This is a genomic window from Enterobacter sp. YSU, from assembly GCF_016082135.1.
Lineage (GTDB): Bacteria > Pseudomonadota > Gammaproteobacteria > Enterobacterales > Enterobacteriaceae > Enterobacter > Enterobacter hormaechei_C.
In genome coordinates, this window is the sequence record NZ_CP059487.1 from 609,730 (window position 1) to 666,987 (window position 57,258).

Sequence of the window (57,258 nt, forward strand, 5' to 3'; positions counted from 1 at the left end):
AGCCGGACCGAGGCATCGCTGAAAGCCCTCAGTTATTCTGAGGCAACGTTATAGCTTTTGCTTTCAAATTACTGGGGTAGCCTCTCCCCACGGGGAGAGGGCACAAACATCAAAAACGGTTTTGCGTTTATTCCGACCAGAGCCACGCCGCGCCGCGCACTCCGCTGGAATCTCCGTGGACGGCTTTGCGGATCGGCGTTTCGCACTCGCCGCCAAATACCCACTGTTTCACCAGCGTTGGCACCGTGGCGTACAGCCGGTCGACGTTGCTCATGCCGCCGCCCAGTACAATCACGTCGGGATCAAGAATATTGATCACATGCGCCAGTGACTTAGCCAGCCGCATTTCGTAGCGGCTGAGCGCCAGTTCAGCCACCGGATCCTGCTCCTCAACCAGACGCATAATCTCGTTACCTTTCAGCGGCTGACCGCTCAGACGATGATAATCGGTGGCAAACCCCGTGCCGGAAATAAAGGTCTCAATACAGCCCTGCTTGCCACAGTAGCACGGTACTTCGGCGCGGTATTTGAGTTCATCTTCATCCATCCACGGCAACGGATTGTGCCCCCACTCGCCCGCGGTGCCGTTGCCGCCAATATGCGAGCGCCCACCGAGGGCCACGCCCGCCCCGCAGCCGGTGCCGATAATGACCGCAAATACGGTCTGCGCGCCAGCCGCTGCGCCATCCACGGCTTCAGAGACCGCCAGGCAGTTGGCATCATTCGCCAGACGCACTTCCCGGTTCAGGCGCTGGCTTAAGTCTTTATCAAACGGCTGACCGTTGAGCCAGGTGGAGTTGGCGTTTTTCACCACGCCGGTATACGGCGAAATGGAGCCGGGGATCCCCATCCCGACCGTGCCCGTCTCGCCCGTTGCCTGCTCTGCCATATCGACCAGGCGGGCAATCGTCTCTATGGTCTGGTGATAATCATCGCGCGGCGTAGGCAGACGGTGGCGAAACAGTTGCTCCCCCTGCTCGCTCAGCGCAATAACTTCTGTTTTGGTGCCGCCCAAATCAATCCCAATACGCACAAGACACTCCTCATTATTTTGATTATCAACAGAGTAGAAGCCCGCTTCCCGATTAGCAATGCAAGCGATGCGACAATTCGTTATCATGCCCGCTGATTTAACGACAAGGCCGTGGAAATTATCATGCTGTGGTTCAAAAATTTGATGGTTTACCGTCTCAGCCGCGACGTTTCGCTGCGTGCAGAAGAGATGGAAAAACAGTTAGCCGCTTACTCCTTTACCCCTTGCGGTAGCCAGGATATGGCAAAAACCGGCTGGGTTCCGCCAATGGGTTCTCAAAGCGATGCGCTGACCCACGCCAGCAGCACGGGGCAAATCATCGTTTGCGCCCGTAAAGAAGAGAAGATCCTGCCGACGCCCGTGGTTAAGCAGGCGCTCGAAGCGAAGATCTTCAAGCTGGAAGCTGAACAAGGCCGTAAGCTTAAAAAAACCGAAAAAGATTCGCTTAAGGATGAAGTGCTGCACTCGCTGCTGCCGCGCGCTTTTAGCCGCTTTAGCCAGACCATGATGTGGATCGACACCGTGAACGGGCTGATCATGGTGGACTGCGCCAGCGCCAAAAAAGCGGAAGATACGCTGGCGCTGCTGCGTAAGAGCCTTGGCTCATTACCGGTAGTACCGCTGGCGCTGGAAACGCCGATTGAGCTGACCCTGACCGAGTGGGTGCGCAGCGGGACTGCCGCGCAGGGCTTCCAGATCCTTGATGAAGCAGAGCTGAAAGCGCTGCTGGAAGATGGCGGCGTGATCCGCGCGAAGAAACAGGATCTGGTGAGCGACGAAATCGCCGTGCACATTGAAGCGGGCAAAGTGGTGACCAAACTGGCACTCGACTGGCAGCAGCGCATTCAGTTTGTGATGTGTGATGACGGCTCCGTGAAGCGCCTTAAGTTCTGCGATGAACTGCGCGATCAGAACGAAGATATCGACCGCGAAGATTATGCTCAGCGCTTTGACGCAGACTTTATCCTGATGACCGGCGAGCTGGCGGCGCTGATTCAGAACCTGGTGGAAGGTCTCGGCGGCGAAGCGCAGCGCTGACAGGCAAAACGCAGGCCGGGTAAGCGAATGCGCCACCCGGCATGCTTTTATTTCAGATAGCGGCACAGATAAGAGGTTGGCTCTGCAACCTGCAAATGGAACTCGCTGTGGCCCGGCACGTTGAAGACCTGCCCGGCACTGTAGACTTTCCACTCCGTTTCACCCGGCAGCAGGACGTTCAGCGCGCCGCTGACCACCGTCATCTCTTCCGCTTCTGCGGTGCCAAAGGTGTATTCCCCTTCCGCCATTACGCCGACACTGGCGCGGCCAGTGCTGCTGCTGGTAAAACCAATGGATTTCACTTTACCGGAAAAGTATTCGTTACTTTGAAGCATGAACTGGCCCTTATATTTATTGAGAAAAATCCACTATAGGGGCCATGCTCATGACCTGTCACGCAAAATCATTACACCAGTAATTCTGACGCCAGGCGCGCCATCAGGACGTTAGAGAGCAGCACCGGAACATCCAGCGCCTTTTGCAGTAAATCACGATGCCGCTGATGGAAGCCCAGGCAGTCGAGCATCAGGACATCCGCCCCTCTGTCGATCAACTCCTGCCCGGCCGCAATCAGCTTCGCTTCGCTGTCCCAGAACGGGTTTGCCAGTGCGTACAGCGGGGTGTGCTCCAGCGCGGCCCACTTCACCGTCTGGTTATCCAGCAGTTCCTCAACGGGAACGATGACCCCAACCTGATGACCATCAACAATTGAGGCCACCAGCGGGGGGATAATCCGCATCGGTTCGAGCAGAATGGCATTACGCGCGCTGAGTCCTTTAACGGGTGCCGTGCTCATCAGCAAAATAACGTCATAATCCTGATTGTCGAGCACTTCGATCACGCCCTGTAGCGCGCGCTCGATTTTCTGGCGCGACACATGCGCCAGTTTACCGTCACTGAGTAACGTTGCCAGGGGATCTTCCCCCTCTCCGACCGCGTAGTCTTCCATGACCTCTTCCCGACTGAGCTTCCCTAACAGACTGAGATGCGTAATTTGTTGTTCAGAGACATGCTCGGTTAAGAGCGGTAATACTTCGCTTACAGGCACCACACCAATCGTGAGGATCGCCAACGTCGCCTTCATTTTGATCGCCTTCCGTTACTACCACAACTGCCACACAAGTACAGGCTCACTACGCTGCACTGTTCATTTTTTCAACAAAACAGCACCAAGGGTAGCAGGGGATCTCTACACCGTAATGTAAAGATCGACTGGCCTTTCCGAATCCACCTGTAATAACTAAATATTAACTGCTGCTTAACATCAGCGATATGTTAAAAGTGTGATTCAGGCACGGTTGTAACGAATTCGGATTCCTGTCAGGACTTCTCAGGATCCTCATAGCGCCGTTTCGCATCCAGCGCTTCCTGTTCGGTTTCATGTTCGCTGATCAGCGAATCAGGTTTAGGGTGATCGGCACGCAGCTGGTACCAGGTTACGGTCTGATCGCCGTTACCTTTTTCAACGGTAACGATGCGGGCTTCACGTGGATAGGGAGGTCTGGTTGGCATAGCTCATCCTTTTTTTATGTCTGAGCTATGAGTATAGACGGCTGTTAGCTGGCGCAAGCCAAACGCAGGGCGGTAATAATCTGAATCGCAACTTTCTCGGGTGACGCCGACGCATCCACAACGTGGTGTGCCGCCTCGCGGTACAGTGCATCGCGTTCGGCAAGGACGTCGCTGACCTCTTCACTCAGCGGTTTCGCGGTCAGCGCCGGGCGCTGTCCCTCTTCCGGAAACGCCTCCAGCCGCCCCACCAGCGTAGAAACCGGGGCACAGAGGTAGATCACGACACCCTTTTCGCGCATAAACTGGCGGTTATACGGCGCCAGAATAATGCCCCCACCGGTCGCGATCACGGTTGACGGCGCGGTCACCGCTTCCAGCGTGGCCGTTTCACGCGCACGAAAGCTCTCCCAACCCTCATCTTCAACGATATCGGCGATGGTCTTACCGGCATTCTCCTGGAGCCAGTGGTCAGTATCGACAAACTGACTCTGGCACAGACGCGCCAGCTCCAGACCAACGGTGGTTTTCCCACAGCCGCGAGGGCCAACTAAAAAGATGGGTGGGTTCATAACCAGGTGTTCCCCTTGCTGCCGGATAACTGAAGGCTGTAAAGAAATGATTGCAGTAGATGTTGCGCTAACTTTACTGCAAAGCGGTACGGAATGACAAGCCTGTGGAAGCCACACTGTACCACAAAACCGACCGGAGGTGGGCTACGCCGGGCGGCGCTTCACTTCCAGCAGCCATTTATCCAGCTCGGCGGCAAACTGCTGGCGATCGCGCTGCGACAGGCTGTCCGGCCCACCGGTTTGCACGCCGCTGGAACGAAGCGTATCCATAAAATCACGCATGGTGAGCTTCTCGCGGATCGTTGCCGGCGAATAGCGTTCTCCGCGCGGGTTCAGCGCCGCCGCCCCTTTCGCCAGTACATCGGCAGCCAGCGGGATATCCGCGGTGATCACCAGATCTCCTGCGTCACACAGGCGTACTATCTCGTTATCCGCCACGTCAAACCCGGCCGGAACGCGCAGAGAACGGATGTATCTGGAGGGCGGCACGCGGATATTCTGGTTCGCCACCAGCGTCAGCGGCATCTGCACGCGCTCGGCAGCACGAAATAAAATCTCTTTGATGACATTCGGACACGCGTCCGCATCAACCCAAATCGCCATAGTCTCTCCCCATTATGATTCTGGTGACTATTGTCGCCTGCATTTCGTTGTTAAGCTATCAATGAGAGATAACAACGCATAATAACGGAGAGACGTGATGGATAAGAAAATCGGGTTTATCGGCTGCGGAAATATGGGCAAAGCTATCCTCGGCGGACTGATTGCCAGCGGGCAGGTGCTGCCGGGGCAGATTTGGGTCTATACCCCATCCCCGGATAAAGTCGCGGCGCTGCGTGATGAGTATGGTGTCAACGCTGCCGAAAGCGCACAGGACGTGGCTCAGGTGGCGGATATTGTCTTTGGCGCCGTTAAGCCGAATATCATGATTAAAGTCCTGAGCGAGATCACCTCCAGCCTTAACAAAGAGACCCTGGTGGTATCGATTGCCGCAGGCGTGACCCTCGATCAGCTCGCCCGCGCGCTGGGCCACGACCGTAAGATTGTTCGCGCCATGCCAAACACCCCGTCGCTGGTGAATGCCGGTATGACATCCGTTACCCCGAACGCGCTGGTCACATCTGAAGACGTGGCGGATGTACTGAATATTTTCCGCTGCTTCGGCGAAGCGGAAGTGATTGCCGAACCGATGATCCACCCGGTAGTCGGCGTGAGCGGCTCTGCCCCGGCGTATGTCTTTATGTTTATCGAAGCCATGGCCGATGCCGCCGTACTGGGTGGAATGCCGCGCGCGCAGGCCTACAAATTTGCAGCGCAGGCGGTGATGGGTTCGGCCAAAATGGTGCTGGAAACGGGTAAACATCCGGGCGAACTGAAAGATATGGTGTGCTCACCGGGGGGCACAACCATTGAAGCCTTGCGCGTGCTGGAAGATCGCGGGTTCCGCTCCGCCGTGATCGAGGCGATGGAAAAATGCATGGAAAAATCAGAGAAGCTCAGTAAGTCCTGATGCGCTACGCCGGGCGTCAGGCGGCCACTTCGGTGCGGCCCCGTCCGGCATTTTTGGCTTTATAGAGGGCCACGTCCGCCGCCTTTAGCCATTCACGATAGTGGGTGAACTGCGCCCCCCAGGGAGCAACCCCAACGCTGATACACAACCTCGCCATAGGTGCTCCGTGCAGCGGCATGTTGACCAGCCGTTCGTGGACGCGCGACATCGCAGCAATCGCGCTGTCGGCAGGCGTGCCGGACATGATCACCGCGAACTCATCCCCGCCAAAACGGCCAATATAATCGCCTGAGCGCAGGGTCAGCTGAAGCTGGCGCGTGATGGCGACAATCGCTTCATCCCCCACGTCATGCCCCCAGGTGTCGTTGATCGTCTTGAAGTGATCGATATCGATGAGCAGTATCGTCGCCTGTCGATGGCTGCGACGGCAGGCCTCAAATTCGTTACGCAGCAGCGTTTCCCAGTGACGGCGATTGAATACGCCGGTCATTCCGTCGCGGGTACTCATCAGCTCAAGCCGACGCTTATGCTCTGCCAGACGGATCGCCGTGCGGTGGCTGAGCCAGGCAAACAGTATGGGGTAGACCACCAGCACGGGGAGCGTCAGCCACAACGCCAGCGGTTCAGAGGTCAATACCACAGGAGTACCCGTGGATTGCACGGTGAGCAGAGCAGACAGAGCAAGCAGCGCGAGTCCTGTCAGAAATAACCGACATCCCCCCGATCCCATCATATTCATGCCAATCATCACGATCAGCGCCGCCGTTGGTAGCGCATTGAACCCTGTTAGCCCCATCCAGACACCGGCAATAATGGCATCGATTTTCAGATTAACAATTTCACTGCTGTGGGGTTCAGCCGAACGAAAAGCCAGCTGCCAGGCCAGATGGGGCCAGACAAAGACCCAGCCCACCAGCAATAACCACCAGACGCCGGAAAGAAACTGGCTCACCAGAACGCTGGCAAGCGGAACAAATAGCGCCGCCAGACCAACGATGCGTGCCAGCCGTATTCGCCGGGCAAATCGCAGACCGGAACGGTATGAATCATCCTGAGAAAGCTGCTGGTGCCACGCTTCCCGAATGTTCTCGTGATTGTCATAAAACTCATCATTCATCATTTTTGGGAATATTCTGAAACATTTTCCCAAATTATAGAGAGGGGGATAGCGGGGAAAGTATGAAATTTTGGGTGAGCCACAGCCGTGACTCACCCGTTAGCACTACGCCTGTTTTTTGAGGCACGCGCTCATAAACTTGCTGCGATCGTCGCCTTTCAGCATCTGCTGTGTCGCCTGGGCGTTGCACTCACGCATTTTTTGCTGCTGTGGGGTCAGGCTTTTTTCACCGGGTTTAGCCGCACCATTTTTAAGGCAGTCGCTCATGTACGTTTTACGGGCATCCCCTTTCAGGCTTTGCGATGTCGCCTGTTGGTTACAGGTCGTCATGCGCTGCTGCTGGGGCGTTAACGTTTTCTCTTCCGCGTGTGCTGAGGCGATCAGACACAGGCCAGAGAGCAGGGTAACCAGTATTGTTGTTTTCATTGCACCATCCTTTATGTGAAGTTCCACGTTAAGTCTGGCTCGTTACGGGAAAAAAACCACCCTGCGACTCTGATTTTCGCCGGGCTCTGCGGTTATTTCAGCCCTGTATCGGCACAATATTCATTAACCGGTTTCGCCGGGGGGGAGGCGGTAATTAATAACAGAAATTATGCGGTGAAAGGTGTGCTCTGTCTCAATTTAATTTTCCCTGCATAAATGTGTAAAAATAAAAACAGAGCGACGCCAGGCATCCTGCATGACAATTCTGTGACACGTCATTTCACCTCAGACAGGTTAGCTGCGAGGATGCCTTAAAAGCTTCTTTACGTATTGCTGAAGCAGCTCCGCATCTTCCGCAGGCACCTGGGAATCAGGACGCGCTTTTTCCAGCGCGCCTTCAACATTGTCGATCAACGCCTCCTGCTCCGGTTTTGCCATCTGTCGCAGCAGCGCCGTCACAACGATTTCCAGCGCCTCGACCTGGGCAACCAGCTCTTTCGACTCTTCTTCCTTTTGGGCAAGCTTAACCAACAACTCAGCAATGAGATTTTTCATGGTGCTATTTCCTTATGTGATTTCCCCTGAAATTAACACCCTCTCTGAATAATGAAAAGCATGGATTGGCTTTATCTTATGCAAAAGTGACATCGCTGCCAAAAAAGATATTTCAGCGCGAAAGCGAAACGTTTTCCTGAAAGAAAGGCGCCGCATTTCGTTATATAAAAATGCGGCGTTCATAAGAATAAATAATATATTATCGTGTTTACCGGGCCGACTTTGCCTCAGCGATTCGCCTGCGGCGTCGCAAGGCAAAGGCCAGTTGAATAATATTCAGCAGGACCACCACCGCCGTCGCGGCAAATACCCAGCGGAAACCCGCCATCGCCGAGACCGAGGCGCCGATAAGCGGGCCTGCTACGTTGCCTAAATACATGAACGACTGGTTGTAGCCAAAAATGCGGCCGGTTACCTGGTCACTGGAATATTTCACCAGCAGCGTCTGAACAGCGGGCAGCATGGCGCCATCTGCGAAGCCAAGCAGGAAGCGCAGGATGCCGAGCTGAAGAGGTGTGGTGACGAATGACATGGCAAAGAAAAGGATCACCGCAATGATGAGCGTTGCCATCAGAATACGTGCCGTACCGATCCTGTCGCCCAGTTTCCCCAGACGCGGAGCAGACATCAGCGCCGACACGCCCGGCACCGCGGCAATCATCCCGCTCAGAAAAGCAATGTTGCTGCTGTCCGGCGCCATCGACTTGATAAACAGCGCCAGAATCGGCCCTACCGAACCGTTACAGAGCTGGATCACCATCGTCGTCACAAAGAGGCTAATCATCAGGCCAGGATAAGGCAGCGAGGCGAAAACCGCTTTTCCGCTCAGGCGTTCGGATTTACTGACAACAGGCCGCCCGCCCTCTTTAATCAGAAAAAGGGTGACCAGAAAGCTGATCGTTAGCAGGATCGCGGTAATGATAAAGACCGCACGCAGCCCGACATGGTCCGCCAGGAAGCCGCCGAGCAGCGGGCCGCCAATGACCCCGCTGATCTGGGCCGTGGAAAGCGTGCTGAGCGCCCAGCCGCTTCGCTCACGCGGTACCTGTGAGGCCACCAGCGCCATGGCATTCGGAATGTAACCGGAGGTCAGCCCCATTATCGCCCGCAGAATAAACAGCTGCCAGACGTTGGTGGCGAAGGCCTGGAGCAAAATGGCTATCGCCATCCCCAGCGAGGCGCGGAGCAGCATCAACTTGCGCCCCTTGCGATCCGCCAGGCTGCCCCACATCGGCGACACAATGGCGGAGACCAGAAACGTCACGCTGAACGTCAGGCCGGACCACATCGAGAGCGCTTCATGGGAAGTCACTCCCAGCTGCGACACATACAGCGGCAGGAAGGGCAATATCTGGCTGATAGCCAGTCCGGTGAAGAAGCAGCCGAACCAGACTGAAATGAGATTAACTTTCCAGGATTCCATAACAGAAATAGTCTTCATTTTTAGGCGAATTCGCCGACAGATTAGCAAGTTACGCGCAATGACATAGCGCCAGAGATGCGGCCTTGCAGACTTTGGTGTTTTATCTTCCCAGTCATCATATTTGTGAAATAAGTCACAATTTATCCAATTTTTGGCGGAAGATTATGCTTCATCGACATAATCCATAGCCGCGCATCCCCAGATGGAAATGGTTGGCATGGGCGGCATTATAGTCCGGCCCCAGACCGTTACCGTAATAGCCACAGCTTGCCGAGAGCAGGGCCTGTAGCCAGGGCTGCGTCTTTTCCGCTTTCCAGCCGTTCAGGACGGTAACGCGCTGTCCATTTGCCAGCCTGAAAGCGCTGATATCCAGCGCATCCGCCGTGGCATGTTCGCTGCGCCGCGCATCCGGGCGGCTGTAGATATTGCGGCAGGCGAAGCTGCCCAGATGTTCAATACGCGTAAGCTCGCTTCCGGTCCAGGTTTTGGTGAGCGGTCGGGCCTGCTGGCTGACAAACAGCGCCGAACTTAACGCCAGCGGACAACTGGCCAGAAAGCTGCTGTTCAGGCTCACCGGGCCAAAATCGCGCACGCGCACCACGTTACTCAGCGGACACTCACCGGCGCTGTCAGCGACAGACTGGGTACGGATAAGCTGGCGTTGATTCGCCTGCGCTAACAGGCTTTCGCATGCCTGCGGTGTTAAACGTCGAAGTTTAAACTGGGTTATTTTTCCGGGCGGATCGTCAAGCGTAAGCGGCACGAAAGGATTGTAATACGGCGGCAACCAGCGGTAGCCCACCGTGGCGATCCCGGCAATAACAATAAGAATAAGCAGACCTTTTCCTTTCACGCGCCCCCCTTCAGCATCCCCAAAACATTATGGCAGAAGGCCGCGAAACCCGCCGGGCATCGTGGTATGTTATGGGCTTTTCGTCAGACTGGAAGAGAGTGAGATGGCAAAGCAGCGCGTAGGTATTGTCTTTGGGGGAAAATCGGCAGAGCACGAGGTGTCATTGCAATCGGCTAAAAATATCGTTGATGCGATTGATAAAAGCCGTTTTGACGTGGTGCTGCTGGGCATTGATAAACAGGGCCAGTGGCATGTTAACGATGCCAGCCAGTATCTGTTACACGCTGACGATCCGGCGCACATTGCCCTTAATCCTTCTGATGTCAGCGTCGCAACGGTTCCAGGCGTGGAACAGGGACAGCTTATCGATGCCGGGAACGCGCAGGCGCTGGCACAGATTGACGTAGTGTTCCCTATCGTTCACGGCACGCTGGGCGAAGACGGCTCTCTGCAAGGCATGTTGCGGATGGCAAACCTGCCGTTTGTCGGTTCCGATGTGCTGGGCTCTGCCGCCTGCATGGATAAAGACGTCGCAAAACGTCTCCTGCGCGACGCCGGTCTGAATATTGCGCCGTTCGTGACGCTCACTCGCGCCAACCGCGATAAACACAGCTTCGCGCAGATCCAGGCGCAACTCGGCCTGCCGCTGTTTGTGAAACCGGCGAATCAGGGCTCGTCCGTCGGCGTCAGCAAAGTCACCAGCGAAGCGCAGTTTAACGATGCCGTTCGTCTGGCCTTTGAATTTGACCATAAGGTGGTGGTTGAGCAGGGAATTAACGGTCGTGAAATTGAGTGCGCCGTACTGGGCAACGACTTCCCGCAGGCGAGTACCTGTGGTGAAGTGGTACTGAACAGTGACTTCTATTCCTACGACACCAAATATATTGACGACAAAGGTGCCCAGGTTGTGGTTCCCGCCGCGCTCGATCCCGACGTTAACGACAAGATCCGGGCGATCGCCGTTGAAGCCTATCAGGCGCTGGGATGCTGTGGGATGGCGCGCGTCGACGTGTTTCTGACGCCGGATAACGAGGTGGTGATTAACGAAATCAACACTCTGCCGGGCTTTACCAATATCAGCATGTACCCGAAGCTGTGGCAGGCCAGCGGGATAAGCTATCCGGAACTGATCACCCGCCTGATTGAACTGGCACTGGAGCGCCACGCCGCTGACAGCGCCCTGAAAAGTTCCGTTAACTAACGCTTAGTCAGCTTTCTCCGCCGTCGTCGTCTCATCGGGACGACGGCGGATAATAAATCCCGCCAGCCAGAAACTGATTACCCAGGTTACCAGCCCAACCGCATAGGTTTGCCAGCCTTTCGCTTCAAATCCCAGCAGCCCGACAACACCGTTGAGAATAAAGATCAGCCCGATCGCAAAGGCGTAGTAATGCCAGTCACGGCGTAATTTGGAAGTGAGCTTCATGACAACTCCGGCAGAAAAAAACTATCCTCTCACAGTTTGATAATGGCGTCTGTGGCGGATACGTAAATTCTGAAATGCAGCGCAGTTTCACTTATGTTATCAATTTGTGACGTGATGCAGAAATCGACAATCCAGGAGAAATCCTGAGCCGAATTTCCCACGATTCTGATATTGACAAATGCTATGACCTGTCACACTCACCCTGTACGACGCGTATTAAAACAGAGTGATATTATCGGGAGGTCTTATGGCAGACTTTACATTGTCGAAACCGATTTTTGGCGGAAAACAACCAAAAACCTCCACGGCGGGGAATATTGCCTATGCCCTGTTTGTTCTGTTTTGTTTCTGGGCAGGAACCCAACTGCTGAATATGCTGGTGCATGCCCCTGGCGTGTATGAGCATCTGATGCAGGTGCAGGATACAGGCCGCCCGCGCGTTGAAATCGGTTTAGGCGTGAGCACCGTATTTGGACTCATTCCCTTCCTCGCGGGCAGCATGGTTCTGGGCGTGATTGCCCTTGTCCTGCGCTGGCGCAACCGCCACTGATTACAGTCCCATACAGCGTGCCCGACGATCGTCAACGCGTTTCGCGAACCAGGCGGTCGTCAGGTTACGCGTGATCTTCGGGCTTTCCAGCTGAATGCCTGGCAGAATGGCTCTGGGTAAAGCCTTTCCACTTTTCTTCTCGGCCAGCGCAAAGACCTGCTTATACAGATCCGTTTTCTCAAACGCCAGGCTGTCGCCCTTCTCCAGCTGTCGGCGAATGTCGCTGTTGCTCATCTCCAGCTTCGTCGAGAGTTTTCGCACCGCACGTTCGGTGGTCCCGGCCTCACTGCTGCCGTAAGCAATGAGATCGCCGTCCAAAGCGAGCTTCACACCGCTGGCGCGGCTTACCGCATTCTGGAAGGCTGCATTTCGGCTGGCATACCAGCCCGCGTTAAAGTCGGCAAAGCGATACAGCGGTTTATCGTAGTTGGCCGGATAATTCAGCAGGTGATACGTCCCAAACCACAGCCCACCGCGCAGGGAGAAGACCTCCTGACGTACCGTACCGTCGATATCCCACGGATAGCCGTCGGTATGCTTTTCCGCAAATGCGATACTGACCTGCATCGGACCGCCGGTATGCACCGGATTCAGTGAGCCAAACAGCTTCTGCCCCATCGGCACCATATTGATGAAATCATCGAAAATGGCGCTAAGCTGTTTCTCGGTTTTCACCGTATCCAGCCGTTCACTGTAGCTTTTACCGTTTGGCGAGGTGATTTTAAGGGCGGTATGCACCAGGAAAACCGGGATATGCATCGATTCGGCCCGGCGGTCGATCTCCTTCCAGGCGATTTTGTTCAGGCCAGGCACTACAGGATCTGACTGATACATCGATTCCTGCTGCGCCACCGCGAGCACCGAGCAGATATTCTCCTCGGTAGGCGCGATCTTCTGGCTTTTGAAGGTCGCGGCCAGCGCATCAGCCCACTCACTGCGATCCTTCACGCTGGCGGGCATTTTTTGCCGCACCACGCTCGCCACATCAACGGGCTTCTCCCCTTCTTTGAGCGGGGCAGCCCCTTTTTCGGCACAGCCCGCCAGCACAAAAGCGGCGAGTAACGTCAGCGGTAATGCACGTGGTACGGCAAATGGCATAGCAATTCCTTTTTAACCTAATGTATGGGTGACTTCCTGCACGTCCTTATCGTCCAGCTCACGCTCGAAACTGCGTAAACGTTTGTAGATGGACATCAGCTCCACCAGCGTAGTCCAGGAGCTGATCAGATACTGGAACGAACCGCGAACCTGACCAAAGACGTTGGTGATTTGGGTCATCAGACCGAGCGTAATCGTACCCGCAACGATGGACGGGAACAGCAGGAACAACCCGAAAACGTTATCAACCTGAAGATAAAGAATGCGCGCGATATTGAAATACATGTAATGGAAATAGAGGCGGAAATAGTTACGACGTACGGCGCCAAACAGCTCACGCACGGTAGGCGGTGACGCACGGTTGGCATCGTCTTCGCCATACACCAGTTCTTTACGGTAGGCCGCTTCCACGCGCTGGTTTTTAAACTCCAGCCCCGGCAGCTTGATCCCCACCACCGCCAGCAGCCCCGTTCCCATCAGCGACCAGACAATCGCAGCAATCACCAGGCCGTATGGCAGATGGCCGACAATCGGCAGCTCCGGAACGTGCGACGAGAGCGTCACCAGCACCGGCAGGAAGGCGATCAGCGTCATGATGGCGTTGATAAAGCTCACTCCCATATCTTCCAGAGTAGAGGCAAAACGCATGGTGTCTTCCTGCACACGCTGTGCGGCACCTTCGATATGCCGCAGGTGCTGCCAGTGCGCCATATAGTGTTCGTTCATCGCGGTACGCCAGCGGAACACATAGTGGCTGACGAAAAAGTTATTCATCACGCCAATCACCACGGCGATAAGGGCGATGCCGAGGAAGATCCCCACCTCATGGTAGAACTGGTTAATGGTCACTTTATGCGGCGAACTCAGCGCCGTCTGGATCAGATCGTAAAACGGCGCATACCAGGCGTTGACCGCTACGCCCACCTCCACCAGGAACCAGGTGACAAAGATGATTAACGACGTGCCGAGAATCGACCAGTATTGCCAGCGGTGAGGAGAATAGACGAACCAGAACATGGCAAAAAGCCCTACGCAGAGCACGTAATAAGCGTAGAAAAGCAGATAGCTCATGGACCAGAAGCGCGCTGCGCTAATGGGAATGTCGCCCGTTGCCCCCGTAAGACGGGTCAGCCACGCGCCGCCACCGGCCTGCCAGAAAATGACAGCCAGCAGTGCCCAAATAAATGCCGACAGGAAAAAGGGCCCCGGCTTTGGGAAAAAAGACTTAAACATTGTGCTTCCTTCTTGTTGTTATGGCTGTTGCTGTGTTCAACATATCGCCACACGAAACCTTGCCTGTGCCAGACTCCCGGCTCAGGCAAAAAAGTGAGACCTGCGGGTGAATTATTAGTTCGCTTCACAGTTTTCAGGAATTGTTTCGGTGCGTTTCATTCGCAACAGCGATCGTAGCGTCTATCATACGGTCGATGTCACAAAATGGGAGCCACGCCGCAAGTAAATTGTTCAAATTTACCCACGGTTACGTTTTTCTCGCTATCGTTATGCAAATCGGGCCATTGCCCGACGCCGATTAGTAGTATAACTACCCGTAACTTTCCTTATTCACTTGATGGATGCTTTTCGTTGAAACGTTGTCTGCTCTCTATCGCCGCGCTGTGTGCGGTGAGCCTGTCCACCGCCCAGGCAGCACAGCCTCTGACGGCCCCGGTTCTGGCCTCTGACATTGCCGATCGCTACGCCAACCTTATTTATTACGGCAGCGGTGCGACGGGAATGGCGCTGGTCGTGATCGACGGTAACCAGCGGGTGTTTCGCAGCTTCGGTGAAACACGACCGGGAAATAACATTCGTCCGCAGCTGGATTCCGTTATCCGTGTCGCATCGATAACCAAGCTGATGACCAGCGAAATGCTGGTGAAACTGCTCGATCAGGGCGTGGTGAAACTCGACGATCCGCTCAGCAAATATGCACCGCCCGGCGCTCGCGTTCCGACATATCAGGGAACGCCGATCAGACTGGTGAATCTGGCGACCCATACCAGCGCCCTGCCGCGAGAACAGCCCGGTGGCGCTGCGCATCGCCCTGTCTTTGTCTGGCCAACCCGCGAGCAACGCTGGAACTACCTGAGCACAGCAACCCTGAAATCGGCCCCGGGCTCGCAGGCCGGCTATTCTAACCTGGCGTTTGATCTGCTGGCCGACGCTTTAGCGACGGCGTCGGGTAAGCCTTACCCTCAACTGTTTGAAGAGCAGATCACGCGTCCGCTCGGGATGAAAGATACCACTTACACCCCTTCCCCGGACCAGTGCAAGCGTCTGATGGTGGCGGAAAAAGGGGCCAGCCCGTGCAATAACACGCTGGCTGCCATTGGCAGCGGTGGCGTTTACTCTACGCCTGGCGACATGATGCGCTGGATGCAACAGTTCCTCTCATCGGATTTTTACGCGCGTAGCAATCAGGCCGACCGAATGCAGACGCTCATCTACCAGCGTGCTCAGCTACGACGCGTCATTGGCATGGATGTTCCAGGTAAAGCCGATGCCCTCGGCATGGGCTGGGTGTATATGGCGCCAAAAGATGGCCGACCTGGGATTATTCAAAAAACCGGTGGAGGTGGCGGATTCATCACCTACATGGCGATGATTCCGCAATCAAACGTAGGCGCTTTTGTGGTGGTCACCCGGTCGCCAAATACACGCTTCGTGAATATGAGTGATGGCATAAATAACCTGGTGGCCGAGCTGAGCGCCAATAAAGCGCAGGTGCTTACGGCCTCTAACTGATCTCAATAGTCCGTGGGCAAACGGTTGATACTGATCAGTTTGCCCCGGCTCATATTGATGTAGTTCCCCTGTCGCAGCGCCGCCAGAACCTCAGCAACGACCGAACGAGAAATACGAGTGCTACGCTGAATATGATTCATAACACCAATTTTTGAACGTAGCGTGTCATCCCACTCGGCCATATTGATCAGCATCGCCCGGATTTGGCTATAGGAATTATTTCCGACCAACTGCATGTCACGTTTTCCCAATAAATGGTTAAGCCATGACAGCCAGCAGAAAGCCTCTTGCCAAAGTTGCGCGTCCTGAATAAGCTGGTACGCGTCAGATGCCGGTAAATAAAATCCGGTACAAGGCGTCTGTGCCATCAAAGAATATTCAAGATAGTTTTCATTTATCCATGCGCTTAAACCGTGGATATACGGTGCCCGCGCAATACCCATAAGTAATTCGTCTGATTTACGGTGGACGGCCGTCAGGCCGGATTGTATGACAACGGTCAATGGTTCATCATCATTATTGCCGGTAGTTATTAATTGTTGTGGTTCGATCTTAAATGGGGTACCGGCGACTTCCAGACACTTTATGAGCCGGCTTAATTCAGAAAGTGGTTTCGCATTAACGTTCATGCATACCTCAAGTCATCTGTATCTGTCGGTTCTTTATTATTTTTAAAGCACATAAAAAAGCGGGGGAAAAATCCCCCGCGCTTTTCTCTTACCAGGTATATTTCACACCCAGGTTTGCTCCCCAGTTCTGGTCAACGTCGCCGCCGCCCAGATAAGTCGCATCAGTGTAAGCACTGAAGTTTTTCGTGAAGCTGAACTGAGTGCCCAGTCCCACGCGAACCGCAGAGCCTTCCACGCCGTTATCAATGCTGTCATTGTTGATATCAGCATTGTTGTCGGCATCGTCATACACGTAAGCCAGTTTGAAGTAAGGCGTTAATGCCTGCTCGCCGCCGTAGTTGAAGGTATAACCTGCATCCACGCCGAGTTCATAACGCATACTGTCGTAAGACTGACCATCGATACGCATGTCGTTGCTTAACTGGTAGTCATCACCGGACTGGAACAGGCCAGAGATCGCCGCGTAAGGCGTGACGTAGCCAGACAGGTTTGGTTTCCAGTCATAGCCCAGTTTCATCCCGAAACCAACGGCGTCAGTCGTGGTATTACCGTCAACATACTGACCGTTGCTCATGGTAGCAGAGAGGTCGTTGTTGAAGCGGGTGTAGCTCAGGGAGCTGTCGAGGAAGATGTCGTTCATGAACTTCGCCGACGCGTAGATCATCGCAGTCTGGCTGTCCTGATCGACCTGACCAGTACGATCGCTGATATCACCCTTCGCGAAACCAGCCGCACCACCGACCATCCACTTCGCGTTATTACCGTCGATCTGAGTATCCAGACCTACCATAATGCCGCTTACGTCCTGATCGTAGCTAACGGTGCCATTATCCGCGTCAAAGTTGCCGCCGAAATAGCTCACCCATGCGCCGCCGTTATCTGCCAGGCCATGACGGCTGTTGGTCAGACGGGTACCCACGGTATCCTGTTGCAGATTCCAGATGTTGGTATTAGCAGAAGGAATGCTCAGCGCCATGTTGGCGTAGTCAGTCAGCTCTTCCTGCTGGAGAACAACGGTGTCGCCCTTCTGCTGCGCCTGATAGGTGTATGCACCTAAATCAGCTTTGTTTGCCGCAGTAAAGCTGGCAGCGGTATCCGCGTTATTGTCATAGACGCGAACGATCTCTTTGTTTTCGTAGTCAGCTACGGAGCCTGCGCCGGTCGCATCGTCGATGCGCACTTTATAGTTACCGGCAACGTCACCGTTCACCGCCAGATGGCCGTCAGAGTTCAGCGCGACAACACCATAGTCGTAGTCCGCTTTGGAGCGATCGTTGGTGATATAGCGTGCGTTGTTCAGGTCGCTGTTCAGCACATAATCACGGCTGGCAACGTTAAGCACACCGCCATCGGTCAGCACCATATTGTGCGTATCAACCTGACCCAGACCCAGCGCCAGCTCTGCACCGTTGTCCACGGTAATGGTGTTGGCATACAGCTCAGCTGTCTCTTCAGTGAGTGCAGCACGGCTGTAGCTATCCAGATACAGGCTGTCGGTAGCTACACCACCGCTGTCGCCAATATTCAGGCTAGACGCATTGGTCAGGGTGATGGAATCTGCCAGCAGGCCGGAGTTTTCAACATTGACCTGAGACTGGTTGTTCACCGTCAGCGCGTCGATGTTGGAGATCTTACGGGTATCCCACTCGGAACCGTTATCCAGCGCCACGTTGAACAGGCCGCTCTGATAAACTTCTTCACCTGCAACATGACCGTTGCTGTCAAAGGTAGAATCAGGCCAGATGCTGTTTGGAGAAAGCGTGTGCCAGTCTACATCGCTGTAGCCTTCACCATACATCTGCGCCGTGCCGATGGCCTCAACGCTGGACTGCGCGGCGCCAACCCATTTACTGCCGTTGGTCAGCGTGACATCCAGCTTGTCGGTATCATCCCAGCCGTTGGTAGTTGGGTTATAGACGCCGTCATCGGTGGTATCCGTTGCCGGATCGCCATTCTCGTAGAAGTTGTTATCAAAGGTGCTGGCGAAAAGGATGTCGCCGGTAATGGTAGAGTGATCGAAGGTAGCGGTGGTCTGCATAGCGTTATCAGACGCGCCAGCAACAACGATCAGCGCCGCATCATCCGCAGCCGTGGCGTTGGTTTCACCGTAGTCGCTCGGCTTCGCCGTTTGACCGTAGAAGCCACTGGTACCCAGATCGCTGTACGCACCAGAGGTCAGCACAGAATCTTTCACCACCAGCGTATCGGTAAAGATATTGCTGCTGTTAGCAACCCCTTCAACACCGTCGTATGGCGTGTTATCCAGCTCCTGATAACCCTGCGTCAGCGTGATGCCCGCGATATGGGAGTTGTTCTGAATAACGATATCAGATTCAACGTCCAGCGTGATCGCGTTACCCAGACCATAGGTGTCCAGATAATGCGTTTCAGTGGTTTCACCATTGACGACATCGTAGGCGTAATGCTCGTAGGTATCGTTGATGGTGGAGTTATCAACAGTCAGGCTAAAACGATCATACTGGGTATGAGTGGTACCGTCAGTATCCACGCCATCTGCACACGTCGTGGTCATACACTCTGACGTGATCATGCCGTTAATGGTGCTGTTAGAAATACTCAACGCGTTCGCACGGCCATTGACACCATCATCAAGATAGTATGTCGAAATAACTCCGTTTACGGTTGATTTATTGATGACTGGATAAATGTCACCATCATGTGTGGCATCTGAATAATCCCAGTCAGCATAACCATAATACCAGGGCGTGGACGCGGTATTGTCATAGCCAAAAGTATTATATGTTGTGCCGGATATATCTTTCGCATTGGCCTGAGAAGCGATAGCCAGTGTGCAGGCTAATGCAAGTTGTGATACAACCAGTTTCTTTTTCCATATTTGCATTGGGTCATCCCTCCTCAGGGACGTAAGCAAGTTTGTCCATCAAATCATTTAGCAACATTAAATTGCGGAAGGAATTATGCAGTTTCACTTCGAAAAGGTTCAATGAATGATTCCATTAAGTCCGTATTCAGACAAATAAGCTTATAAACCCATGGAAATATCAATCATTATGAATAAATATTATAAATTCAAGTGATTGCAAACCACTTTAGTTGCTTCGGCACATATAATAAAAAGCAATAAATCATTTATATTTATAATCCCGAACCAATATAGAAACCTCACCAATATTAAACACCACGCTGAACACCAGAATAAGTTTTATAATATAGACAAAATACATACAGCGAATATTAGTCGATTTCGAAAATCTAAAAGACAACTTTAGTAAAACACCGCTCCCTGCTTTCAGGTACACTATACCTCTTTGTTCCACAAACATCAGGCATACCATGACCGATTTAATTGCACGTCCCCGTCGCCTGCGCAAGTCTCCCGCACTGCGCGCCATGTTTGAAGAGACAACACTGACCTTAAACGATCTGGTGTTGCCGATTTTTGTTGAAGAAGAGATCGATGACTACAAAGCCATCGACGCGATGCCGGGCGTGATGCGCATTCCTGAAAAGCATCTGGCCCGCGAGATCGAACGCATTGCGAATGCGGGCATCCGCTCGGTAATGACGTTCGGTATCTCCCACCACACTGACGCGACCGGCAGCGATGCCTGGAAAGAAGACGGCCTCGTCGCACGTATGTCGCGCATCTGCAAAGAGAGTGTGCCGGAGATGATCGTCATGTCCGATACCTGCTTCTGCGAATACACCTCTCATGGCCACTGTGGTGTGCTGTGCGATCACGGCGTGGACAACGATGCGACCCTGCTGAATCTGGGCAAGCAGGCGGTAGTTGCCGCCGCTGCGGGTGCGGATTTCATTGCGCCTTCTGCGGCAATGGATGGGCAGGTACAGGCGATCCGTCAGGCGCTGGACGCTGCGGGCTTCACCGACACCGCCATCATGTCCTATTCCACCAAATTTGCCTCCTCTTTCTACGGCCCGTTCCGTGAAGCAGCCGGCACGGCGCTGAAAGGCGATCGTAAAACCTATCAGATGAACCCGCTGAACCGCCGCGAAGCGATTCGTGAGTCTCTGCTGGATGAAGCCCAGGGCGCTGACTGCCTGATGGTGAAACCTGCTGGCGCATACCTGGATATCCTGCGCGACATTCGCGAACGCACCGAACTGCCGCTGGGCGCCTACCAGGTGAGCGGCGAGTACGCGATGATCAAATTCGCCGCGCAGGCGGGTGCCATCGACGAAGAGAAAGTGATCCTCGAAAGCCTGGGGGCGATCAAACGCGCGGGCGCGGATCTGATCTTCAGCTATTTCGCGCTGGATCTGGCTGAGAAGAAAATTCTGCGTTAATCCGCTTTAGCGCCGGGTAACGACTTCGCCTTACCCGGCCTGCTCTCTGCACTAATCTTCACCAAACTGCAATACAAACGACATCTCCTCCTTCTACTGTCTGGGCAAGACGGCAGGAGGAGTGATCAATGTTTAGTCTCGACAGCGTTCTTGATGACCTTTGGCCTCAGGCGAGGCCCGCACCCTGGCAAAAAAGTCTGTTAAAAAGACTGCTTCACGAAGACGAATTTCAGCAGTTTGCCGCCAGCCACCGTCACCTGAAAGGGCTGGATATGGTGGAGCAGGTTCTGGAACACCTTGATATTCACTGCTCCGTTTCCGCCCGCGACCTCGAACAAATCCCCGAACACGGCCCACTCATTGTGATAGCGAACCACCCCACCGGCACCCTGGATGGGCTGGCGCTGCTGTATGCCGTTTCCCGCGTGCGACGCGACGTGAGGGTTGTTACCAACAGGATGCTGTCCCACCTTGAGCCCCTCAGTTCATTGTTTATTCCCGTAGATAATATGGGCGGCAGAACCGCAAAAGCCTCGCTGATACAGATGGAGCAGCACCTGCAAAACGCCGGCGTGCTGATCTTCTTTCCGGCGGGCGAAGTTTCCCGCCCAACGCGCAAAGGCATCCGCGATAAAAAATGGCATCCGGGCTTTATCAAGCTGGCCGGCAAACTACGGGTGCCGCTACTCCCGGTACATATCCAGGCGCACAACAGCCTGCTGTTTTATGCCAGTACCCTGGTCTCGCCAACGGTATCCATGCTGCTGCTGATGCAACAGATGTTTCGCCGCCGTCACAGTCAGCTGCCGATCAAAATCGGCCAGCAGATTGCCTGGAATGAGCGGTTTAGTTCTACCCTTTCATCGCGTGAGATGGCCGAGCAGTGTCGTCAGCACGTGATACGTCTTGGCAAGGGATTGCCTGGCGTCTTTAAAACCCAGTGCGCCATTGCCCGCCCGGAAGACAGGGCGACGCTCAAGCGCGAACTGGCGCAGGCCGAGTGTCTGGGCAAAACCAGCGATGGTAAGGCCATCTATCTTTGGCAGCGCAACGGGCAGGAAGAGGCGCCTCTGCTGCGCGAGCTGGGGCGGCTGCGCGAGATTGCCTTTCGTGCCGTGGAGGAAGGCAGCGGGAAGCGCCGGGATACCGACAGCTACGATGATGACTATCTGCACCTTATTCTGTGGGATGACGATGACCTGGAGATTGTCGGCGCGTACCGCTTTATGCCAACGGCCATGCAGGTGGAAAAGCGCGGCGTCGAGGGGTTGTACAGCTACAGCCTGTTCCACTACGACGAAAAAATGCAGGACATACTTGAGCACGGTATTGAGCTGGGGCGCAGCTTTATACAGCCGCGCTACTGGGGGCGTCGCGGTCTGGACTATCTGTGGTCAGGCATTGGCGCCTATCTGGCACGCTATCCCCATTACCGTTACCTGTTTGGTCCGGTGTCCATCTCCGGCGGCTTACCGCCTGCCGCACGGGATCTGCTGGTGGCGTTTTATCGTCTCTGGTTTCCGGCCAGCCATCCCTTAGCCGCCTCGCGTCAACCCTACCCGGCCTCACTTCCGGACGTGCTGGCACAGTTTGGCGGAGTGGATTACGTGGATGACCTGACAAAGCTGAAATCCCTGCTCGGCAACCTGGGTTGCGGCATCCCGCCGCTCTACAAACAGTATTCCGAGCTATGCGAACCCGGCGGCGTGCAGTTTATCGATTTCGGCAGCGATCCGGCGTTCAATAACTGTATCGACGGGCTGGTGCTGGTGGATCTGTGTTATCTGAAGGCAAACCGCTATCAGCGGTATATAGAAGCACACCTTTAGCTCCGTTGCCCGGTGGCGCTGCGCTTACCGGGCCTACAATTAAACGTAGGCCGGGTAAGGCAACGCCGCCACCCGGCAATCAAGGCGCACGGTAAAACGGTTTATCCCCCAGGATCGTCGCCCGCTGCATAATCCTTCGCTGCGGCAGGTAATCCGCATTGGCGTAATGCTGCGTGACGCGGTTATCCCAGATCGCCAGATCGTTCTCCTGCCAGCGCCAGCGCACCTGGAACTCCGGTTTGGTGATGTGCGCGAACAGGAAGCCGAGCAGCGCCTCACTCTCTTTTTCCGCTACGTCCACGATACGCGTGGTAAACCCTTCATTCACAAACAGCGCCTGCTTTCCGGTCACCGGATGGGTACGCACCACCGGGTGCAGCAGCGGGGGATGTTTTGCGACCGCATCCAGCCAGCGCTGGTGCTCCTCTTCGCTTTTGCGGTACTTGTACTCCGGGAACGATTTTTTGAAGTCATGCTCCGCCCGCAGGCCGCTCAGCAGAGTCTGGAGCGGCGCGGAGAGCGCCTCAAACGCGGCAATCCCGCTGGCCCACAGCGTATCCCCACCCGTCTCCGGCAGCTGTTTTGCTGCCAGAATCGCCCCGGCTGGCGGTGTGCCGATAAAGGTAACGTCCGTGTGCCAGTTGTCATTATCGGGCGGGTTATCGTTATGGGTGTCCAGCACGATAATTTCCTCCACCCCTTCCGCATGCGGGTAGACCGGGTGGATATGCAGGTCGCCAAAACGCAGGGCCAGCGCGCGCTGCTGCTGTGGGGTAATGGCCTGTTCGCGCAGGAACACCACCTGATGACGCAGCACCGCGTGGTACAGCTGCTCAAACTGGTTATCGCTCAGCGGACGGGTTACGTCCAGACCCGACACCTGCGCGCCAATATATGGCCCCAGCGGGGTAATGGTCAGTCGTTCACTCATTGTATTTCTCCATGCCAGGGCGTCAGGCGACGCTGTAGCGCGCGCAGTCCCAGTTCTAATCCAAAGGCAATCGCGGCGATCACCGCGATCCCTGCCAGTACCACGTCAGTCGCCAGGAACTCTCCCGCCGACTGCACCATAAACCCAAGGCCGCGCGTGGCGGCTATCAGCTCTGCCGCCACCAGCGTAGACCAGCCCACCCCAAGGCCGATGCGCAGCCCGGTCAGTATCTCCGGCAGCGCGCCTGGTAAAATGACGAACAGCAGTATCTGCGCGCGGCTGGCGCCGAGCGACTGCGCCGCACGTATGCGTACCTGCTGCGCACTCTTTACGCCAGCCAGGGCCGACATGGCTACCGGCGCAAATATCGCCAGGTATATCAGTAAGATCTTTGACGTCTCGCCGATGCCAAACCAGATCACCATCAGGGGCAGGTAAGCCAGCGGCGGGACGGGACGGTAAAGCTCTATCAGCGGGTCGAGAATGCCGCGTACCGTCGGGCTCAGTCCCATCGCGATCCCCACCGGAACGCCAATAATGACCGCCGCCAGCAGCGCCACCAGAATACGCATCAGACTGGCGCCTAAATGCTGCCAGAGCGTGGCATCCATAAAGCCCTGCGGCCCGGCGATAGTAATTAGTTTTTCCAGAACCTGGCCTGGCGGGGGCAGAAACAGCGGGCTGACCCACTGCTGCGCGGCAACCGCCCACCATACCGCCAGCAGCACCACCAGCGTGCTGAGGCTTAAGGTGAGCTGGCGAGAGAACGGCCAGCGTAAGGCAAGGCGCGTCCGCCGCGTTTTTTCACTGAAAACAATGCTCATGAGAACGCCTCCCGTTGCTCAAACACGCGGCTTAAGACGTATTCACGCTGTTCAATAAACAGCGGATCGGATTTGATGCTGCGTACCGGCTCTCCCGCCACATAGCGGCGGGCAAACTCAAGCGGCAGGCGCTCCAGCACGCGGCCCGGCCCCGGCGAGAGCAGCACCAGCTCGGTCGCCATAAACACCGCCTCTTCGATATCGTGGGTAATTAACAGCACCTGCTTGCCCGTCTCGTGCCACAGGCGCAGCAGCAGGGTTTGCATCTGCTCGCGGGTGAAGGCATCCAGCGCCCCGAAAGGTTCGTCCAGCAACAGCAGCTGTGGGTTAGCCGCCAGCGCACGGGCGATCCCGACGCGCTGACGCTGCCCGCCTGAAAGCTGCCAGATAAAGCGTTTTTCAGCCCCCTCCAGCCCGACCTTTTTCAGCATATCGCGCGCCGTACTCAGGCGCTGTTCACGCGCTACACCTGCCAGTTGCAGACCAAACGCAACGTTTTCCTGAACGTTTCGCCACGGGAGTAATCCTTCATTCTGGAAGACCACGCCGCGCTCTGCGCCTGGCCCCGTAACCCGTTTCCCTTCCAGCTGGATCGTGCCGTGCTGATACGGTACAAACCCGGCGATCAGGTTCAGCAGCGTCGTTTTCCCGCAGCCGGACGGCCCCAGCACCACCAGCAGTTCACCGCTGTCCAGCGTCAGGTTGATCTCTTCCAGGGCGGGTTTGCCGCCGTAATCGGCAGACAGGTTTGTAATGTTCAGCATTGCAGCCCCCTTATTTCACAAAGCGATCGGTCGCGAACTGGCTGTAATCCGTCGCCACCGCAGGCACTTTGCCCTGCTCTTTCAGGAACGTCGCAGTGTCGACAATCGCTTTGCTCACCGGCCCGTTCAACTGCTGGACCTGCTGCGCAGGCGTCAGATAGGTGTTGCCTTTTACCAGCCCCGGCACGTCAGCTTCCGGCACGCCGCTCAGACGTGAGAGTTTCTCCAGGTTGGCGGGCTGTTTCAGCCATTCATCCGGGTTGCTGATGTATGGCTGCTGTGCGTCGATGGCGCTTTTGGCGAAGGCTTTCACCACTTCAGGGTGTTTCTCGGCAAAGTCCTTACGTACGACCCAGACGTCAAGGGTTGGCGCGCCCCACTGCCCCACTTTTTCGGAGTCGGTCAGCACGGTGCCCTCTTTTTCCAGCTCGTTGACGGCGGGCGCCCAGACGTATGCTCCATCGATGTCGCCACGCTGCCAGGCGGCAATAATCGCCGGAGGTTGCAGGTTAATGATCTGCACCTGGCCCGGCTTAATGCCCCAGTGTTTCAGCGCTGCCAGCAGGCTGTAATGCGTGGTGGAGATAAACGGCACCGCGATGCGTTTGCCGATCAAATCTTCGGGTTTCGTGATGCTTTTCTTCACCACCAGCGCTTCGGAATTTCCGAGCTGCGACGCCAGCAGGAAGACTTCAATCGGCACCTGCTGGCTGGCGGCCACCGCCAGCGGGCTGGAGCCCAGGTTGCCAATCTGCACGTCGCCCGAGGCTAACGCCCGCACAATCGCCGCGCCGCTGTCGAACTTGCGCCAGTCGACATTCGCCCCGCTCGCTTTGGCAAAGGTGTTATCCGCCTGCGCGACTTTCGCCGGCTCAGCGGAAGTCTGATACGCGACGGTGACGTCCACCGCCTGCGCCTGAAAAGCCCACAGCGCCAGTGCGCCGAGTAATGTGATTCGCGATGAAATTGCCATAGTGCCTGCTCCCCTTGTTGTTATGAGGGCAGTATTTCCGGCGCGGGAATTTTGATAAAGGAATAAAAAGGCATCGCTCATTCCGAATCGTTTTTAGAAAAAAACCGGCAAAGGATAGTTAAAAAGTGGGCTGTGGCTTTATTGCAATTTTGTTACATCGGTTACATAACCGCAGCCGCAGGATTGCCAGCCCGCCGGCAACGGGCATCATAGGTCAACGAATGAGCAAAAGGTGTCGAGATGATTAAAGTGGTGCTGGTGGACGATCACGTGGTGGTGCGTTCCGGTTTCGCCCAGCTGTTAAATCTGGAAGAGGATGTGATCGTTGAGGGCCAGTTTAGCAGCGCGGCGGAGGCGTGGCCCGCCCTGTCGCGCAACGATATCGACGTGGCGGTGATGGACGTCGCGATGCCGGACGAAAACGGTCTTAGCCTGCTCAAGCGCCTGCGCCAGCAGCGGCCGACGTTTCGCGCCATCATCCTGAGCATCTACGACACACCGGCCTTTGTGCAAAGTGCCCTCGACGCAGGTGCAAGCGGCTATCTGACCAAGCGCTGCGGCCCGGAGGAGCTGGTGCAGGCCGTGCGCGCCGTCGGCATGGGCGGGCATTACCTGTGCGCCGATGCGATAAAAGCGCTGCGCGGCGGCGAGCCGATGCCAAAAGCGCTTGAGGCGCTCACTCCGCGCGAGCGCGAAGTGTTTGAGTTGCTGGTGAAAGGCGAAAGCGTGAAGGAAATTGCCTATACGCTTTCGCTGAGCCATAAAACCGTTCATGTCCATCGCGCCAACGTGCTGGGCAAGCTTCAGTGCAGCAGCACCATCGACCTGGTGCACTTCGCGCTTGATAACCAACTGCTCACGGGCCACTGATGCGGCGCGCTGTCCGGCATCTGATCCTGTCCCTGTTCATTATGCTGGCCTGGGGAACCGGCTGGCTGATGCTGTGGACGCTGAGCTTCTACCTTACCCACAACGGCCAGCAGGCGGTGCTGTTTCTGCCGCAGGGGGTGTGGCTGGCGCTGATGATTTTACTTTCACGCCGCTACTGGCCTGCATTAATTCTCCCCCCCCTTGCCGCCATTCTGTGGCTGCACGGTGAGCAGCTCCTCACGCGTTATCTGATGCTGGCCGTGCCGCTTATCGGCATCGTCAGCGCCTGGCTGGCGCAGCAGTACTGGCATCGCTTCCCGCTCTACTGGCAGCGGCTGTCGACGCTGATTGCGGCGGTGACGGTGAATGCCATGCTGCAAACCTTGCTCCTGTCGCCCTTTCTGGACAGCCCGGCCACGCTGCTTTTGCTCGGCTCCTTTACCGGTGGCGTACTGCTTACGCCGTTCGTCTATCTGGTCTTCGAATTTTTACGCCAGCAGCATCGTTACCACCTGCTGGGGCTGGACACCAGCAATCCGCCGCTGCGCACCTCGCTGATTATCTGGTGCAGCCTGTTTTTCATTATCGGCATTGGCACGCAGATGGTGCTCTCCCCGGCGCTGGAGCGGCTGCTGCTGATTGTCGTGTTCCTGCCCAACGTGGTGATGGCGTGGAAATTCGGCTGGCAGGGCGGTGTCCTTTCCGGGCTGCTCGGCAGCATGATGATCACCATTGCCCGCCAGGTGGGCGTCGGGTTTAGCGACCTTCTCGAACTGGAAATTTTTCTCTCTACCCAGTCGCTGCTGGGGATTGGCCTGGGGATCGCCATCAGCCGCCAGCAGCATCTGGCGATGAACCTCGAACGCTATCGCCATCGGCTTGAGAGTGAACTTCAGGCCAGACGGGCGCTGGCGGAAAAGCTGATCCATTCCGAAGAGGACACCCGCAAGCAGCTGGCGCGCGAGCTTCACGACGAAATCGGCCAGAACATCACCGCTATCCAGATCCAGTCTCAGCTGGTGAAGCGGGCGAGCGATACGCCGCTCGTCATTGAGGCCGCCGGACAGATCAACGACCTCGCGCGGCGTATTCACCACTCCACGCGCCAGCTGTTGCGCCAGCTCCGCCCACCCGTGCTGGACGAGCTGTCGCTCCAGGAGGCTCTGCACCACCTTGTCAACGAGTTCGCCTTTGCTGAACGCGGGATCCGCTGCCGTTTTGACTACCGGCTTCCCACGCCGCCGGAAAGCGAAACGCTGGTCTTTACCCTGTATCGCCTGCTCCAGGAGCTGCTCAACAACGTCTGCAAACACGCCAACGCCAGCGAAGTCACGATTCTGCTCTGCCAGCGTCACGCGCGGCTCTACCTCGAGGTGCACGATAACGGCAGCGGCATCAGCCCGCAGCAGCAGCCCGGCTTCGGCATTCAGGGCATGCGCGAACGCGTCTCGGCGCTCGGCGGCGAACTGACGCTGGAATCCCGTCTCGGGACGCGCGTAATTGTTAACCTGCCCACAAATTTGCAACAAACACCGCGCTGACCAGGAAAAAGTCTTAGTCACTCCAGACTTTGTCTCATCCCATTTATGCCGCACTTCCCTACAGTCATCTCAAACGGAGAACGCCATGCACGCACTGTCTGCTGAAGAGGTTTCACAACGTTACCGGGCGCTGCGCCCCAGGCTGCTCCTTTGTATGGTGATTGGCTACGCCGCGTTTTACCTGACGCGAAAAAGTCTGAACACTGTTTTACCCGCGCTACAGCTGGATTTGGGGCTCAGTAAGGGCGATATCGGGCTTATCGGCTCGCTGTTTTATCTCAGCTACGGGCTGTCCAAATTCGCCGCGGGGCTCTGGCACGACAGCCACGGACAGCGCGCCTTTATGGGCATCGGGCTGCTGGCAACGGGCGTGCTGAACGTGCTGTTCAGCTTTAGCGATGCTTTCCCGCTGCTGCTGTTTATCTGGACGCTGAACGGCTTCTTTCAGGGCTGGGGCTGGCCGCCCTGCGCCAGGCTGCTGACCCACTGGTATTCGCGTAACGAGCGCGGCTTCTGGTGGGGCTGCTGGAATACCTCCATCAATATCGGTGGCGCGATTATTCCGTTGATTTGCGCCGTTGCCGCCCACCGATGGGGCTGGCAGGCGGCGATGCTGACACCGGGGATCATCAGTATCGTGCTCGGCCTGTGGCTGACCACACAGCTGCGGGGCACACCGCAGGAAGAGGGTCTGCCCACGGTCGGGGAGTGGCGGAGCGATCCGCTGGAGCTGCGCCAGCAGCAGCAAAGCCCGCCAATGGGGCTATGGCAGATGTTGCGCACCACCATGCTGCAAAACCCGATGATCTGGCTGCTCGGGGCGTCGTATGTGCTGGTGTATCTCATCCGCATCGCCCTGAACGACTGGGGCAACATCTGGCTGGCAGAAAGCCACGGCGTGAACCTGCTCAGCGCCAACGCCACGGTGATGCTGTTCGAAGTGGGCGGCTTACTGGGTGCATTGTTTGCTGGATGGGGATCAGACCTGCTGTTCAGCGGCCAGCGCGCACCGATGATTTTACTGTTCACGCTGGGGCTGATGGTGTCTGTCGCCGCGCTGTGGCTGGCACCGGTGCACCACTACGCCCTGCTGGCGATGTGCTTTTTTACGGTCGGATTTTTCGTCTTCGGCCCGCAGATGCTCATTGGCCTTGCCGCCGTTGAGTGTGGACATAAACAGGCGGCAGGCTCGATTACCGGCTTTCTGGGCGTATTTGCCTATCTGGGCGCATCGCTGGCCGGGTGGCCGCTGTCGCAGGTGATTGAACGCTACGGCTGGTCGGGGATGTTCAGTTTGCTCTCGATTGCCGCCGTCCTGATGGGTTTATTACTGATGCCCTTGCTGATGGCGGGCATCACCGCTTCTCGCAGTCACATAACGTCATAAAAAGGGCTGAATAATGAAAACAACGCTTCTCTCTACCCTCATTGCTTCCGGGATCGCGCTGGCTACCTTAACCGGTGCCGCACAGGCCAAAGGCCGTCTGGTGGTGTACTGCAGCGCCACCAACGAAATGTGCGAAGCCGAAACCAAAGCGTTCGGTGATAAATACGATGTTAAAACCTCGTTTATCCGCAACGGCTCCGGCAGCACGCTGGCGAAGGTGGATGCCGAGAAGAAAAACCCGCAGGCCGATGTCTGGTACGGCGGCACGCTGGATCCGCAGTCCCAGGCCGGTGAGATGGGGTTACTCCAGCCCTATAAATCGAAAAACCTGGAACAGATCATGGAGAAATTCCGCGATCCGGCCAAGGTGAAGGGCAACCTCTCCTCAGCGGTCTACGTCGGGATCTTAGGTTTTGGCGTCAACACCCAGCGCCTGAAAGAGAAAAACCTGCCGGTCCCCAAATGCTGGAAGGATCTGACCAAACCGGAATACAAGGGCGAGATCCAGATCGCCGATCCGCAAAGCTCCGGCACCGCCTATACCGCGCTGGCGACCTTCGTCCAGCTGTGGGGGGAAGACCAGGCCTTCGACTACCTGAAACAGCTGAACGGCAACGTATCTCAGTACACCAAATCCGGTATTGCCCCGGCGCGTAACGCCGCGCGCGGTGAAACCGCCATCGGCATCGGCTTCCTGCACGACTACTCGCTGGAAAAAGAGCAGGGTGCGCCGCTGGAGCTGATCTCTCCGTGCGAAGGCACCGGGTATGAAATTGGCGGCGTGAGCATTCTGAAGGGCGCGCGCAACGAAGAGAACGCGAAGCTGTTCGTGGACTGGGTGCTCTCGAAAGAAGCGCAGGAGCTGGCGTGGAAGAAGGGCAAGTCCTACCAAATCCTGACCAACACCACGGCGGAAACTTCGCCGAACTCGCTCAAGCTCGATGATTTGAAGCTCATCAGCTATGACATGGACAAATACGGCTCCACGGACGTGCGTAAAGCGCTAATCAATAAATGGGTCAGCGACGTGAAGATGGGTAAATAAGCTCACTACCGCGGTAATTGCCGGGTGGCGCTACGCTTACCCGGCCTACAATTTCCTTAACACCCGGAATTGCTATGTCACAGACACTCGCTCTTCATCCCGTGAAAAAACGGGATGCGGTCTTCCTTTGGGTTTTCGTTGGCTGGCTGGCCTTTGCCCTGCTGCCGAGCTGGAGCCTTGATTACGGCCTGCTGGAATCTACCGGGGATGAGATCCTCGATGCCTACGGCTGGTCGCACTTCAACATCAGCTGGCTGTGGTATCTGATGCCGAGCCTGCTGCTGGTGCGCCCGTTTAACGAAGCAAAGCGCGAGCAGCGCAGCCGCCACTACCTTGACGCGGGCTGGGCGCTGCTGTGCATGGCGTTCGTGGTCATCAGCGCCACCGTGGAAGGACGCGGTTTAGGCTATGCCACCATCGTGCTGTTTGTTGCCCTGGGCGCCATCATGACGCTGGCCCTCACCCGCCTGGAGTGGCTGGGCGGCGATCGCTTTGTCATCGGCTCGCTGATTACCATCGTGGCGCTGATCGGCATTTTTATCGTCTGGCCGAGCATCGCCATTTTCATTCCGATGTTCACCAACGACGCAGGTGAATTCGCCCCGCTGGCCTTTATGAACGTGCTGTCGCAGGCGCACATTATCCAGGTCATCATCAACTCGATTCTGCTGTCGATAGCCGTCGGGGTCGGCTGCACCTTCTTTGGCCTGGTGCTGGCGATCTACACCACGCGTATCGCTAAACGCAGCGCCATCATTGGACGTATCTTCTCGATTCTCCCCATCGTGACCCCGCCGTTTGTGGTGGGGTTGGGCGTTACGCTGATGATGGGACGCTCTGGCTATATGACGGAGCTGATGGTGGACTGGTTTGGGTTAACCAATACCAACTGGCTGTACGGCTTCACCGGCATCTGGCTGGCGCAGGTGCTGGCCTTCACGCCGATGGCCTTTATGATCCTCGACGGCGCGATCAAAACCATCCACCCGTCGCTGGAAGAGGCCTCGTACACCCTGCGCGCCAGCCGCTGGCAGACCTTTAACGGCGTCTTCGTGCCGCTGCTGAAACCGGCGCTGGCGAATGCGTTCTTAATCGTGATTGTGCAGTCGCTGGCCGACTTCAGTAACCCGCTGGTGCTGGGCGGGAACTTCGACGTGCTGGCCACGCAGATCTACTTCTACATTACCGGCTCACAGCTGGATTATCAGGCAGCGAGTACCCTTGGGGCCTTCCTGCTGCTGTTCTCGCTGCTGGTGTTCTGCATCCAGTACATGTGGATCGGCAAGCGCTCCTACGTCACCGTGTCCGGTAAATCGTACCGCGGCGACGTGCAGCCGCTGCCGGTGACGCTGGTGTGGAGCGTGATCGCCCTGCTGGCGGTGTGGATCGCCTTTAACGCCCTGCTCTACGGCAGCATTTTCTATGGCAGCTTTACCGTCAACTGGGGCGTGGATTACACCCTGACGCTGGATAACTTTATCAAGCTGTTCGGCCAGGGGATGAGCGACGGCGCGTGGCCTTCGCTGCTCGATACTCTGCTCTACGCCGGGATTGCCGCGCCGATCACCGCCGCCTTCGGACTGCTGATTGCCTGGGTTGTGGTGCGCCAGCAGTTCCGGGGTAAAAAGACCATCGAGTTCACCACCATGCTCTGCTTTGCCGTACCGGGTACCGTGGCGGGCGTGTCCTACATTCTGGCCTTTAACAGCGCGCCGGTGTACCTCACGGGCACCGCCGCCATCGTGATTATCTCCATGGTGATGCGTAACGTGCCGGTGGGCATTCGCGCCGGGATCGCGGGATTAGGGCAGATCGACAAGTCACTGGACGAGGCCTCGCTGAGCCTGCGTGCCGGAAGCCTGCGCACCATCACCCACATCCTGCTGCCGCTGCTGCGTCCGGCCATTTTATCAGCGCTGATTTACAGCTTTGTGCGCGCCATCACCACCGTCAGCGCCATTGTGTTCCTCGTCACGCCGGACACCCGCGTGGCAACGGCCTACATTCTGAACCGCGTGGAAGACGGCGAATACGGCGTGGCGATTGCCTACGGCTCGATCCTGATTGTGGTCATGCTGGCGATCATTTTCCTCTTTGACTGGCTGATCGGCGAGGCGCGTATCTCCCGTTCAAAAGCCAAAAACCAGGCGTAACACTATGACTGAGAAACATTTTGTTGAACTGCGCAACGTGACCAAACGCTTTGGCGCAAACACGGTAATTGAAAACATCAACCTGGCGATCCCGCAGGGACAAATGGTAACGCTGCTCGGCCCGTCCGGCTGCGGTAAAACCACCGTGCTGCGCCTGGTTGCCGGGCTGGAAAAACCGACCGAAGGGCAGATTTACATCGATGGTGAGGATGTGACCCACCGCTCCATTCAGCAGCGTGATATCTGTATGGTGTTCCAGTCCTACGCGCTCTTCCCGCATATGTCGCTGGGCGAGAACGTGGGCTACGGTCTGAAGATGCTGGGCGTTTCGCGCGCAGAGATAAAAACGCGGGTCAAAGAAGCCCTGGCGATGGTTGATCTTGAGGGGTTTGAAGATCGTTACGTGGATCAGATTTCTGGCGGCCAGCAGCAGCGCGTAGCGCTGGCCCGCGCTCTGATCCTCAAACCCAAAGTGTTGCTGTTCGATGAACCGCTGAGCAACCTCGATGCGAACCTCAGGCGCAGCATGCGGGACAAAATCCGCGAGCTGCAAAAGCAGTTCAACATCACCTCGCTGTACGTGACGCACGATCAAAGCGAGGCGTTTGCGGTCTCCGACACCGTGCTGGTGATGAACAAGGGCAACATTATGCAGATTGGCTCGCCTCAGGATCTCTATCGCCAGCCGGCGTCTCGCTTTATGGCGAGTTTTATGGGTGATGCCAACCTCTTCCCGGCCCGCTTCAGCGAGGATGTCGTGGAAATCCACGGCTATCGTCTGCCGCGTCCGCTGCACTTTGCTACCCAGGGCGAAGGCACCGTCGGCGTGCGTCCGGAGGCGATTACGCTCAGCCAGCACGGCGAGGCGAGCCAGCACTGCACTATCCGCCACGTCGCCTATATGGGTCCGCAGTATGAGGTGATTGTCGACTGGCACGGACAGGAGATTTTACTACAGGTGAACGCCACGCGCCTGCAGCCGGACGTGGGCGATGCGTACTATCTTGAGATCCACCCGTACGGGATGTTTGTACTGGCGGAGGCGGCTTAATGAAATGCGAAACGGTAACGCGGGTTGCCGTTTCGCGTCTTCACTTTTAATCCCGTAACCAGGTTTCGGGTAATGTATAAGATTGTTGCAGTAAGCCATGGCGAAAAATATACAGGCAGGCAAGATAAAAATGTCTGACGTTAAGCCGCTGGCAAATTTTGTCTCTGAGTCTATAGACCTGCTTTTGAGAACAACAAAACATCTTTGCCATCTCTTCGATATCCTTTCCGCACAGAAATGCGTTAATTAATGCCATCTCTTTTTCTTCTATTTTTATTTTCACCGGCTGTGACCGTTTATCCGACATTAAAACAGGAATTTTATTGATGATCATTAGCGTAATATTTTCTGGGCTGGTTTTCATGTCAACAGTGTCCCCACAGGGATTTACGCTGAAGGGCAAGCTCGCGGGTTGATTCATACAAAGCATTATAGCCTTAGTTTGCTCAAACATAGCCGAGACAACACGCCACCCGTGCTCAAGATCGTTCATCGGCATTCTGCTGTCTACCAGGACCACACACTCACGATGAGGGGTTTCAAACAGCGTAAGATCCTGAATATGCACAAGAGAAATACACTGCTTTAACCCCTGAAAGAGATAACTATCCTGTGTTATCAGAACGTTTAATGGCATGATATTTACACCCAAATGCGTTTTACCGGCAAAAAGATTCCGGCCTCTTAGCATTAAGAGGCGGAGAGATAATTTAAAAAATAACGGCGTCAGTCTGATTTAGCGCACACTAATACCGTACGCCGCAAATCGCTGATGCTCCATACTTCACCCTGTAACTTCCGCACCTTAAATAAAAAGACCTTTTGGGCTGAAGTCAGTTTTTCTGATAAAAACTCAGGTAGTGTTTCGCTACTGTTCTTCTCTATGCCTTCTCTTTTAAATTCAGTAAAAGAGTGAGTGTTATCTCCGGAATAACGCAGTCGGGCATAGCGATCGACGATATAGCGCTGGTTGTTGTAGGTCACGATCCCATACTCGGTAATGTAGCTGAGCGCATCTGGAACGAAGTGAACGACAAGGTGGATGTTGGCAACGATCTTGTCATTATCTTTGCCCAGCTCAAGATTCATATCCGTTATGCAATCCAGCGCGCGGGTATCCTTGGGCACGTACAGCAGCGCGCCAATAAACACCAGAATCAACAGCACAGCAAGGCTAGCCCACTTTAGTCGAGACGAAGTTTTTACATTCACTAAATTCCCCTTCACTATCGACCGTACATTTTGCGACAAAGATTTCAAGAAGCTCGGTTTTCTCATGTACTCTACTGTCATCGTAAAAAATATAGGCAGGCGTTGAACACTTCGTCAGCAATTTCATCCCTTTGCCTTCAGAAAAAAAGTGTTCTACTCTCTTTGCATTCACTTTGCTGTGATAAAAGATTTTGCACTGCTGAACTTGTTTTAAAAGCGTGACATCCTCGCGTTTGTCGAAAAAATTGAGATATAAAGCGATTGCTACCCCAATAATAATGAACAACACGCCGGTCCATTTAATCAACCTGGTCTTATTTACACTGGGCTCTTTATCAGGTGTTGAAATCGCCTGCATCACCAAATAGTCTCTGGATTTTTCGTTGAACTGAAGGTTATTCAGCGCCAACTCAAAGCCTTGTTTAGGGACAGTTTTGAGCACATCATGAATTTCAAACTCTGTAAAAATCTTACGCAATATACTGATATTATTGTTCAAACTATTACTCGATGGGGTTAATCCAAAATCGCCCCACACCTTCTGCAAAAGATCCTCTCTGGTCATAAGCCGGTTATTATTTTCCAGGAGTACGAGAAGAAGTCTGCATGCCGGATTAGAAAGCACATGTTGCGTGTTTCCGTCCGACACCGTCCTTTCAGCAACGTTGAAAGAGACATTGTTGTTTATTATGAAATGCATAACACTGCCACCAGCTCCAATATTAATCCACACTCTTCATGGCTTTAATGCCGATAGCTAGTTTAGCGTATTGGGATAAAGTGACAAAATACCCATTCAATTGCGTATCTTACTGACTGGAAATTTTTACTTACGTCATGACAAATAATAACCAACGACGCTTTTATTCCCTATTTTTCATCTGGAAATGCAACCTTCTGGCGGCAAGATACTCCCGTAACTGCGATCGACTTAATGCGCAGGAAAAAAGATAGCCCTGCTGAATAACAATCCCCATATCGCGCAGCAGCTGTGATTGTTCAGGGGTTTCCACCCCTTCAGCAATGATGCCAAGACCCCGCGCTTTCGCCAGGTCCGCAACCCTCGCTGCAATGGATGTTGTCGCTTTATCAGAGGAAAGATGCTTAACGAAAAGCTGGTCAACCTTCACCCCATCCACGCTAAATTGCTCAAGGTATGCCAGATTCGAGCAGCCGGTACCAAAATCATCCAGATAGATCTCGACCCCCGCCAGCTGCAACTTCAGAAAAGCGCCCGTAACCTCAGGCGTAGGCGGTAATGGTTGTTCTTCAGTGACCTCGACCACCAGACAGTATTTTTCCAGAGGAATAGCCGCCAGAAACGAAAGCGTATCAAACACAAAACCGGGCTTCGCGACCTGAGAAGGGCTCACATTAAGCGAAAGATGAAGACCGTCAGGCAGCAATGCATCCAGTTCGTTAATATCTGCCGCAACCTGGCGCAGCAGGTGTTGCGTCATTTCTGGCAACAAGCCGTTCTCATCAAATGCGCGGATAAGCGCCAGGGGAGAGACATTTTCCTCAGAGAGTGACCAACGCATTAATATTTCCAGCCCGTACAACCGCTGGGTCCGGCTGTTAATCAGCGGCTGATAATAGGGAACGATCTCACCCATCATAAGCGCGCAGTAGAGATCGATATTGTTCAAGGGCAACGCAGTCATTGTCATCACTCCACCGTAATCAGCATCACAGTGGAGCCCGCAAACTCACCTGCCGCCACGCTGCCATTTGTATGAAGAACTGATTTCACAACGACATTTTCCTGTTCGGCGACGTCCAGAGTGAAGCCCGACGTGCCGAGCACGTTGTCATTCATATAAAGCTCGGAATAGAGACTGCCGTCGTCACGCAGCTGCACGTTGTCTGCGGAGTAGATATACAGCTTGAGCGTCTGTGATGTCGTACAGTTAATACTGACGTTTTCACTGACTTCATGCCCGTCAAGCTCCTGACGCGTCAGCGTGCCATGATCGAGGGTCAGTACGTCCTGATTGAAATCGCAGGAGCCACTGGGCTGTGGGGCAGTACCGCAAATGCTGCCTGGCAGTATGTTGTATCCTGCATATTTCTGATCGACCACGGGGCCGCTTGTCCCCATGTTGACGCCTGGCGCATAAAAAAAACCGACACACTCTTCAAAATTGACGGTACCGTTATGGTTAGTCGTACCACTGTAGGGCAGAGGAAATACTTTTTTTAACTCCTTGCCCACCTCACCGAGTGTTTCACTACTGCTTATAAAGGGATAAGCCGCAACCCCCCATCCTTGAACAACCCCCCAGCCTGATGTTCCTGAAGCATCATGCCTGTGGCTGATAAAAATGGTGCAGGCATTAAGCCCATAGCAAGGATTTGGCGTTGAGTCATTTTCATCCCAATCAGCAAGCGTGAAGTTATAGTCAAAATTAATGCTGCTATTTTGCGTAATGGAATCAATCCAGCTCCAGACAGAGGCTGAAGCGGGCTGAGTAGCAACAAGAACCAGCATAGCAAGGATCGTTCGGAGCATTATATTCATCACCGTTAACCTGTTATTGATACTGAATTTTCAGCGTGGCTGACGCGCTAAACACGCCCGTTTCCACGGTAGATGCGTCATCTTTTATCGGCGCGGCCTGCAAAACAGGCACCTCCGGCCAGGTAAACGGCATCCAGGTATTTAGCGGCATCGATTCTCCGTTCATATACAATTTGATCCCCAGCCCTTCGCGGTCGGTGGCCAGATAGTCGTCGCTAAACGAGGTGGCCGTGCCTTCAAACTGCATCTCCAGATCGTTAGAGGTCAGATCTTCACAAACCAGCGAATAGTCGATGGTTTTCATAAAGTTCTCACCGTCCAGCTGGCGCGCCTGCAGGTTGCTGCCAAAATCCACGTGAACAGTTTCACCGTTGTTGATTTCACACACCCCCTCCACGACCACGCCGGTGACGTTTACCGTCAGGGATGACCATGCCGCTGGACTGGCCAGCAACAAAGCGATAAGCAGAGCAAAACGTGAACTAGTCATAATTAAGCCTGAAGTGGATCAGCGCCTGCCATGCCCCCGCCACCAGCGGTGCAGAGGTACGTTCCGGTGCGAGATAATAAAAAAGCGTGTTGTCATCTGACTCCAGCAGCAGCGGATGCCCCTCATCGTTAAGACGAACCGAACGATGCAGCCTGTCGGTCAGGTGTAGCCCCACCCCGCTGGCTCCGCTCACGCGGACCAACCCCGGATTAAACAACTCTCCCGGTGCAACAAAGCTGACCGTGACCGAGGGCTGATCCCGGCTCCAGAGCAGATCGCCGCTCCACGCATCGCGTACTGAGGTAGGTGACGGCATACAATCCTCCAGATGGATCTCCACCCGCACCGGCGTACCCTGGTCGCCCGGTTTTTTAAGCGCCCCCGTTGCCGTCGTTCCCATGTCCACCTCCTGCCACGCGGAGTCCATCTCCAGACGGCAGGCGCTTTCCGTCAGCGCACCGCGCACGTGCAGCAGCCCATAGCTCCCATCGATCAATTCGTCCGCGGCACTTAGCGATCCTGCCAGCAGCATCAGCGCGAGCCCGCTCCCCTTTTTCCAGTACGCGATAGTCATGCCACTCTCCCGGCGGTTACTTTTTCTTTTCCTGCGGCACGGCTTTGCACTCGCTGCCGCCACAGCTGAAGATGAGCTTTGCGCGGCCACCAAAGTCGTTGACATAAGTCAGCACGGGCGCGCTGCCGAGCGCAGCAGCGGACGGTGCCAGCACTAGCTGACCTTTCGGCTCAACCATAATCGGCTTGAAGCCTGCCGCCGCTTTGCCGGTGAGCGTCGAAGACGCATTAACCAGCGAGATGTAATACGGCGTCGGGTTATTCACGCGGTATTTATCCCCTTCCCGCGCCAGAGTCAGCTGTTCCTGAAACGGCGTGGAATAATCAGCACGCTGCACTTCAATAGCGGCCGGGCGATAAAAGAGCTTGATGCGGGTCTGGAGCGCCAGCTGAAGCGTATTAGGCTTGCTGCTTTTGGGTGGGATCTCGCGCAGATTGAAATAGAACAGCGACTCCCTGTCCTGTGGCAGGCGCTGGATCCCCGCGGTGGATTGCACCTTGATCTGACTCTGCTCACCCGGTTCAATGCGCTGAACCGGCGGCAGCAGCACCAGCGGATCGGTAATTTTTTTACCCTGAGCATCTTCTACCCACCCCTGCGCCAGATACGGCAGCGTTTTATTTTCATTGGTCAGGCGCAGGCTCACGGATTTTGCCGCGCCGTCAAAAATAACCCGGGTTCTGTCCAGCGATACGGCGGCTGTTGCCACGCCTGAAACCATCAGCGCCAGGCCCGTCAGGGCGGAAATTCGCACAATTGTCATCTTGATTAACTCATCTCGTTTTTCAGGCCGGTTATTCCGGCGAACAGGTTAAAAGCAGGTTCTCCAGCACGGCTGGCAGCGTGGCCGGCAGGTTTACCACGCAGCGGGCTTGTCCATCCCATTTGACGGTCATTTTGCCGTTTGGCTGAATGCCGCTTAGCCAGACGCTTCCTTCGTCATTCACCACCCCCGTCTCCTGGTTTTTCTCGTTCATCACCGAGGCCCCAAACGGCGGGAAGCTCCCGTCAGCCTTACGGATAAAGGCCATCGCTTTACCACCCGCAATCACGTCAAACTGCCGATAGCCGATCGCCCCTTCGGTGAGCGTGGCCTGCGAGACGGATCGGGTGACGTCAGCATTTTCATCAAGTTTGTCGACGTCAATGCGGATCGGATTGCGGTAGTAGCTGTTCACATCACCAATCACAGCCTTCCCGAATCGGTTGGTTTTCACCGAGGCGCCGAATCCCTTAACGGGCACGCCGCTGACGCCTGCGGTATCCACCAGCACGCGGCTGCCGCCCCGCGCGTTCGAGCGATGCGCTGCGCCCCCTTCGGTGGTCAGGGTCAGACCGCCGGTCACGTTCATGCCCAGCGCGGTATAGCTGCCGGACTGATAGCTGGCGTTGGTCTGCACCTGCGCGCTATCGCCCTGCCAGGTGTAGTAGCCGTACGCCGTCGGGCCGCTGCGGGAAAGGCCGCTGCTGACCTGGAAGCTATTGTGCTCATCCACCCGGCCGTAATAGCTCACGCGATGGGTGTTATCGGTGCGGTTAATTGTGGCGCCATAGCTGAGCGAGGTGCCGTTACCTATCGGTAGCGACACCGAAATGTAGGCTCCGTCATCCTTCAGGGAGTAGTACTCGCTGCGGTAGGCCGTGAGCGATACGCTCATGTTCCTGAACGGACCAAGATCGACATAGCGCGACAGCGACAGGCTTACGCGATCGTTATCCGCGCTGTTCCAGTAGGTCTGATGGCTGTAGTTGAGGTAAGCGCTCAGCCCGACATCCCGGAAGCGTTTGTTAAACGACACCGTGTATTTCTCTTTCGGGCTGTGCGACGTGCCGCTGCCGTAGCGGGTATCGAGGTACTCCGACATGCTCATAAAGTCGCGTTCGGAGAAACGGTACCCGGCAAAGGTGACCTGGCTGTCATACTCGTCGAAGGTTTTTGAGTAGCTCACCCGGTAAGAGGTACCGGACAGCGTGCCTTCAGAAGGCAATACCGCCCGCGACTGCGTTACGTCGAAGGCCAGCGCGCCGAGGATGAAGAGATCGCGCCCGATCCCCACCGACAGGGCATTGTAGTCACCACCGATCACCGAGCCGCCGTACAGCGTCCAGCCGTTGGCCACGCCCCAGGAGATTTCGCCCGAGGTGAACATCGGCCCGGTCATGCTATGCCCCCACTCAGAGGGTTTACCCGCCGCCAGCTTGTAGCGCACCGCACCCGGGCGCGTCAGGTAGGGAACCGAAGCCGTCGTGACCTGAAAGACCTGCACGCTGCCGTCCAGCTCTTCCACCCTTACGTCGAGCGTGCCAGAGATGGCATCATTCAGTTCCTGAATGCGAAACGCCCCGGCGGCCACCTGCGTTTCGTGTATCACGCGTCCCTGCTGGCTGATGGTCACTTTGCCGCCCGAACGGGAGATGCCCGTCACTTCGGGCGCGTAGCCACGCAGGCTCGGCGGCAACATACTGAGATCGGAATTCAGGCTAACGCCGCTAAAGCGGAAGGTATCGAAGATATCGGAGCTGAGGTAATCTTCCCCCACCGTCAGCTTCGCTTTCAGTGAAGGAATGGCGCGGTAGAGATAGTAACGGCTAAAGGCGAAATCCTTGTCCGTCTTCCCGTCACGCTTGTTCCAGCTGGTCTGCCAGTCGGCGCGGGCGCGCCATGGTCCCAGATTGGCCCCCAGGACCCCATTCCCGCTGATATTTTGGCTGTCTGAACCGGTTTGATTCTGCTGCGCCTGAAGATTGAGGTTGTAGTCGGCAATCACACCAGGGATACCCTCATCCCAGCGCGAAGGCGGATCCCAGTTTGGCGCGGTGTACTCCAGCCACGCCTGCGGGATCGACAGATAAAGCGTGTCCTTTGCCAGGTCGACGCGCATATCCAGTCCTTCGAGGCTGGCTTTGTCCAGACACTCACCGTCGCGCAGCCAGCGAAGATCGTCCATGACGCTGGCCTTCAGGTTAAAGCGAGAGAGCTGCTCTGGCGTCAGGCAGATCAGGCTGTCCCGGCCGTTTTCACCCTCGGGATAGACCACAATCCGCTCCTCGCGCAGGATCTCTTTGTTCACCATGATGCTAAAGGTGTAGTCGCCGGGCATGACGTAGCCGCGACGCGAAAAGTGGCTAAGATCGATATTGCTCTTGTCCTGCGTGTCCAGCACGTCAGTATTAAACTGAATGTCATCGTCGGCCCCGCTTTTCGCCACCGGCACGATTAGAGCCAAAATCAGCACGCTGAGCGTTGAGCGTCGGAATGTCCGTATCGTTTTTTTCATCTCAGTTGTAATCCATTCTGAAGCGGATCAGAGACTGGTAATCCCCGGCTTTGAGCGGCTGTCCGTTGCTGACAAGCTGAAGCGAATAATTCAGGTTCATGCTGCCCGCCGTGACCTCTCTGGCGGGAAAGGCCACGCCGGGCGCGGCGATATTGCCGTCGGTATCGCGGATCGCCAGCTCAATTCCCTGTGCGTCTCCACGCACGGAAAACCGGTCTGCGCCCGTCATTGGCTCAAACGTTATCTGGTAGTACTCGGAGTCATATCTTCCGTTCCCGGGTGTCGGCAGCATCAGGCAATTAATTAAGCGAACGGTGAACGCACGTGTGGGGCCATAGCCTTTGGTGGCAATCTCCGACACGGGCGTATCGCCCATATCAATGGTTTGATCGCGGCTACCAAGATCAATTGCACAGGGTGTATAGAGCACCGCCCCCTGAATAAGGACGGCACCCTCCCCCTGATTTGCAGCGAATAAAGGCAGGCAACAACCAGACAGGAGAAAAGGGAGTGTTTTAACTATTTTTGTTGTATTCGAAAATATATAACCCATAGCAAACCCTTTTCACTTATTCAGTCGGTTTCGAATATCAGACGGCCAGCTAAGGCCGCCTGACGGGTCATCGAAATAAGGTCAGGGCTTATTCGTAGGCCAGCGTCCAGTTAGTCACAGCGGTGAAATCACCTTCGGTTGGCGCTTCTCCACCGATGATGTACGCGGAGTAGGTCAGGGTGTTGTCGCCATTAACCACGTTCTGTCCAGTCGTGGCTTCACCCAGGGTGATGGTGTTGCTGTCGCCGTCGGTCATGACGACGCCAACATCGGTTGCATTGCCGGTCACGCCCAGCACCGCTCCGTCAACGCTGGAATCCGCGCCGGAGAAGGTGGTGGTCACAGTGGTAGCGGTCTCAACAGAGCAGTTTTCCAGGTGGATGTAGAACGGAACCGGCGTAGAGGTGCCGCCGTTCGCCACTGCGGAACTGGAAACCTGGCCGAGGCTAATGGTCTGATCTTCGTCACCTGCCGCGATTGAACATGGCGCGTCGATAACGGAACCAGTGAAGGTCACAACGCCGCTACCCTGGTCTGCCTGAGCACCGAAAGCAGCCATACCAGAAGCCAGAACCAGTGCAGTAAAGAGTTTGTTCATTTTCATAAAAATCGTCCTGTAAATTAAGTGAATGACACACACAGAAGATTTTTGATGGCTGAATTTGGGCAATATGCGCCCCGCCCGAAAATTGGGCTTAATTAAATTACTCAGCAATCAAATAATCTCTTAAACATCGTCATCAGCAAATTCAGTTGAACTTACGCATATCTCCCTGCGCTTCGCTGATGCAATAAATAGTAACCCGACGATGAAAAAACAAAAGGCAAAATACCCTACAAGAACAAAAACAAAAGACATGCTTAAATAATAGGTTTAATTAGAATAATAAAAATGAATCCACCAGCAGTTAGATTTTTATACTTCATTAACCAAGAATGATAGATTATCAATCTAAAACTTAACTTTTTAACCCACAATGACAGTCATAAACACGAAATTATCAACGCGAATTTGTTGCTGGAGTATGAAAAGTAATTACATTTATTCAAAAAGAAACGAGGTCAGGGGATAATATCATTCGTGCACGAACTGATGTTATCTATTGGGGACAGGCATCTTATTTGGCCAGAAAGAAATATCGGGAAGTGTATAAAGAGAATTATTCCCGGCCTGCGTAACCGCTGACCGGGAGTCAGGATTACCGCTGTGCGTTCAGCTCCGCAATATCCTGCGGCGTGGTGCGACAGCAGCCGCCAATCAGCTTCGCACCGGCATCCAGCCACTGCGGTAAATACCCCGCCAGCGTCTCGCAGGCGTCACCATGGTGATGCCAGGTTTTGCTCACCGCATCATAATGCTCGCCGGAATTCGGATAGACCACCAGCGGCAGCGACGTCAGGCTGTGCAGATGCGTCAGCGCCGCGGTGGTGTTTTCCAGCGCGATACAGTTGATCCCCAGAGCGACAACCTGTGGGTAGCTTTCGAGCGCAGAAACGACATCCCGCAGCGGCGTCCCGTCACTCAGATGCTCGCTGTCACGCAGGGTAAATGAGAACCATGCCCGGGCGCGAGGATACGCCGTCAGCAACGCCGCCAGCGCCTTAATCTCCGGGAAAGAAGGCAGCGTTTCACAGGCCAGCAGATCCGCGCCCGCATCCAGCAGCGCCTCCACGCGGGGACGGTGGAACGCGGTGAACTCTTCAGCGCGACGCACATAATCGCCGCGATATTCAGATCCATCGGCAAGGTACGCGCCGTACGGCCCTACCGACCCCGCCACCAGCAGCGTGCCCGCCTGCGCATTCTCTGCCAGGTACGCTTCCCGCGCTTTGCGTGCCAGCTCTACGCTTTTGCCAATCAACGCCCGGGATTGCGCCTCGTCGAGCCCGCGTGCGGCAAAGCCCGCAGGCGTGGCCTGATAGCTGGCGGTGATCGCCACCTGTGCCCCCGCGCGGTAGTAGTCGAGGTGCACGTCACGGATCAGCTCCGGGTTTTCCATCAGCACTTTGGCCGACCAGAGGCTGTCGGCAAGGTTACAACCGCGCGCTTCCAGCTCCGTTGCCATCGCCCCATCCAGCACGACAAACGGCTGGTTTTCAAGGAGGGCGGTAAGCGGATTATTCTGCGACATGTTCAGGCTCCTGCGTGGTCAGGTTTCGGGTCAGGTAGTACGCACCATAACACAGGGCGACAAACGGAAGCCCGCAATAAAGGGCAATACGCTGGCTGGGGTCAAACCACAGGCCGACACAGGCCACCAGGCAGAGGATAAAGCCAAGCACGGGCACCAGCGGATACCATGGCGCGCGATACTGCAACGCCGAAAGCGGCTGCCCGGACTGCACGTGACGGCGACGAAACACGAAGTGTGACGCGCAGATGCTGATCCACACCGCCACCACCGCAAAACCGGAAATGGCTGACAGGGCCACAAACACCGTATCCGGCGCAACCACGCTGGAGAACAGCGCCAGCACGCCACCCAGCATGGAAACGGAGAGCGCCGTCAGCGGCACGCCGTTTTTGTTGACGCGGGCAAAGCAGCGTGGCAGCGTTTTCTCGTTAGACAGAGACCACAGCATACGGCCAGAGGCGTACAGGCCCGAGTTCGCCGCCGAGAGGATCGCCGTCAGGATCACGAAGTTAAAGATATCCGCCGCATACGGAATGCCGACCTTTTCAAACACCAGCACGAACGGGCTTTTCTCCACGCCAGCCTGCTGCATCGGGATCAGCGCCGCCAGCACAAATACGGTGCCAATAAAGAAGATGATGAGCCGGGCGATGGTGGTGCGAATAGCAACCGGAATAACCTTGTGTGGGTTTTCCGTTTCTCCTGCCGCGATGCCGATAAGCTCCGTTCCGGAGAAGGCAAAGTTGACCGCCACCATGGTCATCAGGATCGGCAGACCGCCGTGCGGGAACCAGCCTTCGGCAGTAAGGTTGCTTAAGCCCGGCGCCGGTGAACCGTCCTGCATCGGGATAAAACCGAAGATCGCCGCCCCGCCGAGAATAATGAAGGCGATGATGGTGATGACTTTCACCAGCGAGAACCAGAATTCCCCTTCGGCGAAGAAGCGCGTGGAAATGACGTTAAGAGCAAAAATCACCACGCAAAAGACGACGCACCACGTCCAGACGGGAACCTGCGGGAACCAGTACTGCATACAGAACCCGGCTGCGGTAAAGCTCGATCCCAGCGCCACTGTCCACGTAAGCCAGTAGAGCCACGCCACGGTATACCCTGTCGCCGGGCCGAGATAACGAGCGGCGTAGACGTGGAACGCGCCGGTTTCCGGCATTGCTACGGAAAGCTCGCCCAGACACTGCATAACCAGCCAAACCACCAGCGCACCAATAAGATACGCCAGCAGCGTGCCCGCCGCGCCGGTTGTCGAAATGATGTATCCGGTATTGAAGAATAACCCTGTGCCGATAACGCCCCCCAGCGAGAGCATAATCAGGTGACGGGTTTTCATGGTGCGCTTAAGCTGCCCGTTTTGTTGTTCTGTTTGCATATTACCTTCTAAACGTATGGACATCTAAACATCCAAAGAAGGGTGTTATACCGCGATTGTTAACAAAAAGCCACCCGGCACGACTTCGGCGCAATTATTGGTAAATCTTTAAATCAGTTCTATAGTCGACACAGTTTCTTCTTCACCAGGACTCACTATGCGATTTAACGGACTGACCAAAGGTTTCTTTATTCTCATCCTGGCCCTTGTTACCTGGGCTTTCTTTGACGTGCTGTCACCCTATTTCTCGGCGATTCTGTGGGCCGCGATCCTGACCATCATTTTCAACCCGGTGAAAAACAAACTGCGTACCGCGCTGGGCGATCGCAACGGGCTGGCTTCTCTCCTAACACTCGGCATTATCTGCCTGATCGTGTTTATTCCGTTGATGGTGATCCTTTCCTCGCTCGCGGTGGAACTGAACATGGTTTACACCAAGCTGCAACAGAACAACACGCAGTTCCCGGAAGTCATCGCCGGTATTTTCAACCGACTACCGGACTGGGCCAGCGGCTTCCTGGCGGATCACAACCTGACCAACGCCGCGCAGATTCAGAAAAAGCTTTCCGATGTCGCGTTACAGGGTGGACAGTATCTGGCGGGAAGCGCGTTCCTGATTGGTAAAGGGACGTTCGGCTTTGCTATTAGCTTCGGCATTATGCTGTACCTGCTGTTTTTCCTGCTCAAAGACGGGCCCTATCTGGTGCGCCAGATCCTCGACTCGCTGCCGCTGTCTGACTTCGCCAAACAGCACCTGTTCGCTAAGTTTGTCGGCGTCTCGCGAGCCACGGTAAAAGGTACGGCGGTCGTGGCAGTGGTTCAGGGTACGCTTGGCGGTATCGCCTTTGCCATCGTCGGTATTGACGGTAGCGTACTGTGGGGAGCGCTGATGGCGTTTCTCTCCCTGGTGCCCGCCGTCGGCTCGGCTATCGTCTGGGTTCCCGCCGCGATCTTCCTGTTTGCCACTCACCAGCTGTGGCAGGGTCTGTTCATTGTGGGCTTTTTTGTCATTATCGTCGGGCTGGTGGACAACCTTTTACGTCCGCTGCTGGTGGGCAAAGACACCAAAATGCCGGACTACCTGATACTGATCACCACGCTCGGCGGTATGGAGCTGTACGGCATAAATGGTTTTGTGATTGGGCCGCTGATTGCCGCCCTGTTTATCGCCTGCTGGAACCTCTTCTCCGGCCGCGACCACGCAGGCAACGCCGAGGAGCTGGACGCAGACTTTATCGAAGAGGGAAAAAACCCTCCGGATCTCTAACGAAACGCGTTTTGTCAGGCGGCCCTGTGCCGCCTTTTTTTTCGCGATAAATCAGGGGTTTTCTATAATCTGAAATGAACGCTCTTCCACATTTGTCGTAGAAGGATCCAACAGGTGCGAATCGCCACGATCACAAACTGGGCCTATGGTGTCACGGTGTGCCTGACCATTGCCTCCGGTATCGTCATGCTGATGGCTTCCCATGCCGACAACGTAGAGCGTCAGGCTGTTAAGCAACGACAAATTTTTGACCAGCTTACGGAAGAGATTGAAGCAGAAACCTGGATGCTCTCCGATTTAGCGCGCCTTTACGCCATCAAAAAAGAGCCCGATGTGCTGAAAGCGTACCAGGCGAAAGAAGGTGAACTGAAGAATATTGAACACAAAGTGGGACAGTTAAAAGATACGGGCGCAACGGGCGAAGAGCTGGCGCTGCTGTATGAAGGGCTGAAGATTGTTGATGGCCTACAGGATGAACAGCAGGCAGCAATTGCCAGCGTCGCCCGGGGTGAGGAACAACAGGCCATTGCGTTACTCTTCGGCAAAATCTACGAACTTGAAACGGAACGCGCCCAGAGCAAGATTGACCATTTTCGTATGCTGCTGGATAAGCGCATTATTGCCGATGTCCAGGCAGCGACCAACACGTCGAAAACGCTGCGTACCGCCTCAGAGGTGATGGTCGGCCTGACCGCCCTGCTCTTCTTATTCGTGATGGGCTTTATTCTCAAGCACCGCGTGCTGCGCCCGGTAGTGCGCCTCAGCGATGTGGTTCACCGCCTGGCCTCACAGGATTACGGCGTCGAAACGCCCAATTTCAACCAGGTCGATGAGATAGGCGATATGGCGCAGGCCATTCGCATTTTCCGCGAGAACGGGCTGGCAAGGCAGCGGCTTGAAAAAGAACGCGACGCAGACTGGGCCATCCGCGAGCTGCTCGCGCGAATGACGCAGCGCTTGCAGGGGTGCGAGAACGTCAGCGACGTGATTGAGGTGGCAGAGCTGTTTGCTCCCAACATTGCGCCGGGTATCGCCGGACGTCTGTATATCCTGGATCGAAACCCGTGGGAGATGCGCTGTGCGGCGGAATGGTTATCTCCACAGGGAGAAAAAAATGCTTTCCACCCCGATCAATGCTGGGCCATACGCCGTGGTCAGAGCCACCCACCGGTCAACGGCGAGCCGGATATCGGTTGCCAGCATCTGCCTGAATCACAAAAAGACAGTTCACTGTGCGTGCCGCTCATTGCGCAGGGGGAAGCCATTGGTTTGCTGTCGTTTCAGAACATCACGCCTGAAACGGCGCCGTCCCGCGCATATCTCGAATTAATGGCGGAAGCCCTGGGTCTGGCGCTGGCCAACCAGCGTCTGCGCGATGCCCTCCTGGAAAAAGCGCTATTCGACCCGCTCACCGGCTTGCGTAACCGTCACCACCTGGAAGATACCCTGCGCACTCAGATAGCTCAGGCAATGCGCAATGATGAGCCGGTGAGCTGCATGATGATCGACATCGATCACTTTAAAAGCATTAACGATCGCTTCGGCCATGAGGCTGGCGATCATGTGATTAAGAGCGTGGCGACAATTGTTCAGCGTGCCGTGCACGATGCCGGCCTGGCCTTCCGCTTTGGTGGCGAAGAGTTTCTGGTGCTGCTAACGGGTGCGGATGAGGAAGCGGCTCACGCCTGCGCAACTGAGATTTATAACGGCGTCCATACGCTGTCGCTGCGCTATGGGCTTGCTGAGATTGGCCCGGTGGATGTGTCGATCGGGATAGCCAGTTACCCGCAGCACGCCCAAAGCGACGACCTGCTGCGCGCGGCAGACGTGGCGCTTTACCGGGCGAAAGAGCTGGGGCGCTCGCGGATCGTCAGTTTCAGTATGCTGGAGACGGGTTAACCGAAACTCAGTGCAAATGACGTCAGAGGTACGCGCACTCTCTTATTCCCTCACATTGAGGGTGCGTTATCATTCTTTGTACATATAAATCAATCTTAACGATGCCACCATTGATAAAAAATGGGGGTGCGTAAATATATCAATAATCAAAGCGATCATTTTTAAACCCGGTGGCTAATTACACTGAGTTTTTATGTTTTAAAAAACGTAAGCTCCAGCCAGAGGTCTGCAATCACGGGGCAAACAACGATTATCCATTTGATTTTAATACATTTAATGAAGTATCGTTTGCAAAAAGCCATGGCGTTCAACAAAATAGACAAACTTATAGGATAAATAACTTATAATTCTTATACTTCTGTTAAAAAGAGGAGGCCAATATGCGAATAATCCTAATGCTGTGCTGCTTTTTGGTACAAAGTTTAAGCTGGGCTGGCGAACTGCCAAAGCCTGTGGGCAAACCCATCTTAACCATTACCGGTAATATAGAAAATACGAACGAAAATGGAAAAGCCGTTTTTGATATTGCCAGCCTGGAAAAACTGGGGATGGTGAGTTTCCAGACGACCTCTCCCTGGTATAATGGCCGCACGAAGTTTGAGGGTATCCCGATGCGCAAACTCATGGAGTATGTGGGTGCTAAGGGTTCTGTTCTGAATGTGGTTGCACTCAATGATTATACTACCGTCATCCCTCTCAGCGACTTCCAGAAATACAACGCCATCCTGGCGTTAAAGGTCAATGGCGAATATATGCGCATCCGCGATAAAGGTCCGTCATTCATCGTCTACCCTTATGACAGTCTTCCTGAACTCAATAATCAGATTTATTACTCGCGATCGGCCTGGCAGATCAGCAAAATGAAGATTGAATAGTAGTTCAGGAGAACATAATGAACAGGATACTGGTTGGTATCATTTTTTCTCTTTTTATCACTACGGGATATATAGCCTTTCTTGTCTACGACCGTCAGCAGGAGTTGCAAAAATTGACTCACTACACTGAGTCCTGGTCTGTAGCCCAACTGGTATCTGAATATTACCGATTTGAATCATGGATTGGACTGTACGCAACCGAGACTGATGACGTTACGGTAGACCAGGTTCGCATGCGCCTGGAAATCATGCTGAGCCAGAATGATTTATTGAAAGAGGGCGGCCTGGGTCGTTATATAAACAGCGCGAAAGCGCATCAGGTGCTCGCCTTACGCCTGGAAAATATACTGAACTATCTGGATGGTCACCTTGAGAAAATGAGCCGTTCAGAGTTAAAGCTCTATCTGAAAAATATGCATTTACTGGATGCACCGCTAAGCCAGCTTTCATCAACGGCTTTAACAAAAGATGTTAATACAATCAATGAAACTAACCTAAAAATACAGGTTCTATATTATATTTATTCAGCACTTTCGCTGTTACTGGTTATTTTAAGCTTCATACTGGGCTTTTTGATTATCTATCAAAATAAAAACATTCTCAAAGCACATACACAGGTTAAAACTCTGGCTGAAGAACTTCAGCTGTCCAAAGAAACCCTGCAAATCCAGAATACAAAACTGGAATACGATGTTTATCATGACTCCCTTACCGGCATGAAAAACCGTCTTTTCTTCTGGGATGATCTCAATAAACTTAATCTACAGGCTGAGGAAAAACATATTTCGGTCACGGTGATGTTATTCGATTTAGACCGGTTCAAAGAGGTGAATGATACCTACGGTCATGATGCTGGCGATTTACTGTTACGTGAGGTATCCACGCGCCTTAACGCTTTGAGCCGCTTTTCAGAGACATTTTATCGTTTGGGCGGCGACGAATTTGCGTTTCTCTCCAGTGGCTTAACCGAAGCCGCAGCCGTTTCACGCGCGCGAGAAATCAGTGATAGCATCAGCAAGCCCTATACAATTAATAATCAACTTATAAAAATAGCCACCTGTGTGGGTATTGTTTTATCGGATAACGAACGACGTTCAGATTACCTTTATAAATTTGCCGATCTGGCGCTCTATGAAGCCAAGAAAGAAGGTTCTCAGCAAATCAAAGTCTTCCGCCAGCGAATGCTACAGAAGTTGCAGGAAAGCAGAACCCTTGAAAATGATATGGCAAGAGCAATAGAGAATGATGAGTTTATTGTTTATTACCAGCCTATTGTGAATTCCATCAGCAAGGAAATTTACGGCTATGAAGCGCTTATTCGCTGGATGCACCCCGTCAAGGGGATGCTCTCCCCGGATAGCTTTATTTTCGCCGCTGAAAAAACAGGCATGATCAACGAGATAGGTAAAACTGTACTTAAACTGGCCTGTAGGGAGGCGGTCTCCTGGGCTGTTCCGGCCAGGATCTCCGTCAACGTCTCGCCTGTTCAATTGGGCAGCAAATCATTTATTAATACGGTGCAGTCCGTTCTGGCTGAGACCGGGCTCCCGGCTAACCGTCTTGAGTTAGAGGTCACAGAGTCTTCCCTCTTCAGTGACAGAAATAACCCCATTGCGATCCTCAAAAAACTACGCTCACTGGGCGTAAGAATTTCTATTGATGATTTTGGCACGGGTTATTCGTCGCTCTCCAGACTCAGCGAACTGAATTTTGATAAAATCAAGATCGATAAATCTTTTGTCAATCCGATATCTACGCAGGAAGATGCGCTTAATATTGTGAAGCTGATTACCGGTATGGCTAAAAGCCTTAATATGGGCGTCATTGCCGAGGGCGTTGAGACCGAAGAGCAGCTTGAGCGGCTTCAGGCTCTGGGTTGCGAGCTTGTGCAGGGATATCTTTTCAGCAAACCACAGCCTCAGGTCGACAGCAAAATTAAGAGCGGCCAGGAATGATCCCCTCTCCTCAGCCCGATACCAACCGGGATCACATTTTTCACCCCTGGGTATTCACTGACAATAACCAGGTGTTATCATTCACCCCGTAAATACCTATCAACTCAAACCGAGGCTTTGATGCTGGAGAATGTAATCATCCGATAATCAGCTTCCCGACCTTTCCAGGCCGGACTGATTATCAATGCGCCGAAATCGTATGCGGACACCGCTGTGTGTTTGCACGTTTTGCATATGATGATTAAACAGGTTTTCCAGTATGAATTTATCCCGTCAGGAACAACGTACCTTACATGTTCTCGCCAAAGGTGGCCGTATTGTGCACGTCCGCGATACCTCCGGCCGCGTCACCGCCGTTGAATGCTACACCCGCGAAGGGCTGTTGCTGGCTGACTGCACGCTCGCCGTTTTCAAAAAACTCAAAACCAAAAAACTGATCAAATCCGTCAACGGCCAGCCCTATCGGATCAACACCACCGGGCTGAATAACGTTCGCGCTCAGCCTGATAATCGTTGAGGAGAGGATGATGGATATCCCACGTATTTTTACTGTTAGCGAAAGCGAACACCGCATTCATAACCCCTTTACGCCAGAGAAGTACGCGACGCTGGGCCGGGTGTTACGCATGAAGCCAGGCACTCGCATTCTCGATCTCGGCAGCGGCTCGGGAGAGATGCTTTGTACCTGGGCACGTGATTACGGTATTACCGGTACCGGCATCGACATGAGCCCGCTCTTCACCGCGCAGGCCACGCGGCGCGCAGAGGAACTCGGCGTCAGCGAACGCGTCCATTTCATTCATAACGACGCGGCCGGCTACGTCGCGAATGAAAAATGTGACGTGGCGGCCTGCGTTGGCGCAACCTGGATTGCGGGGGGCGTAGCCGGGACGATGGATCTGCTGGCAAAAAGCCTCAAGCCCGGGGGAATAATGCTCATCGGCGAACCGTACTGGCGTCAGGTACCCGCGACGGAGGAGACAGCCCAGGCCTGCGGCGTCTCGTCGATCGCAGACTTTCTCACTCTGCCCGGTCTGGTTGCGTCTTTCGATCAACAGGGCTATGACCTGGTTGAAATGGTGCTGGCTGACCAGGAAGGCTGGGACAGGTACGAAGCCGCAAAATGGATGACCATGCGTCGCTGGCTGGAGGAAAACCCAGACGATGACTTCGCGCAGGAGGTTCGGGCGGAGCTGACGATAGCGCCTGAACGTCATGTGACGTACACGCGGGAGTACTTTGGCTGGGGAGTGTTTGCGTTAATGGCGCGATAATATGGCGCTGGCGGTATAGCCTTTTGGGTTATGCCGCCGATCAACTTCTTTGAGGTACAAAACGATGACGCGAAAATGTGCAGCCAATGGCAACATTTGCTGCCATGGTCTGAGAACGAGATTTACTGGAATGTAGGGTAACTATTTGATTTAGATGGTGCCGATAATAGGAGTCGAACCTACGACCTTCGCATTACGAATCAGAAGCACCACATTTAACTAACTGTTTTTACAAGCATTGACCGCATTCACACAGCCAATGCTGATGGCACAAACGGAAAGATGATGGATGATGATTTCTGGTGCATGACACAATCATGGCACAACCGTGGCACAAGAAATCACATCACCGGGCAATCATCAAACTCACCTGTCCGCGCATCGTTGATGATGTACGTGATAACTCCAAACACCGGGCTTTCTATCCCTTCGAAGTGACCAGGTAACTTTTCTTTGCGTCCGTTCAGTGCATTCTCAAGGTGATGCTGAGGATATGTCCGGTAAATCTTCACTTTGAACTCACCTCCTATCTCACAAACCAGCAATGAGCCGTCACAGGGGTTTAGTGACGAGTCGATGACCAGCAGCGCATCTTTCATGATGCCGCAGCGGTAGATAGTCTCTGACGACTTCATGTAGTAAGTAGCTGATGGCCTGGTTACGATGCGCTGATCTAGCGATATGCGCTGTTCAACATAGTCTTGCGCTGGACTCGGGAATCCCATAAACACCTCCGATTATTACTGTATATAAATACAGTATTTCACCTACCAGAATTGATCAAGTGCTGATCAGATTGGTCTTAGGTGATAAACTACGCTGAACTCTAAAACTACCCAAACACTCATATGCTTAAGCTATTCTCAAAATATTTAACGGTCGGCGTGTTTAACACCGCCATTCACTGGATCGTCTTCTCAGTTGGCGTCTACATGCTCTCTGTAAACCAGGCGGCTGCAAACCTTCTGGCATTTGCTACGGCAGTAACATTTTCGTTCTTCGCCAATGCTGCATTCACATTCAAATCAAAGCCCAAAGTTAGAGGTTATTTTCTCTTTGTCACATTTATGGGTCTAATGAGCGTACTGGTTGGTAAGGTGTCTGATTACTATCAGATTTCCCCCATCATCACTCTTGTAGAGTTTTCTCTTATTAGCCTGATTTGTGGTTTCTTTTATTCGAAACATGTTGTCTTTAGGGAAAAACAATGAAGATTTCTCTGGTGGTACCAGTATTCAACGAAGAAGACGCGATACCGATTTTTTACAAAACAGTTAGAGAATTTGAAGGCCTTAAGCCCTATGAGGTCGAGATTGTCTTCATCAATGACGGGAGCAGGGATGCAACAGAGGCGATCATACACTCAATCGCCGTTTCAGACCCTCTCGTTAAGCCTCTGTCGTTCACTCGTAACTTCGGAAAAGAACCAGCGCTGTTCGCTGGGTTAGACCATGCTACAGGTGAGGCGATTATCCCGATTGACGTAGACCTCCAAGACCCTATCGAGGTCATACCGCATCTTATTGAGAAGTGGCTGGCTGGTGCTGATATGGTTCTGGCTAAACGAACAGACCGTTCCACCGATGGTCGCCTAAAGCGCAAGACGGCTGAATGGTTCTATAAGCTGCATAACAAAATAAGCAATCCGAAGATTGAGGAAAACGTTGGCGATTTCCGCCTGATGTCTCGTGAAGTAGTGGAAAACATCAAGCTCATGCCAGAGCGCAACCTGTTCATGAAGGGTGTATTGAGTTGGGTAGGAGGAAGCACCGATGTCGTTGAGTATGCCCGGGCGGAAAGGGTTGCAGGCAACACGAAATTCAACGGATGGAAGCTGTGGAATCTTGCTCTTGAAGGGATTACCAGCTTCTCAACATTCCCGCTTCGTATATGGACATATATCGGCCTGTTAGTTGCTGGCTTAGCCTTTCTTTACGGGACATGGATGATCATTGACACCATTGCGTTTGGCAACCCAGTGCGTGGCTATCCGTCTCTTCTGGTATCTGTTCTTTTTCTCGGGGGCATCCAGCTTATTGGGATTGGGGTACTAGGTGAATATATTGGACGTATATACATAGAATCTAAGCAACGACCTAAATATTTAATAAAGGGTAAAAAATGACTAATAAATTTAACTTTTTTTGTTGGGCTTTTATTTTCACAATATTGTCAGTGGTATATTCACTAATTGCCAAAAATACACTCCCAAACTCTGATGTTATATCATCATTCAGAGAAGCAAGGGATATTTTAAACGGTAACATACTGTTAAGTGGATGGAAGCTATCTACGGTATCATTTTACTTTACAGAGATCATACCATATGCATTAGCAATAAAAATAATAGGATTTAACGAGCACCTTTACTATATTGTCCCAGGGATATTTATGGGGGTACTGGTAACAATTTCCTTGTATGTATCAAATCATAATAGAAATTTATCATTTTACGCAGTTCTTGCTACCTTTGCCATGCCAACATCGTTTTCATCGAGTATAATGTTAATTGCATGCATTCACATAGGTGCATACATACTAATCTTACTTTGTTTAGTTTTATTGGAGCAATATAGGTTAAAAGGGTCGTTAAAGCTATTATTGACATACATGATTATGTTATCAACTTTGTCTTTTAGTGATGACATTGCAAAATATGCATTTATTATCCCTGTTATACTTGTGTGCTTGTATAGAGTGGCACTTGGAATATATAAACAAGAAAACATAAACTATAGATATGTGGTATTGATAGCGTCAACTGCAGTATCAATTGCAGTTTCGAAATGCATATCTTTCTTTTTTTTACATTTTGGTGGATTTACCCTGCCAGGGATAACCACCCCGCATTTTGTTGATTTCTCTCAATTAACTAATAATATATCATTAACTATTCAGGGCACTTTTCATTTTTTTGGTGGATATGTATTTGGAATGGAAATAGGTGATAAGAGAACATTCTTTAGTTTAATTAAGGTAATATTCATATTTTCATTCATATATTTATCCACAAGGTGCATTCTTAAATTTAAGGACCTTGATTTCTTTTGTCAGGTATTGGTTGCGTCATCATTACTAATGTTTTTTGCTTATTTACTGAGCGACAGACCAACAAATCTCTTTTCTATCAGATACATTGTTCCTACGTTTGTATTTATGTCCATTGTCATTTCAAGAAGTGCCTTTGCCTTTTCTGCAAAAAGAAATATAGCGATTTCTTTAATCGTCATTTTGTTATCAATACCAAGTTTAGCAACATTAAGAAACACAGTAAACACTAACGATGTGACAATTGAACTAAGAAATTTTTTACATGAAAGCGGATATAAGAGGGGGTATGCCTCTTTTTGGTTTGCATCTTCGGTAGCCGGATTTAGCGATATTAACGTTGCGCCATATGAATTACGCAATAATCAATTTGTTCAATATAATGGGCTATCAAAATCAGAATGGTATAAAGCTGGAGCGGAGTTCTTAATTGCAGATGACGAAGACCAGATTGGCAATGCCATAAGACAGTTTGGAACTCCAAGTGAAAAACATAAGATTCAGGATAAAATAGTTCTCATATGGAAAGATGGGATCAGGGCTTTAAATTAGAAAGTGGTTTCGGATATTAAAAAACCACCCCCACAGGAGGTGGTTTAAGGATGACAATTAATTGCGCCACAGGATTGGCGCTTTCTGTTATGTATTGGT

General features: G+C 53.9%; 57 protein-coding genes (1 of these 57 only partly in view). 22 read left to right on the forward strand and 35 right to left on the reverse strand.

The annotated features are described in order from the left end of the window. Window positions 1–127: 127 nt before the first annotated feature. Window positions 128–1,033, reverse strand: a complete 906-nt coding sequence (gene mak / locus H2Z33_RS02885; RefSeq protein WP_063135456.1) for a fructokinase — start codon at window positions 1,031–1,033, stop codon at window positions 128–130. Between the two features lie 123 nt (window positions 1,034–1,156). On the opposite strand from mak, the gene rdgC reads away from it, so the two are divergent. Then, entirely contained in the window at window positions 1,157–2,071 is a 915-nt protein-coding gene (rdgC, locus tag H2Z33_RS02890) for a recombination-associated protein RdgC (protein ID WP_006809928.1), read from the forward strand. A gap of 47 nt (window positions 2,072–2,118) precedes the next feature. Here the strand turns inward: rdgC and ppnP are convergent, their stop codons facing one another. The 5 genes from ppnP to H2Z33_RS02915 form a co-directional block, all read right to left on the reverse strand. Next, a complete protein-coding gene (gene ppnP / locus H2Z33_RS02895) occupies window positions 2,119–2,406 on the reverse strand; it encodes a pyrimidine/purine nucleoside phosphorylase (RefSeq protein WP_003859131.1) in 288 nt (95 codons plus the stop codon). Between the two features lie 71 nt (window positions 2,407–2,477). Beyond that, entirely contained in the window at window positions 2,478–3,155 is a 678-nt protein-coding gene (locus tag H2Z33_RS02900; RefSeq protein WP_003859133.1) for an AroM family protein, read from the reverse strand. Between the two features lie 236 nt (window positions 3,156–3,391). Continuing rightward, window positions 3,392–3,583 (reverse strand): protein YaiA, encoded by a 192-nt coding sequence (gene yaiA, locus H2Z33_RS02905; protein ID WP_003859135.1) that lies wholly within the window; start codon window positions 3,581–3,583, stop codon window positions 3,392–3,394. A 44-nt stretch (window positions 3,584–3,627) separates the two neighbouring features. Further along, window positions 3,628–4,152 carry a shikimate kinase AroL gene (gene aroL, locus H2Z33_RS02910; RefSeq protein ID WP_017383154.1) on the reverse strand — a complete coding sequence of 175 codons (525 nt, stop codon included), beginning with the start codon at window positions 4,150–4,152 and terminating at the stop codon, window positions 3,628–3,630. A gap of 144 nt (window positions 4,153–4,296) precedes the next feature. Beyond that, on the reverse strand, window positions 4,297–4,755 hold the full coding sequence (locus H2Z33_RS02915) for a YaiI/YqxD family protein (protein WP_003859141.1): 459 nt from the start codon (window positions 4,753–4,755) through the stop codon (window positions 4,297–4,299). Between the two features lie 97 nt (window positions 4,756–4,852). On the opposite strand from H2Z33_RS02915, the gene proC reads away from it, so the two are divergent. Then, on the forward strand, window positions 4,853–5,662 hold the full coding sequence (proC, locus tag H2Z33_RS02920; RefSeq protein WP_063135457.1) for a pyrroline-5-carboxylate reductase: 810 nt from the start codon (window positions 4,853–4,855) through the stop codon (window positions 5,660–5,662). Between the two features lie 16 nt (window positions 5,663–5,678). Here the strand turns inward: proC and adrA are convergent, their stop codons facing one another. The 5 genes from adrA to H2Z33_RS02945 form a co-directional block, all read right to left on the reverse strand. Continuing rightward, window positions 5,679–6,782, reverse strand: coding sequence for a diguanylate cyclase AdrA (gene adrA, locus H2Z33_RS02925; RefSeq protein ID WP_023296005.1), 1,104 nt, complete (start codon window positions 6,780–6,782; stop codon window positions 5,679–5,681). Between the two features lie 102 nt (window positions 6,783–6,884). After that, on the reverse strand, window positions 6,885–7,205 hold the full coding sequence (gene psiF, locus H2Z33_RS02930; RefSeq protein ID WP_015571316.1) for a phosphate starvation-inducible protein PsiF: 321 nt from the start codon (window positions 7,203–7,205) through the stop codon (window positions 6,885–6,887). A gap of 294 nt (window positions 7,206–7,499) precedes the next feature. Next, window positions 7,500–7,760 carry an anti-adapter protein IraP gene (gene iraP / locus H2Z33_RS02935; RefSeq protein WP_003859148.1) on the reverse strand — a complete coding sequence of 87 codons (261 nt, stop codon included), beginning with the start codon at window positions 7,758–7,760 and terminating at the stop codon, window positions 7,500–7,502. 208 nt (window positions 7,761–7,968) lie between these two features. Further along, window positions 7,969–9,183: a multidrug efflux MFS transporter gene (locus H2Z33_RS02940; RefSeq protein ID WP_015571317.1), complete on the reverse strand. Its 1,215-nt coding sequence runs from the start codon at window positions 9,181–9,183 to the stop codon at window positions 7,969–7,971. Window positions 9,184–9,352: 169 nt separating this feature from the next. Continuing rightward, a complete protein-coding gene (locus H2Z33_RS02945; protein WP_032647385.1) occupies window positions 9,353–10,036 on the reverse strand; it encodes an extensin family protein in 684 nt (227 codons plus the stop codon). 103 nt (window positions 10,037–10,139) lie between these two features. Here H2Z33_RS02945 and ddlA point away from each other — a divergent pair, with 103 nt between their 5' ends. Beyond that, window positions 10,140–11,237, forward strand: coding sequence for a D-alanine--D-alanine ligase (gene ddlA / locus H2Z33_RS02950; RefSeq protein WP_047746105.1), 1,098 nt, complete (start codon window positions 10,140–10,142; stop codon window positions 11,235–11,237). A 3-nt stretch (window positions 11,238–11,240) separates the two neighbouring features. Here ddlA and H2Z33_RS02955 read toward each other — a convergent pair whose 3' ends face one another. After that, window positions 11,241–11,462 carry a DUF2754 domain-containing protein gene (locus H2Z33_RS02955; RefSeq protein ID WP_015571318.1) on the reverse strand — a complete coding sequence of 74 codons (222 nt, stop codon included), beginning with the start codon at window positions 11,460–11,462 and terminating at the stop codon, window positions 11,241–11,243. 247 nt (window positions 11,463–11,709) lie between these two features. Here H2Z33_RS02955 and H2Z33_RS02960 point away from each other — a divergent pair, with 247 nt between their 5' ends. Continuing rightward, window positions 11,710–12,012, forward strand: a complete 303-nt coding sequence (locus tag H2Z33_RS02960) for a DUF2755 family protein (RefSeq protein WP_003859159.1) — start codon at window positions 11,710–11,712, stop codon at window positions 12,010–12,012. On the opposite strand, the gene H2Z33_RS02965 is transcribed toward H2Z33_RS02960, so the two are convergent. Continuing rightward, entirely contained in the window at window positions 12,013–13,110 is a 1,098-nt protein-coding gene (locus H2Z33_RS02965) for a DUF1615 domain-containing protein (RefSeq protein ID WP_017383149.1), read from the reverse strand. 12 nt (window positions 13,111–13,122) lie between these two features. After that, entirely contained in the window at window positions 13,123–14,343 is a 1,221-nt protein-coding gene (gene sbmA / locus H2Z33_RS02970; protein ID WP_003859162.1) for a peptide antibiotic transporter SbmA, read from the reverse strand. Window positions 14,344–14,694: 351 nt separating this feature from the next. Between sbmA and ampH the strand changes: the two genes are divergently transcribed. After that, window positions 14,695–15,855: a D-alanyl-D-alanine-carboxypeptidase/endopeptidase AmpH gene (gene ampH / locus H2Z33_RS02975; RefSeq protein WP_033487706.1), complete on the forward strand. Its 1,161-nt coding sequence runs from the start codon at window positions 14,695–14,697 to the stop codon at window positions 15,853–15,855. 2 nt (window positions 15,856–15,857) lie between these two features. On the opposite strand, the gene H2Z33_RS02980 is transcribed toward ampH, so the two are convergent. Further along, on the reverse strand, window positions 15,858–16,484 hold the full coding sequence (locus tag H2Z33_RS02980) for a helix-turn-helix domain-containing protein (protein WP_015571320.1): 627 nt from the start codon (window positions 16,482–16,484) through the stop codon (window positions 15,858–15,860). A gap of 88 nt (window positions 16,485–16,572) precedes the next feature. Beyond that, entirely contained in the window at window positions 16,573–19,347 is a 2,775-nt protein-coding gene (locus H2Z33_RS02985; protein ID WP_063135458.1) for an autotransporter outer membrane beta-barrel domain-containing protein, read from the reverse strand. A 452-nt stretch (window positions 19,348–19,799) separates the two neighbouring features. On the opposite strand from H2Z33_RS02985, the gene hemB reads away from it, so the two are divergent. Beyond that, entirely contained in the window at window positions 19,800–20,774 is a 975-nt protein-coding gene (gene hemB / locus H2Z33_RS02990) for a porphobilinogen synthase (RefSeq protein WP_015571323.1), read from the forward strand. 128 nt (window positions 20,775–20,902) lie between these two features. Continuing rightward, window positions 20,903–22,603, forward strand: a complete 1,701-nt coding sequence (locus H2Z33_RS02995) for a lysophospholipid acyltransferase family protein (RefSeq protein WP_047637572.1) — start codon at window positions 20,903–20,905, stop codon at window positions 22,601–22,603. 79 nt (window positions 22,604–22,682) lie between these two features. Here H2Z33_RS02995 and tauD read toward each other — a convergent pair whose 3' ends face one another. Genes tauD through tauA form a run of 4 tightly spaced genes read right to left on the reverse strand, consistent with a single transcriptional unit; the run spans window position 22,683 to window position 26,095 of the window. Next, on the reverse strand, window positions 22,683–23,534 hold the full coding sequence (gene tauD / locus H2Z33_RS03000; protein ID WP_033487708.1) for a taurine dioxygenase: 852 nt from the start codon (window positions 23,532–23,534) through the stop codon (window positions 22,683–22,685). Next, window positions 23,531–24,358: a taurine ABC transporter permease TauC gene (gene tauC, locus H2Z33_RS03005; protein ID WP_017383144.1), complete on the reverse strand. Its 828-nt coding sequence runs from the start codon at window positions 24,356–24,358 to the stop codon at window positions 23,531–23,533. The genes tauD and tauC overlap by 4 nt, the downstream gene beginning before the upstream one ends. Beyond that, entirely contained in the window at window positions 24,355–25,122 is a 768-nt protein-coding gene (tauB, locus tag H2Z33_RS03010; RefSeq protein ID WP_017383143.1) for a taurine ABC transporter ATP-binding subunit, read from the reverse strand. The genes tauC and tauB overlap by 4 nt, the downstream gene beginning before the upstream one ends. A 10-nt stretch (window positions 25,123–25,132) precedes the next feature. Next, window positions 25,133–26,095 (reverse strand): taurine ABC transporter substrate-binding protein, encoded by a 963-nt coding sequence (gene tauA, locus H2Z33_RS03015; RefSeq protein WP_063135459.1) that lies wholly within the window; start codon window positions 26,093–26,095, stop codon window positions 25,133–25,135. Window positions 26,096–26,335: 240 nt separating this feature from the next. Here tauA and H2Z33_RS03020 point away from each other — a divergent pair, with 240 nt between their 5' ends. The 6 genes from H2Z33_RS03020 to fbpC all read left to right on the forward strand — a co-directional run bounded on the left by H2Z33_RS03020 (window position 26,336) and on the right by fbpC (window position 34,142). Continuing rightward, the gene (locus tag H2Z33_RS03020) at window positions 26,336–26,965 is read left to right on the forward strand and encodes a response regulator transcription factor (protein ID WP_023616519.1); all 630 of its coding nucleotides are present in this window, start codon (window positions 26,336–26,338) and stop codon (window positions 26,963–26,965) included. Then, window positions 26,965–28,506: an MASE1 domain-containing protein gene (locus tag H2Z33_RS03025; RefSeq protein ID WP_063135460.1), complete on the forward strand. Its 1,542-nt coding sequence runs from the start codon at window positions 26,965–26,967 to the stop codon at window positions 28,504–28,506. Before H2Z33_RS03020 ends, H2Z33_RS03025 begins: the two co-directional genes overlap by 1 nt. Window positions 28,507–28,591: 85 nt before the next feature. Next, window positions 28,592–29,893: an MFS transporter family glucose-6-phosphate receptor UhpC gene (gene uhpC / locus H2Z33_RS03030; RefSeq protein ID WP_033487711.1), complete on the forward strand. Its 1,302-nt coding sequence runs from the start codon at window positions 28,592–28,594 to the stop codon at window positions 29,891–29,893. A 13-nt stretch (window positions 29,894–29,906) separates the two neighbouring features. After that, window positions 29,907–30,938: an ABC transporter substrate-binding protein gene (locus tag H2Z33_RS03035; protein WP_063135461.1), complete on the forward strand. Its 1,032-nt coding sequence runs from the start codon at window positions 29,907–29,909 to the stop codon at window positions 30,936–30,938. A gap of 74 nt (window positions 30,939–31,012) precedes the next feature. Then, window positions 31,013–33,091, forward strand: coding sequence for an ABC transporter permease (locus H2Z33_RS03040; RefSeq protein WP_058689276.1), 2,079 nt, complete (start codon window positions 31,013–31,015; stop codon window positions 33,089–33,091). A gap of 4 nt (window positions 33,092–33,095) precedes the next feature. Beyond that, window positions 33,096–34,142: a ferric ABC transporter ATP-binding protein gene (gene fbpC / locus H2Z33_RS03045; protein ID WP_033487714.1), complete on the forward strand. Its 1,047-nt coding sequence runs from the start codon at window positions 33,096–33,098 to the stop codon at window positions 34,140–34,142. A gap of 46 nt (window positions 34,143–34,188) precedes the next feature. Here fbpC and H2Z33_RS03050 read toward each other — a convergent pair whose 3' ends face one another. The 13 genes from H2Z33_RS03050 to mmuP all read right to left on the reverse strand — a co-directional run bounded on the left by H2Z33_RS03050 (window position 34,189) and on the right by mmuP (window position 46,289). After that, a complete protein-coding gene (locus tag H2Z33_RS03050; RefSeq protein ID WP_033487746.1) occupies window positions 34,189–34,635 on the reverse strand; it encodes a hypothetical protein in 447 nt (148 codons plus the stop codon). 233 nt (window positions 34,636–34,868) lie between these two features. Continuing rightward, window positions 34,869–35,354: a hypothetical protein gene (locus tag H2Z33_RS03055; RefSeq protein WP_033487715.1), complete on the reverse strand. Its 486-nt coding sequence runs from the start codon at window positions 35,352–35,354 to the stop codon at window positions 34,869–34,871. Continuing rightward, a complete protein-coding gene (locus H2Z33_RS03060) occupies window positions 35,317–36,087 on the reverse strand; it encodes a winged helix-turn-helix domain-containing protein (RefSeq protein WP_230203940.1) in 771 nt (256 codons plus the stop codon). Before H2Z33_RS03060 ends, H2Z33_RS03055 begins: the two co-directional genes overlap by 38 nt. A gap of 130 nt (window positions 36,088–36,217) precedes the next feature. Beyond that, window positions 36,218–37,018: a cyclic diguanylate phosphodiesterase gene (locus H2Z33_RS03065; protein ID WP_033487717.1), complete on the reverse strand. Its 801-nt coding sequence runs from the start codon at window positions 37,016–37,018 to the stop codon at window positions 36,218–36,220. Window positions 37,019–37,023: 5 nt separating this feature from the next. Beyond that, the gene (locus tag H2Z33_RS03070; RefSeq protein ID WP_223230159.1) at window positions 37,024–37,845 is read right to left on the reverse strand and encodes a hypothetical protein; all 822 of its coding nucleotides are present in this window, start codon (window positions 37,843–37,845) and stop codon (window positions 37,024–37,026) included. A 43-nt stretch (window positions 37,846–37,888) separates the two neighbouring features. After that, window positions 37,889–38,365, reverse strand: coding sequence for a fimbrial protein (locus tag H2Z33_RS03075; protein ID WP_033487718.1), 477 nt, complete (start codon window positions 38,363–38,365; stop codon window positions 37,889–37,891). Then, window positions 38,358–38,939: a fimbrial protein gene (locus tag H2Z33_RS03080; RefSeq protein ID WP_033487719.1), complete on the reverse strand. Its 582-nt coding sequence runs from the start codon at window positions 38,937–38,939 to the stop codon at window positions 38,358–38,360. The genes H2Z33_RS03075 and H2Z33_RS03080 overlap by 8 nt, the downstream gene beginning before the upstream one ends. A gap of 16 nt (window positions 38,940–38,955) precedes the next feature. Further along, window positions 38,956–39,702 (reverse strand): fimbria/pilus periplasmic chaperone, encoded by a 747-nt coding sequence (locus tag H2Z33_RS03085; protein WP_033487720.1) that lies wholly within the window; start codon window positions 39,700–39,702, stop codon window positions 38,956–38,958. Between the two features lie 31 nt (window positions 39,703–39,733). Then, complete coding sequence (locus tag H2Z33_RS03090; RefSeq protein WP_047735169.1) at window positions 39,734–42,217, reverse strand: outer membrane usher protein; 2,484 nt, start codon at window positions 42,215–42,217, stop codon at window positions 39,734–39,736. Between the two features lies 1 nt (window position 42,218). Further along, window positions 42,219–42,647 carry a fimbrial protein gene (locus H2Z33_RS03095; protein WP_223230160.1) on the reverse strand — a complete coding sequence of 143 codons (429 nt, stop codon included), beginning with the start codon at window positions 42,645–42,647 and terminating at the stop codon, window positions 42,219–42,221. A 211-nt stretch (window positions 42,648–42,858) separates the two neighbouring features. Next, window positions 42,859–43,374: a fimbrial protein gene (locus H2Z33_RS03100; protein WP_033487723.1), complete on the reverse strand. Its 516-nt coding sequence runs from the start codon at window positions 43,372–43,374 to the stop codon at window positions 42,859–42,861. A gap of 595 nt (window positions 43,375–43,969) precedes the next feature. After that, window positions 43,970–44,902 (reverse strand): homocysteine S-methyltransferase, encoded by a 933-nt coding sequence (gene mmuM / locus H2Z33_RS03105; RefSeq protein ID WP_063135462.1) that lies wholly within the window; start codon window positions 44,900–44,902, stop codon window positions 43,970–43,972. Continuing rightward, entirely contained in the window at window positions 44,889–46,289 is a 1,401-nt protein-coding gene (gene mmuP, locus H2Z33_RS03110; RefSeq protein WP_058700544.1) for an S-methylmethionine permease, read from the reverse strand. Before mmuP ends, mmuM begins: the two co-directional genes overlap by 14 nt. A gap of 157 nt (window positions 46,290–46,446) precedes the next feature. Here mmuP and H2Z33_RS03115 point away from each other — a divergent pair, with 157 nt between their 5' ends. The 6 genes from H2Z33_RS03115 to H2Z33_RS03140 all read left to right on the forward strand — a co-directional run bounded on the left by H2Z33_RS03115 (window position 46,447) and on the right by H2Z33_RS03140 (window position 53,559). Then, window positions 46,447–47,556 (forward strand): AI-2E family transporter, encoded by a 1,110-nt coding sequence (locus H2Z33_RS03115; RefSeq protein WP_017383139.1) that lies wholly within the window; start codon window positions 46,447–46,449, stop codon window positions 47,554–47,556. Between the two features lie 114 nt (window positions 47,557–47,670). Further along, the gene (locus tag H2Z33_RS03120) at window positions 47,671–49,455 is read left to right on the forward strand and encodes a diguanylate cyclase (protein WP_045334514.1); all 1,785 of its coding nucleotides are present in this window, start codon (window positions 47,671–47,673) and stop codon (window positions 49,453–49,455) included. Between the two features lie 380 nt (window positions 49,456–49,835). Beyond that, on the forward strand, window positions 49,836–50,330 hold the full coding sequence (locus H2Z33_RS03125; RefSeq protein WP_063135463.1) for a molybdopterin-dependent oxidoreductase: 495 nt from the start codon (window positions 49,836–49,838) through the stop codon (window positions 50,328–50,330). Between the two features lie 17 nt (window positions 50,331–50,347). Continuing rightward, window positions 50,348–52,285, forward strand: coding sequence for a putative bifunctional diguanylate cyclase/phosphodiesterase (locus tag H2Z33_RS03130; protein WP_063135464.1), 1,938 nt, complete (start codon window positions 50,348–50,350; stop codon window positions 52,283–52,285). A gap of 259 nt (window positions 52,286–52,544) precedes the next feature. Beyond that, window positions 52,545–52,802: a YjhX family toxin gene (locus tag H2Z33_RS03135; protein WP_006809960.1), complete on the forward strand. Its 258-nt coding sequence runs from the start codon at window positions 52,545–52,547 to the stop codon at window positions 52,800–52,802. Window positions 52,803–52,812: 10 nt separating this feature from the next. Then, window positions 52,813–53,559 carry an SAM-dependent methyltransferase gene (locus tag H2Z33_RS03140; protein ID WP_032670521.1) on the forward strand — a complete coding sequence of 249 codons (747 nt, stop codon included), beginning with the start codon at window positions 52,813–52,815 and terminating at the stop codon, window positions 53,557–53,559. 341 nt (window positions 53,560–53,900) lie between these two features. Here the strand turns inward: H2Z33_RS03140 and H2Z33_RS03145 are convergent, their stop codons facing one another. Next, entirely contained in the window at window positions 53,901–54,284 is a 384-nt protein-coding gene (locus H2Z33_RS03145; RefSeq protein WP_063867322.1) for a S24 family peptidase, read from the reverse strand. A 123-nt stretch (window positions 54,285–54,407) separates the two neighbouring features. Between H2Z33_RS03145 and H2Z33_RS03150 the strand changes: the two genes are divergently transcribed. The 3 genes from H2Z33_RS03150 to H2Z33_RS03160 are packed head-to-tail and all read left to right on the forward strand — an operon-like array spanning window position 54,408 to window position 57,159. After that, a complete protein-coding gene (locus H2Z33_RS03150; RefSeq protein ID WP_063867320.1) occupies window positions 54,408–54,770 on the forward strand; it encodes a GtrA family protein in 363 nt (120 codons plus the stop codon). Continuing rightward, on the forward strand, window positions 54,767–55,684 hold the full coding sequence (locus H2Z33_RS03155; protein WP_063867318.1) for a glycosyltransferase family 2 protein: 918 nt from the start codon (window positions 54,767–54,769) through the stop codon (window positions 55,682–55,684). The genes H2Z33_RS03150 and H2Z33_RS03155 overlap by 4 nt, the downstream gene beginning before the upstream one ends. Next, window positions 55,681–57,159, forward strand: a complete 1,479-nt coding sequence (locus H2Z33_RS03160) for a hypothetical protein (protein ID WP_032621356.1) — start codon at window positions 55,681–55,683, stop codon at window positions 57,157–57,159. The genes H2Z33_RS03155 and H2Z33_RS03160 overlap by 4 nt, the downstream gene beginning before the upstream one ends. Window positions 57,160–57,246: 87 nt before the next feature. Here H2Z33_RS03160 and H2Z33_RS03165 read toward each other — a convergent pair whose 3' ends face one another. Continuing rightward, window positions 57,247–57,258 carry the final stretch of a right-handed parallel beta-helix repeat-containing protein gene (locus tag H2Z33_RS03165; RefSeq protein ID WP_162269974.1) on the reverse strand. Its footprint extends 1,773 nt past the window's final position, so the window shows 12 of its 1,785 coding nt (coding positions 1,774–1,785); the start codon falls outside the window, past its right edge; the stop codon is at window positions 57,247–57,249.

Bases quoted from the DNA above. Each gene is read 5' to 3' on its own strand.
- rdgC (WP_006809928.1), top strand. From the start codon at position 1,157: ATGCTGTGGTTCAAAAATTTGATGGTTTACCGTCTCAGCCGCGACGTT.
- ppnP (WP_003859131.1), bottom strand. From the start codon at position 2,406: ATGCTTCAAAGTAACGAATACTTTTCCGGTAAAGTGAAATCCATTGGT.
- H2Z33_RS02900 (WP_003859133.1), bottom strand. From the start codon at position 3,155: ATGAAGGCGACGTTGGCGATCCTCACGATTGGTGTGGTGCCTGTAAGC.
- yaiA (WP_003859135.1), bottom strand. From the start codon at position 3,583: ATGCCAACCAGACCTCCCTATCCACGTGAAGCCCGCATCGTTACCGTT.
- aroL (WP_017383154.1), bottom strand. From the start codon at position 4,152: ATGAACCCACCCATCTTTTTAGTTGGCCCTCGCGGCTGTGGGAAAACC.
- H2Z33_RS02915 (WP_003859141.1), bottom strand. From the start codon at position 4,755: ATGGCGATTTGGGTTGATGCGGACGCGTGTCCGAATGTCATCAAAGAG.
- proC (WP_063135457.1), top strand. From the start codon at position 4,853: ATGGATAAGAAAATCGGGTTTATCGGCTGCGGAAATATGGGCAAAGCT.
- adrA (WP_023296005.1), bottom strand. From the start codon at position 6,782: ATGATGAATGATGAGTTTTATGACAATCACGAGAACATTCGGGAAGCG.
- psiF (WP_015571316.1), bottom strand. From the start codon at position 7,205: ATGAAAACAACAATACTGGTTACCCTGCTCTCTGGCCTGTGTCTGATC.
- iraP (WP_003859148.1), bottom strand. From the start codon at position 7,760: ATGAAAAATCTCATTGCTGAGTTGTTGGTTAAGCTTGCCCAAAAGGAA.
- H2Z33_RS02940 (WP_015571317.1), bottom strand. From the start codon at position 9,183: ATGGAATCCTGGAAAGTTAATCTCATTTCAGTCTGGTTCGGCTGCTTC.
- ddlA (WP_047746105.1), top strand. From the start codon at position 10,140: ATGGCAAAGCAGCGCGTAGGTATTGTCTTTGGGGGAAAATCGGCAGAG.
- H2Z33_RS02955 (WP_015571318.1), bottom strand. From the start codon at position 11,462: ATGAAGCTCACTTCCAAATTACGCCGTGACTGGCATTACTACGCCTTT.
- H2Z33_RS02960 (WP_003859159.1), top strand. From the start codon at position 11,710: ATGGCAGACTTTACATTGTCGAAACCGATTTTTGGCGGAAAACAACCA.
- H2Z33_RS02965 (WP_017383149.1), bottom strand. From the start codon at position 13,110: ATGCCATTTGCCGTACCACGTGCATTACCGCTGACGTTACTCGCCGCT.
- sbmA (WP_003859162.1), bottom strand. From the start codon at position 14,343: ATGTTTAAGTCTTTTTTCCCAAAGCCGGGGCCCTTTTTCCTGTCGGCA.
- H2Z33_RS02980 (WP_015571320.1), bottom strand. From the start codon at position 16,484: ATGAACGTTAATGCGAAACCACTTTCTGAATTAAGCCGGCTCATAAAG.
- H2Z33_RS02985 (WP_063135458.1), bottom strand. From the start codon at position 19,347: ATGCAAATATGGAAAAAGAAACTGGTTGTATCACAACTTGCATTAGCC.
- hemB (WP_015571323.1), top strand. From the start codon at position 19,800: ATGACCGATTTAATTGCACGTCCCCGTCGCCTGCGCAAGTCTCCCGCA.
- H2Z33_RS02995 (WP_047637572.1), top strand. From the start codon at position 20,903: ATGTTTAGTCTCGACAGCGTTCTTGATGACCTTTGGCCTCAGGCGAGG.
- tauD (WP_033487708.1), bottom strand. From the start codon at position 23,534: ATGAGTGAACGACTGACCATTACCCCGCTGGGGCCATATATTGGCGCG.
- tauC (WP_017383144.1), bottom strand. From the start codon at position 24,358: ATGAGCATTGTTTTCAGTGAAAAAACGCGGCGGACGCGCCTTGCCTTA.
- tauB (WP_017383143.1), bottom strand. From the start codon at position 25,122: ATGCTGAACATTACAAACCTGTCTGCCGATTACGGCGGCAAACCCGCC.
- tauA (WP_063135459.1), bottom strand. From the start codon at position 26,095: ATGGCAATTTCATCGCGAATCACATTACTCGGCGCACTGGCGCTGTGG.
- H2Z33_RS03020 (WP_023616519.1), top strand. From the start codon at position 26,336: ATGATTAAAGTGGTGCTGGTGGACGATCACGTGGTGGTGCGTTCCGGT.
- H2Z33_RS03025 (WP_063135460.1), top strand. From the start codon at position 26,965: ATGCGGCGCGCTGTCCGGCATCTGATCCTGTCCCTGTTCATTATGCTG.
- uhpC (WP_033487711.1), top strand. From the start codon at position 28,592: ATGCACGCACTGTCTGCTGAAGAGGTTTCACAACGTTACCGGGCGCTG.
- H2Z33_RS03035 (WP_063135461.1), top strand. From the start codon at position 29,907: ATGAAAACAACGCTTCTCTCTACCCTCATTGCTTCCGGGATCGCGCTG.
- H2Z33_RS03040 (WP_058689276.1), top strand. From the start codon at position 31,013: ATGTCACAGACACTCGCTCTTCATCCCGTGAAAAAACGGGATGCGGTC.
- fbpC (WP_033487714.1), top strand. From the start codon at position 33,096: ATGACTGAGAAACATTTTGTTGAACTGCGCAACGTGACCAAACGCTTT.
- H2Z33_RS03050 (WP_033487746.1), bottom strand. From the start codon at position 34,635: ATGAACGATCTTGAGCACGGGTGGCGTGTTGTCTCGGCTATGTTTGAG.
- H2Z33_RS03065 (WP_033487717.1), bottom strand. From the start codon at position 37,018: ATGACTGCGTTGCCCTTGAACAATATCGATCTCTACTGCGCGCTTATG.
- H2Z33_RS03070 (WP_223230159.1), bottom strand. From the start codon at position 37,845: ATGCTGGTTCTTGTTGCTACTCAGCCCGCTTCAGCCTCTGTCTGGAGC.
- H2Z33_RS03075 (WP_033487718.1), bottom strand. From the start codon at position 38,365: ATGACTAGTTCACGTTTTGCTCTGCTTATCGCTTTGTTGCTGGCCAGT.
- H2Z33_RS03080 (WP_033487719.1), bottom strand. From the start codon at position 38,939: ATGACTATCGCGTACTGGAAAAAGGGGAGCGGGCTCGCGCTGATGCTG.
- H2Z33_RS03085 (WP_033487720.1), bottom strand. From the start codon at position 39,702: ATGACAATTGTGCGAATTTCCGCCCTGACGGGCCTGGCGCTGATGGTT.
- H2Z33_RS03090 (WP_047735169.1), bottom strand. From the start codon at position 42,217: ATGAAAAAAACGATACGGACATTCCGACGCTCAACGCTCAGCGTGCTG.
- H2Z33_RS03100 (WP_033487723.1), bottom strand. From the start codon at position 43,374: ATGAAAATGAACAAACTCTTTACTGCACTGGTTCTGGCTTCTGGTATG.
- mmuM (WP_063135462.1), bottom strand. From the start codon at position 44,902: ATGTCGCAGAATAATCCGCTTACCGCCCTCCTTGAAAACCAGCCGTTT.
- mmuP (WP_058700544.1), bottom strand. From the start codon at position 46,289: ATGCAAACAGAACAACAAAACGGGCAGCTTAAGCGCACCATGAAAACC.
- H2Z33_RS03115 (WP_017383139.1), top strand. From the start codon at position 46,447: ATGCGATTTAACGGACTGACCAAAGGTTTCTTTATTCTCATCCTGGCC.
- H2Z33_RS03125 (WP_063135463.1), top strand. From the start codon at position 49,836: ATGCGAATAATCCTAATGCTGTGCTGCTTTTTGGTACAAAGTTTAAGC.
- H2Z33_RS03130 (WP_063135464.1), top strand. From the start codon at position 50,348: ATGAACAGGATACTGGTTGGTATCATTTTTTCTCTTTTTATCACTACG.
- H2Z33_RS03135 (WP_006809960.1), top strand. From the start codon at position 52,545: ATGAATTTATCCCGTCAGGAACAACGTACCTTACATGTTCTCGCCAAA.
- H2Z33_RS03140 (WP_032670521.1), top strand. From the start codon at position 52,813: ATGGATATCCCACGTATTTTTACTGTTAGCGAAAGCGAACACCGCATT.
- H2Z33_RS03145 (WP_063867322.1), bottom strand. From the start codon at position 54,284: ATGGGATTCCCGAGTCCAGCGCAAGACTATGTTGAACAGCGCATATCG.
- H2Z33_RS03150 (WP_063867320.1), top strand. From the start codon at position 54,408: ATGCTTAAGCTATTCTCAAAATATTTAACGGTCGGCGTGTTTAACACC.
- H2Z33_RS03155 (WP_063867318.1), top strand. From the start codon at position 54,767: ATGAAGATTTCTCTGGTGGTACCAGTATTCAACGAAGAAGACGCGATA.
- H2Z33_RS03160 (WP_032621356.1), top strand. From the start codon at position 55,681: ATGACTAATAAATTTAACTTTTTTTGTTGGGCTTTTATTTTCACAATA.